At 71.8% G+C, this 55,361-nt stretch carries 56 protein-coding genes (2 of these 56 cut by a window edge); 20 read left to right on the top strand and 36 right to left on the bottom strand.

Annotation, left to right across the window (positions count from 1 at the left end):
• Both LGI35_RS34205 and LGI35_RS34200 read left to right on the top strand, forming a co-directional pair.
• Nucleotides 1–475, top strand: partial view of a hypothetical protein gene (locus tag LGI35_RS34205; RefSeq protein ID WP_227298147.1) — the 3' portion only. The gene continues 284 nt to the left of window position 1, outside the view; only the last 475 of its 759 coding nucleotides appear in the window; the start codon falls outside the window, past its left edge; it ends in the stop codon at nt 473–475.
• A gap of 197 nt (nt 476–672) precedes the next feature.
• The gene (locus tag LGI35_RS34200) at nt 673–2,193 is read left to right on the top strand and encodes a CocE/NonD family hydrolase (RefSeq protein WP_227298146.1); all 1,521 of its coding nucleotides are present in this window, start codon (nt 673–675) and stop codon (nt 2,191–2,193) included.
• A gap of 54 nt (nt 2,194–2,247) precedes the next feature.
• On the opposite strand, the gene LGI35_RS34195 is transcribed toward LGI35_RS34200, so the two are convergent.
• From LGI35_RS34195 to LGI35_RS34175, 5 genes are all read right to left on the bottom strand, one after another.
• The gene (locus tag LGI35_RS34195) at nt 2,248–3,117 is read right to left on the bottom strand and encodes an amino acid ABC transporter permease (RefSeq protein ID WP_227298145.1); all 870 of its coding nucleotides are present in this window, start codon (nt 3,115–3,117) and stop codon (nt 2,248–2,250) included.
• The gene (locus LGI35_RS34190) at nt 3,114–3,758 is read right to left on the bottom strand and encodes an amino acid ABC transporter permease (protein ID WP_227298144.1); all 645 of its coding nucleotides are present in this window, start codon (nt 3,756–3,758) and stop codon (nt 3,114–3,116) included. The genes LGI35_RS34195 and LGI35_RS34190 overlap by 4 nt, the downstream gene beginning before the upstream one ends.
• A gap of 9 nt (nt 3,759–3,767) precedes the next feature.
• Nucleotides 3,768–4,685, bottom strand: coding sequence for a glutamate ABC transporter substrate-binding protein (locus LGI35_RS34185; protein ID WP_227298143.1), 918 nt, complete (start codon nt 4,683–4,685; stop codon nt 3,768–3,770).
• Between the two features lie 17 nt (nt 4,686–4,702).
• On the bottom strand, nt 4,703–5,446 hold the full coding sequence (locus tag LGI35_RS34180; protein WP_227298142.1) for an amino acid ABC transporter ATP-binding protein: 744 nt from the start codon (nt 5,444–5,446) through the stop codon (nt 4,703–4,705).
• A gap of 107 nt (nt 5,447–5,553) precedes the next feature.
• A complete protein-coding gene (locus LGI35_RS34175; protein WP_227298141.1) occupies nt 5,554–5,994 on the bottom strand; it encodes a DUF6278 family protein in 441 nt (146 codons plus the stop codon).
• Between the two features lie 122 nt (nt 5,995–6,116).
• On the opposite strand from LGI35_RS34175, the gene LGI35_RS34170 reads away from it, so the two are divergent.
• Complete coding sequence (locus LGI35_RS34170; RefSeq protein ID WP_227298140.1) at nt 6,117–7,934, top strand: SGNH/GDSL hydrolase family protein; 1,818 nt, start codon at nt 6,117–6,119, stop codon at nt 7,932–7,934.
• Between the two features lie 74 nt (nt 7,935–8,008).
• On the opposite strand, the gene LGI35_RS34165 is transcribed toward LGI35_RS34170, so the two are convergent.
• Nucleotides 8,009–8,788 (bottom strand): exodeoxyribonuclease III, encoded by a 780-nt coding sequence (locus LGI35_RS34165; RefSeq protein WP_116508099.1) that lies wholly within the window; start codon nt 8,786–8,788, stop codon nt 8,009–8,011.
• Between the two features lie 160 nt (nt 8,789–8,948).
• Between LGI35_RS34165 and LGI35_RS34160 the strand changes: the two genes are divergently transcribed.
• On the top strand, nt 8,949–9,521 hold the full coding sequence (locus LGI35_RS34160; RefSeq protein ID WP_227298139.1) for an isochorismatase family protein: 573 nt from the start codon (nt 8,949–8,951) through the stop codon (nt 9,519–9,521).
• Between the two features lie 24 nt (nt 9,522–9,545).
• Here the strand turns inward: LGI35_RS34160 and LGI35_RS34155 are convergent, their stop codons facing one another.
• The 9 genes from LGI35_RS34155 to LGI35_RS34115 form a co-directional block, all read right to left on the bottom strand.
• On the bottom strand, nt 9,546–10,181 hold the full coding sequence (locus tag LGI35_RS34155; protein WP_116508103.1) for an MBL fold metallo-hydrolase: 636 nt from the start codon (nt 10,179–10,181) through the stop codon (nt 9,546–9,548).
• A 68-nt stretch (nt 10,182–10,249) separates the two neighbouring features.
• Nucleotides 10,250–11,542: a bifunctional 3-oxoadipate enol-lactonase/4-carboxymuconolactone decarboxylase PcaDC gene (gene pcaDC / locus LGI35_RS34150; RefSeq protein WP_227298138.1), complete on the bottom strand. Its 1,293-nt coding sequence runs from the start codon at nt 11,540–11,542 to the stop codon at nt 10,250–10,252.
• A gap of 234 nt (nt 11,543–11,776) precedes the next feature.
• Nucleotides 11,777–12,355, bottom strand: coding sequence for a sugar kinase (locus LGI35_RS34145; RefSeq protein WP_227298137.1), 579 nt, complete (start codon nt 12,353–12,355; stop codon nt 11,777–11,779).
• A complete protein-coding gene (locus tag LGI35_RS34140) occupies nt 12,355–13,539 on the bottom strand; it encodes an ROK family glucokinase (protein WP_227298136.1) in 1,185 nt (394 codons plus the stop codon). The genes LGI35_RS34145 and LGI35_RS34140 overlap by 1 nt, the downstream gene beginning before the upstream one ends.
• A gap of 177 nt (nt 13,540–13,716) precedes the next feature.
• Nucleotides 13,717–14,517, bottom strand: coding sequence for an ATP-binding cassette domain-containing protein (locus LGI35_RS34135; protein WP_227298135.1), 801 nt, complete (start codon nt 14,515–14,517; stop codon nt 13,717–13,719).
• Nucleotides 14,514–15,563 (bottom strand): ABC transporter permease, encoded by a 1,050-nt coding sequence (locus LGI35_RS34130; protein WP_227298134.1) that lies wholly within the window; start codon nt 15,561–15,563, stop codon nt 14,514–14,516. The genes LGI35_RS34135 and LGI35_RS34130 overlap by 4 nt, the downstream gene beginning before the upstream one ends.
• The gene (locus LGI35_RS34125) at nt 15,560–16,564 is read right to left on the bottom strand and encodes a sugar ABC transporter substrate-binding protein (RefSeq protein ID WP_227298133.1); all 1,005 of its coding nucleotides are present in this window, start codon (nt 16,562–16,564) and stop codon (nt 15,560–15,562) included. Before LGI35_RS34125 ends, LGI35_RS34130 begins: the two co-directional genes overlap by 4 nt.
• A gap of 116 nt (nt 16,565–16,680) precedes the next feature.
• On the bottom strand, nt 16,681–17,670 hold the full coding sequence (locus tag LGI35_RS34120; protein WP_227298132.1) for a sugar ABC transporter substrate-binding protein: 990 nt from the start codon (nt 17,668–17,670) through the stop codon (nt 16,681–16,683).
• Between the two features lie 139 nt (nt 17,671–17,809).
• Nucleotides 17,810–18,547, bottom strand: coding sequence for a GntR family transcriptional regulator (locus LGI35_RS34115; protein WP_227300642.1), 738 nt, complete (start codon nt 18,545–18,547; stop codon nt 17,810–17,812).
• A 127-nt stretch (nt 18,548–18,674) separates the two neighbouring features.
• On the opposite strand from LGI35_RS34115, the gene LGI35_RS34110 reads away from it, so the two are divergent.
• The gene (locus tag LGI35_RS34110; protein ID WP_227298131.1) at nt 18,675–19,679 is read left to right on the top strand and encodes a Gfo/Idh/MocA family protein; all 1,005 of its coding nucleotides are present in this window, start codon (nt 18,675–18,677) and stop codon (nt 19,677–19,679) included.
• Nucleotides 19,680–19,706: 27 nt separating this feature from the next.
• Here the strand turns inward: LGI35_RS34110 and LGI35_RS34105 are convergent, their stop codons facing one another.
• From LGI35_RS34105 to LGI35_RS34065, 10 genes are all read right to left on the bottom strand, one after another.
• Complete coding sequence (locus LGI35_RS34105; RefSeq protein ID WP_227298130.1) at nt 19,707–20,987, bottom strand: alpha/beta fold hydrolase; 1,281 nt, start codon at nt 20,985–20,987, stop codon at nt 19,707–19,709.
• A 67-nt stretch (nt 20,988–21,054) separates the two neighbouring features.
• The gene (locus LGI35_RS34100) at nt 21,055–22,119 is read right to left on the bottom strand and encodes a 2,5-dihydroxypyridine 5,6-dioxygenase NicX family protein (protein ID WP_227298129.1); all 1,065 of its coding nucleotides are present in this window, start codon (nt 22,117–22,119) and stop codon (nt 21,055–21,057) included.
• A gap of 59 nt (nt 22,120–22,178) precedes the next feature.
• Nucleotides 22,179–23,846: an OPT/YSL family transporter gene (locus LGI35_RS34095; protein WP_376220627.1), complete on the bottom strand. Its 1,668-nt coding sequence runs from the start codon at nt 23,844–23,846 to the stop codon at nt 22,179–22,181.
• 171 nt (nt 23,847–24,017) lie between these two features.
• A complete protein-coding gene (locus LGI35_RS34090; RefSeq protein WP_227298128.1) occupies nt 24,018–24,794 on the bottom strand; it encodes an IclR family transcriptional regulator in 777 nt (258 codons plus the stop codon).
• A gap of 204 nt (nt 24,795–24,998) precedes the next feature.
• On the bottom strand, nt 24,999–25,445 hold the full coding sequence (locus LGI35_RS34085; RefSeq protein ID WP_227298127.1) for a PaaI family thioesterase: 447 nt from the start codon (nt 25,443–25,445) through the stop codon (nt 24,999–25,001).
• A 68-nt stretch (nt 25,446–25,513) separates the two neighbouring features.
• Entirely contained in the window at nt 25,514–26,695 is a 1,182-nt protein-coding gene (locus LGI35_RS34080; protein ID WP_227298126.1) for a cytochrome P450 family protein, read from the bottom strand.
• Nucleotides 26,696–26,740: 45 nt separating this feature from the next.
• The gene (locus tag LGI35_RS34075; protein WP_227298125.1) at nt 26,741–27,988 is read right to left on the bottom strand and encodes an ROK family transcriptional regulator; all 1,248 of its coding nucleotides are present in this window, start codon (nt 27,986–27,988) and stop codon (nt 26,741–26,743) included.
• An 83-nt stretch (nt 27,989–28,071) separates the two neighbouring features.
• Nucleotides 28,072–28,746, bottom strand: a complete 675-nt coding sequence (locus LGI35_RS34070) for a response regulator transcription factor (protein WP_227298124.1) — start codon at nt 28,744–28,746, stop codon at nt 28,072–28,074.
• The gene (locus LGI35_RS46190) at nt 28,743–28,877 is read right to left on the bottom strand and encodes a hypothetical protein (RefSeq protein ID WP_264484693.1); all 135 of its coding nucleotides are present in this window, start codon (nt 28,875–28,877) and stop codon (nt 28,743–28,745) included. Before LGI35_RS46190 ends, LGI35_RS34070 begins: the two co-directional genes overlap by 4 nt.
• Nucleotides 28,878–28,937: 60 nt before the next feature.
• Nucleotides 28,938–30,203: a histidine kinase gene (locus LGI35_RS34065; RefSeq protein ID WP_227298123.1), complete on the bottom strand. Its 1,266-nt coding sequence runs from the start codon at nt 30,201–30,203 to the stop codon at nt 28,938–28,940.
• 180 nt (nt 30,204–30,383) lie between these two features.
• Here LGI35_RS34065 and LGI35_RS34060 point away from each other — a divergent pair, with 180 nt between their 5' ends.
• Nucleotides 30,384–30,584: a hypothetical protein gene (locus tag LGI35_RS34060; RefSeq protein ID WP_227298122.1), complete on the top strand. Its 201-nt coding sequence runs from the start codon at nt 30,384–30,386 to the stop codon at nt 30,582–30,584.
• A gap of 23 nt (nt 30,585–30,607) precedes the next feature.
• On the opposite strand, the gene LGI35_RS34055 is transcribed toward LGI35_RS34060, so the two are convergent.
• Nucleotides 30,608–31,015, bottom strand: a complete 408-nt coding sequence (locus LGI35_RS34055; RefSeq protein WP_227298121.1) for a guanyl-specific ribonuclease — start codon at nt 31,013–31,015, stop codon at nt 30,608–30,610.
• 154 nt (nt 31,016–31,169) lie between these two features.
• Nucleotides 31,170–32,072, bottom strand: a complete 903-nt coding sequence (locus tag LGI35_RS34050; protein WP_227298120.1) for a DMT family transporter — start codon at nt 32,070–32,072, stop codon at nt 31,170–31,172.
• A 286-nt stretch (nt 32,073–32,358) separates the two neighbouring features.
• On the opposite strand from LGI35_RS34050, the gene LGI35_RS34045 reads away from it, so the two are divergent.
• Nucleotides 32,359–33,090: an SDR family oxidoreductase gene (locus LGI35_RS34045; RefSeq protein ID WP_227298119.1), complete on the top strand. Its 732-nt coding sequence runs from the start codon at nt 32,359–32,361 to the stop codon at nt 33,088–33,090.
• 73 nt (nt 33,091–33,163) lie between these two features.
• On the opposite strand, the gene alc is transcribed toward LGI35_RS34045, so the two are convergent.
• Both alc and allB read right to left on the bottom strand, forming a co-directional pair.
• The gene (gene alc, locus LGI35_RS34040; protein WP_116508148.1) at nt 33,164–34,288 is read right to left on the bottom strand and encodes an allantoicase; all 1,125 of its coding nucleotides are present in this window, start codon (nt 34,286–34,288) and stop codon (nt 33,164–33,166) included.
• Nucleotides 34,289–34,293: 5 nt separating this feature from the next.
• Nucleotides 34,294–35,634, bottom strand: a complete 1,341-nt coding sequence (allB, locus tag LGI35_RS34035; protein WP_227298118.1) for an allantoinase AllB — start codon at nt 35,632–35,634, stop codon at nt 34,294–34,296.
• Nucleotides 35,635–35,938: 304 nt separating this feature from the next.
• Here allB and LGI35_RS34030 point away from each other — a divergent pair, with 304 nt between their 5' ends.
• The gene (locus LGI35_RS34030; RefSeq protein WP_227298117.1) at nt 35,939–36,739 is read left to right on the top strand and encodes an IclR family transcriptional regulator; all 801 of its coding nucleotides are present in this window, start codon (nt 35,939–35,941) and stop codon (nt 36,737–36,739) included.
• 212 nt (nt 36,740–36,951) lie between these two features.
• Here LGI35_RS34030 and LGI35_RS34025 read toward each other — a convergent pair whose 3' ends face one another.
• Both LGI35_RS34025 and LGI35_RS34020 read right to left on the bottom strand, forming a co-directional pair.
• Complete coding sequence (locus LGI35_RS34025) at nt 36,952–37,728, bottom strand: ABC transporter ATP-binding protein (protein ID WP_227298116.1); 777 nt, start codon at nt 37,726–37,728, stop codon at nt 36,952–36,954.
• Entirely contained in the window at nt 37,725–38,801 is a 1,077-nt protein-coding gene (locus tag LGI35_RS34020) for an ABC transporter permease (protein WP_227298115.1), read from the bottom strand. Before LGI35_RS34020 ends, LGI35_RS34025 begins: the two co-directional genes overlap by 4 nt.
• Before the next feature lie 135 nt (nt 38,802–38,936).
• Between LGI35_RS34020 and LGI35_RS34015 the strand changes: the two genes are divergently transcribed.
• Both LGI35_RS34015 and LGI35_RS34010 read left to right on the top strand, forming a co-directional pair.
• Nucleotides 38,937–40,118, top strand: a complete 1,182-nt coding sequence (locus LGI35_RS34015; RefSeq protein ID WP_227298114.1) for a sensor histidine kinase — start codon at nt 38,937–38,939, stop codon at nt 40,116–40,118.
• Nucleotides 40,115–40,741 (top strand): response regulator, encoded by a 627-nt coding sequence (locus LGI35_RS34010; RefSeq protein ID WP_227298113.1) that lies wholly within the window; start codon nt 40,115–40,117, stop codon nt 40,739–40,741. The genes LGI35_RS34015 and LGI35_RS34010 overlap by 4 nt, the downstream gene beginning before the upstream one ends.
• Nucleotides 40,742–40,933: 192 nt before the next feature.
• Here the strand turns inward: LGI35_RS34010 and LGI35_RS34005 are convergent, their stop codons facing one another.
• Nucleotides 40,934–41,467, bottom strand: a complete 534-nt coding sequence (locus LGI35_RS34005; protein WP_227298112.1) for a universal stress protein — start codon at nt 41,465–41,467, stop codon at nt 40,934–40,936.
• A 240-nt stretch (nt 41,468–41,707) separates the two neighbouring features.
• On the opposite strand from LGI35_RS34005, the gene yczR reads away from it, so the two are divergent.
• Nucleotides 41,708–43,201 (top strand): MocR-like transcription factor YczR, encoded by a 1,494-nt coding sequence (gene yczR, locus LGI35_RS34000; RefSeq protein ID WP_227298111.1) that lies wholly within the window; start codon nt 41,708–41,710, stop codon nt 43,199–43,201.
• 35 nt (nt 43,202–43,236) lie between these two features.
• Here yczR and LGI35_RS33995 read toward each other — a convergent pair whose 3' ends face one another.
• On the bottom strand, nt 43,237–43,551 hold the full coding sequence (locus LGI35_RS33995) for a DUF5955 family protein (RefSeq protein ID WP_227298110.1): 315 nt from the start codon (nt 43,549–43,551) through the stop codon (nt 43,237–43,239).
• 224 nt (nt 43,552–43,775) lie between these two features.
• On the opposite strand from LGI35_RS33995, the gene LGI35_RS33990 reads away from it, so the two are divergent.
• Both LGI35_RS33990 and aceB read left to right on the top strand, forming a co-directional pair.
• On the top strand, nt 43,776–44,381 hold the full coding sequence (locus LGI35_RS33990; RefSeq protein WP_227298109.1) for a nucleotidyltransferase family protein: 606 nt from the start codon (nt 43,776–43,778) through the stop codon (nt 44,379–44,381).
• 227 nt (nt 44,382–44,608) lie between these two features.
• Complete coding sequence (aceB, locus tag LGI35_RS33985; RefSeq protein ID WP_227298108.1) at nt 44,609–46,246, top strand: malate synthase A; 1,638 nt, start codon at nt 44,609–44,611, stop codon at nt 46,244–46,246.
• A gap of 87 nt (nt 46,247–46,333) precedes the next feature.
• Here aceB and LGI35_RS33980 read toward each other — a convergent pair whose 3' ends face one another.
• Nucleotides 46,334–47,248 carry a HipA family kinase gene (locus LGI35_RS33980; RefSeq protein ID WP_227298107.1) on the bottom strand — a complete coding sequence of 305 codons (915 nt, stop codon included), beginning with the start codon at nt 47,246–47,248 and terminating at the stop codon, nt 46,334–46,336.
• A gap of 168 nt (nt 47,249–47,416) precedes the next feature.
• On the opposite strand from LGI35_RS33980, the gene LGI35_RS33975 reads away from it, so the two are divergent.
• The 3 genes from LGI35_RS33975 to LGI35_RS33965 are packed head-to-tail and all read left to right on the top strand — an operon-like array spanning nt 47,417 to nt 50,853.
• A complete protein-coding gene (locus LGI35_RS33975) occupies nt 47,417–48,676 on the top strand; it encodes an FAD-dependent monooxygenase (RefSeq protein WP_376221594.1) in 1,260 nt (419 codons plus the stop codon).
• Between the two features lie 45 nt (nt 48,677–48,721).
• A complete protein-coding gene (locus LGI35_RS33970; protein ID WP_227298106.1) occupies nt 48,722–50,002 on the top strand; it encodes a VWA domain-containing protein in 1,281 nt (426 codons plus the stop codon).
• Complete coding sequence (locus tag LGI35_RS33965; protein WP_227298105.1) at nt 50,002–50,853, top strand: hypothetical protein; 852 nt, start codon at nt 50,002–50,004, stop codon at nt 50,851–50,853. The genes LGI35_RS33970 and LGI35_RS33965 overlap by 1 nt, the downstream gene beginning before the upstream one ends.
• A gap of 68 nt (nt 50,854–50,921) precedes the next feature.
• Here the strand turns inward: LGI35_RS33965 and LGI35_RS33960 are convergent, their stop codons facing one another.
• Nucleotides 50,922–51,560 (bottom strand): winged helix-turn-helix transcriptional regulator, encoded by a 639-nt coding sequence (locus LGI35_RS33960; protein WP_227298104.1) that lies wholly within the window; start codon nt 51,558–51,560, stop codon nt 50,922–50,924.
• Between the two features lie 93 nt (nt 51,561–51,653).
• On the opposite strand from LGI35_RS33960, the gene LGI35_RS33955 reads away from it, so the two are divergent.
• Together LGI35_RS33955 and LGI35_RS33950 are read left to right on the top strand one after the other, a co-directional pair.
• On the top strand, nt 51,654–52,862 hold the full coding sequence (locus LGI35_RS33955; RefSeq protein ID WP_227298103.1) for a pyridoxal phosphate-dependent aminotransferase: 1,209 nt from the start codon (nt 51,654–51,656) through the stop codon (nt 52,860–52,862).
• A complete protein-coding gene (locus LGI35_RS33950; protein WP_227298102.1) occupies nt 52,859–53,491 on the top strand; it encodes a C39 family peptidase in 633 nt (210 codons plus the stop codon). The genes LGI35_RS33955 and LGI35_RS33950 overlap by 4 nt, the downstream gene beginning before the upstream one ends.
• 337 nt (nt 53,492–53,828) lie before the next feature.
• Here the strand turns inward: LGI35_RS33950 and LGI35_RS33945 are convergent, their stop codons facing one another.
• Nucleotides 53,829–54,563: a DUF7873 family protein gene (locus tag LGI35_RS33945; protein ID WP_227298101.1), complete on the bottom strand. Its 735-nt coding sequence runs from the start codon at nt 54,561–54,563 to the stop codon at nt 53,829–53,831.
• Nucleotides 54,564–54,634: 71 nt separating this feature from the next.
• On the opposite strand from LGI35_RS33945, the gene LGI35_RS33940 reads away from it, so the two are divergent.
• Both LGI35_RS33940 and LGI35_RS33935 read left to right on the top strand, forming a co-directional pair.
• Nucleotides 54,635–55,093 (top strand): hypothetical protein, encoded by a 459-nt coding sequence (locus LGI35_RS33940; RefSeq protein WP_227298100.1) that lies wholly within the window; start codon nt 54,635–54,637, stop codon nt 55,091–55,093.
• 56 nt (nt 55,094–55,149) lie between these two features.
• A protein-coding gene (locus LGI35_RS33935; RefSeq protein ID WP_227298099.1) for an HAD domain-containing protein crosses the window boundary here: on the top strand, nt 55,150–55,361 show its beginning. The gene runs 322 nt beyond the window's last position; 212 of the gene's 534 nt are visible here — the first part of the coding sequence; it begins with the start codon at nt 55,150–55,152; its stop codon lies beyond the right edge, outside the window.

The raw sequence follows: 55,361 nt of genomic DNA, 5'->3' as shown, positions 1-55,361 counted from the left end.
GCAGGGCTTCGGGGAGCGCACGGAGTTCTGTGTGGGCGGACCGGCGTCGAACCGCCGGATGGCCGCCCATATGCACAGCCTTCTGCCGGGCGTCCGCGTCAACACGGACCCGGAGCCCGGCCCCGACCGCGGCGCGTTCCAGATAGGCAGCGAGCGCTACCGCCTGGAGCCGGGGATCACGGAGTACGTGCTGCTCGCCCGGCTGACGGCGGGCCAGGGGCACGGCTCGCGCCCGGTCTTCCTCTTCTGCGGCCAGCTGCCGGTCACGAACCAGGCGGCCACCCGCTATCTCGCCCGCCACCACGAGCGCCTGGCCCGCAAGCACGGCGGCAACGCGTTCGCGCTTCTCCTGAAGGTCGTCAACTCCCAGGCGTACGGCCCCGATGTGGTCGAGCTGGTCGGTGACGTCACCCGCGCCGCCCAGGCACCGGCCCCGGCTGCGACGCCCCGCGCCTCCTCGCACCGGGCGAAGTGACCCGCCCCTGACCTGGGGCGCGACCGACGCCGTTGAACAACAAAACATCGTTACCCGTACGTAACTTACCGACGGGTTACCTACGGTAAGACGCCACGGTTACCGTCGGGTCACTTTGCACTGACACGAGTGAGGAGTGACCCGTGGGACACCCGCGACACCCGCGCAGAGCGCTGCGTACGACCACTGTTGGTGCCGTGTCCGCGACCCTGATCGCCGGGGCGGCACTCGGCCTGGCCCCCGCCGCGCAGGCGGCGCCGGGGCCGGGCGTGCGCTTCGTCGACATCAGCGGCGCCGGCGGAACGGTCCTCAAGGCCAACGTCGTAGCCCCCTCCGACACCTCGCGCAGATACCCGGTCGTCGTGCTCCCCACGAGCTGGGCCGTGCCGCAGATCGAGTACCTCGCCCAGGCCAAGCAGCTCGCCGACTCCGGCTATGTCGTGGTGAGTTACAACTCGCGCGGCTTCTGGCAGTCCGGCGGCCAGATCGAGGTCGGCGGCCCCGAGGACATCGAGGACGCTTCGAAGGTCATCGACTGGGCCCTCGCGAACACCCAGGCCGACCCGGACAAGGTCGGCATGGCGGGCGTCTCCTACGGCGCGGGCATCAGCCTGCTCGCCGCGGGGCACGACAAGCGCATCAAGGCCGTGGCGGCGCTCAGCGGCTGGGGCGACCTGATCGACTCGATCTACTCGGGCCGCACCCAGCACTTCCAGGCCGCCGCCCTGCTCTCCGGCGCCGGCTATCTCACGGGCCGCCCGAGCCCCGAACTCCAGCAGGTCATGAAGGACTTCCTCGGCTCGAACCTGGCCAAGGAGGACGACATGATCGCGTGGGGCAGGAAGCGCTCCCCCGAGACGTACCTCGACAGCATCAACAAGAACGGCGCCGCCATCCTCCTCGGCAACGCCTGGGGCGACACCATCTTCCCGCCCAACCAGTACGCGGACTTCTACGAGAAGCTGACCACTCCCAAGCGCCTGGAGTTCCGCCCCGGCGACCACGCCACGGCCGAGGCGACCGGACTGCTCGGGCTGCCCAACGACACGTGGCAGGACACGCACCGCTGGTTCGACCACTACCTCAAGGGCGACGACAACGGCGTCGACCGCGAGCTCCCCGTCCGCATCAAGTCCCGGTCCACCGGCGCGTACGAGAGCTACCCCGACTGGAAGTCGGTCGGCGCGACGAAGAGGAAGATCGCCCTCGCGGGCACGACCACGATCCACACGAACGTCGACTCGGGCGCCAACGGCGGGCTCCTGGAACTCTCGAACATCCTCGACCAGTTCCTGCGGCTGCCCCCGACGGCCTCGGTGCCGCTGCTGCCGCGCCGCTGGGCGGGCGTGTGGCAGTCGGAGAAGTACACGTCCGAACAGCATGTGCGCGGGACGGCGAAGCTGCACACGACGCTCACCCCGACCAAGGAGAGCGGAACCCTCGTCGCGTACCTCTACGACGTGGGCCCGCTCGGCCTCGGCAAGCTGGTCAGCAACGCGCCGTACACCTTCCACGGCAAGACACCCGGTGCTCCGTTCGGCGTGGACCTGGAGTTGTTCTCCACGGCCTACGACGTCCCGGCAGGGCACCGGCTCGCCCTGGTCGTCGACACGGTCGACCCGCTCTATATCGAGCACAACCCGACCGGCGCGCAGCTGACCTTCTCCTCGCCGAAGGACGACCCGTCATACGTGTCGATCCCCCTGCGCGAGCAGTGATCTCCGGCTGCTGCCGGGCGGGCATGGCCCTGTGGTCTCTGCAAGGAGCCCCTGCTACTGCACCCCCGGCAGCAGCGTCCCCGGTTCGGCCGGGGCGACTTCGGCCGCCTCGACCTTGGGGTTGCGCCGCTGGCGTTTGGACACCCACTGGGCGAACCACGAAAGCAGCATGCACATCCCGATGTAGATCGGAGAGATCACCATCACCACGGGGATGAAGGGCAAATCGTAGTCGAGGTTCGAGGCGATGAGTTTCCCGGCGTGGAGGAACTCCTCGTAGGTGATGAGATAGCCGAGCGAGGTGTCCTTCAGGGCGACGACCAGCTGACTGATGATGGCGGGCAGCATGGCGCGTACGGCCTGAGGCACGAGGACGTGCGTCATGACCTGGGTCTTGCGCATGCCGAGCGCGAACGCGGCCTCGCCCTGGCCGCGTTCGACGGAGTTGACGCCGGAGCGGAAGACCTCGGCGAGCACCGAACCGTTGTAGAGGGCGAGCCCGGCGACGAGGGCGGGCAGCGGCTGGACCTTCAGCGCCACGAAGATGAAGAAGATCATCACCAGGACGGGCATCGCGCGGAAGAACTCCACGACGAGCGTGGCGAGCCAGCGCACCGGCCGGTGGTCGGACAGGCGCCCCACCGCGAGGACGGTCCCGAGCACGAGCGAGAGCACGGCGGCGAGGGCGAAGGCCTTCAGTGTGTTGCCGAGCCCGCGCAGGAGCAGCTCCTGGATGCCCTTGTACTCGAACGGCATCCACTTCGTGTACGTGAACTGGTCGGTGTCGAACAGGAGGTAGAAGATCCAGGCGAGCAGGCCGAGCACGATCAGCGTGGACAGCACCCCGTACAGCCGGTGCCGGCGCTCGGTCTTCGGTCCCGGTACGTCGTAGAGGGCCGTCGCGTCGTGGGCAAGAGCTTTCATCGGGGAACTCCCCAGCGCTTCTCGAGCACGTTGAAGATCGCGCTGATGGTGAGGGTGATGATCAGGTAGCCGACGGCGATCCAGAAGAAGGTCCAGATGATGTTGTAGCCCAGCTCGCTGAGGGTCTTGTAGGTGCCGAGCAGCTCGTTGACGCTGAACGCGCCGGCGATCGCCGAGTTCTTGGCGAGGGCGATGAGGGTCGAGCCGACGGGCGGGATGACGGACCGGAAGGCCTGCGGGAGCACCACCATCGACAGCGTCTGGCTGAACGTCATACCGAGGCTGCGGGCCGCCTCGCCCTGTCCCCTCGGGACGGTGTTGATGCCGGAGCGCAGGGCCTCGCAGATGAACGCGGAGGTGTAGCAGCCGAGCGCGAGGATCGCGAACACCTTGAAGGGCAGCACGAGTCCGAAGCGCGGCAGGCCGAGCAGCACGGCGAAGAACAGCAGCGTCAGCGGGGTGTTGCGCAGGACGGTGACCCACACCGTGCCGAAGGCCCGGAAGGATCCGACGGGCGCGACCCGGAACGACGCCATCACGAAGCCGAGGACGAGCGCGAGGATCGAGGCGTAGACGGTCAGTTCGACCGTCCCGAGGAACCCCTTGGCGAAGGTGGAGAAATTGCTGGTCAGTACGTCCACGGAGCCTCCTCAGCTCGCCGGGTAGCGGTCGATGGGGGGCGGCTTGGGCGCGGGCACTCCGGAGAGGCCGAGCGTCGCGTCGTACGCCTTCTTCCAGTCGCCGTCGTTCTCGCGGGTCTGGAGCGCGGTGTCGATCGCGAACCGCAGCGCGTTGTCGCTCTTCGGTACGCCGATGCCGTAGGGCTCCTTGGAGAACGGCTTGCCGACCAGCTTGAGTTCGTCGGGCACCTTGGCCGCGTAGCCGAGCAGGATCGCGTCGTCGGTGGTGACGGCGTCGACCTGGTAGGTGAGCAGGTTGTCGACGCAGACCGAGTACGTGTCGTACGCGACGAGCACCGCCTTCGGGTAGTCCTTCTGGATGCGCTGGTAGGGGGTCGAGCCGGCCGCGGAGCAGACGCGTTTGCCGTCCAGGTCCTGCGGTCCGTTGATGTCGTGCTCGTCGGTGCGGACGAGGAGCGACTGGCCGGCCATGTAGTAGGGGCCGCCGAAGCCGACGAGCTTCTTGCGGTTGTCGTTGATCGTGTAGGTGCCCACGTAGTAGTCGATCTGCCCGTTCTGCAGGGCGGTCTCACGGTTGGCCGAGGCGATCGTCCTGAAGGAGATCGACGAGGGCGCGAAGCCGAGGGACGCCGAGATCATCTTGGCGATCTCGATGTCGAAACCGGAGTAGACACCGGTGGCCGGGTCCTTCTCGCCGAGGTAGGGCTGGTCCTCCTTGGCTCCCACGACGAAGTGCCCGCGCTTCTTGGCCTTGAGCCACGTCTTGGAGTCGGGCAGCTCGAACCCTTGCGCCACCTGGTACTTGGGCAGTTGCGCGTCCGACGGGCCCTTGGTCGGCGGGCTGCCCTCCTTGCCGCAGGCCGCGGCGGCCAGGGCGGTGAGCGCGAGGGCGGCGACGGCGCGGAACACACGTGTCTTGCGCGGCATGGTTCGGTCCACCCCCGTCAGTGCTTGAGGATCTTGGAGAGGAAGTCCTTGGCCCGCTCGCTGCGCGGGTTGGTGAAGAAGTCCTCGGGGGTGCGGTCCTCGACGATGCGGCCGTCGGCCATGAAGACGACGCGGTTGGCGGCGGAGCGGGCGAAGCCCATCTCGTGGGTGACCACGACCATGGTCATGCCCTCGCGGGCGAGCTGCTGCATCACCTCGAGGACCTCGTTGATCATCTCCGGGTCGAGGGCCGAGGTCGGCTCGTCGAAGAGGAGGGCCTTGGGGTCCATGGCGAGGGCGCGGGCGATGGCCACGCGCTGCTGCTGACCGCCGGAGAGCTGGGCGGGGAACTTGGCCGCCTGCGAGGCGAGCCCGACCCGGTCCAGGAGTTCACGGGAGCGCTTGTCGGCCTCGTCCCTCTTGCGGCCCCTGACCTTCATCTGGGCGAGGGAGACGTTCTGCAGGACCGTCTTGTGCGCGAAGAGGTTGAAGGACTGGAAGACCATCCCCACCTCGGCCCTCAGGTGGGCGAGGGCCTTGCCCTCCTCCGGAAGCGGCTGTCCGTCGAGCCGGATGTTCCCCGACTGGATCGTCTCGAGCCTGTTGATCGTCCGGCAGAGCGTCGACTTTCCCGACCCCGAGGGGCCGATGACCACCACCACCTCCCCCTTGCCGACGGTGAGGTTGATGTCCTGCAGGACATGCAGCTCCCCGTAGTACTTGTTGACGTCACGCAGCTCGATCAACGGATCGACGGCCATGGCAAGACCTGCCCACTCTCAGCTGTGTCGGTCCGCGCAAACTATCCACGTCAATTTTGGACGTGACCGACGACACGCACGTATGGGCATTAACCGTATTTGCGGTGCTACGTCTCCGAAGTCTCGGCGTAGAACTGCGACAGCTCGGGAGCCCCGCTCGTCGCCCACTCGTGGCCCGCGGCGACGACGTCGACCTCGCGGCCGGAGCGCAGCCGCACCACCGGCTGCCCGTTGGGCCAGATCACCCACCTCGCGCCCGGCACCCGGCGGACGAGGACCGTACCGAGGTAAAGGCCCGCGTCGTTGCCGAGCCACGGCAGCGCTTCCTCGTCCTCGCGCCAGCGCGGCACCAGTTGGTCGAGCGCCTCCAACGACGCGACGGTGTCGTCCAGTTCGACCCCCGCCTCGTGCGCCTGCGAGCGCAGCAGTTCGCACTCGGAGAGAAGCTCCGCGACGCCCTCGGCCCCGCCGTCGCCCTCGCTGAAGACGGCCACGCCGAAGGCGGAGCCGTGCTTCTTGCGCCAGTTGTCCAAGAAAGGGATGTTCATACCACTCACCCTGACATCCCCGCAGGCCGTCGCACCACAGGGCGCGCGGAGCCCCGTTGTGGAGAGTTCGGGCCACGTTCGCACGTGGCTCATTGACGCGAACCTGTCTCGTCTTTAGCTTCATGGCGCACCTGTCACGTCTCACCCACAAGTGGAGGGAGTCGGTCGTGCGCCGACGCGTCTGGGGAACGGCAGCTGTACTGGCGCTCTTTACGGGCATCGCCCCAACCGCCGTCGCACAGGCGGCCCCGCACAGACCTGAGCCGCTCCCCTTGGAGCGGCTCTTCGACAACAGGGCGGTCAGCGCCGACGACCGGGCCGGTGAGGCCGACTTCGACGGTTCGGGCAGCTCGCTGTCCGCCGGGGATCTGACAGCGGCCGGCTGGACTCCCGGGCGCGCCTTGGGTGTTGAGGGCGCCCGCCTCACCTGGCCGCGCACGGCGTCGAAGGGGCCCGACAACGTACGTGCCGACGGCCAGCGCGTCCGCGTGCACGGCCGGGGCGACGCGCTCGCCTTCCTGGTGGCCGGAACCGGCGGCGACGCGGCCGGTTCGGGCACCGTCCGTTACCGGGACGGCTCGCGCTCCACGTACCGCCTCACCGCGCCCGACTGGCGCACGGGGCCGCTCGCGACCAAGTCCGTGGCACTGCCCCACCGCAACACGCCCGACGGCCAACTCGCCGACAAGACACGTCTGTTCGTCGCCACCGTGCCCGTGGCCAAGGGCCGCGAGATCGCCTCCGTGGATCTGCCCCGGGACCCCGGCGCCGCCGATCTGCACGTCTTCGCCCTGTCGGTGCGCTCGCCCGCGCCGGGATGGACCGGCACCTGGTCGGCGTCCACCGCCGGGTACACGGCCGTCGGGCCCTGGGCGGACCGTACGGTGCGCCTGGTCGTGCACACCAGCGTGGGCGGGCCGCGCGTGCGGATCCGGCTCGACAACACGTTCGCGTCGGCGCCGGTGCGGGTCGGGAGCGCGACGGTGGCCGTGCAGGACGCGGGCGCCGGGGCCAAGGCCGATCCGGTGCCGCTGACGTTCCGGGGCGCGGCGGGCACGCAGCTCCCCGCGGGGGCGCAGGCGTTCAGCGACCCGGTGGGCTTCGACGTGCCGGCGGGCGCGAATCTGCTGGTCAGCTTCCACCTCCCGGAGGCGGTCGCCACGGCGCCGGTGCACAGCCAGGCGATCCAGCGCTCGTACGTGAGCCTGCCGGGCGATCACGCGGCGGAGGCCTCGGCGGACTCGTACACGTCGACGATCGCGTACTGGCCGCTGCTCACGGGTGTCGACGTGAGCGGCGGGCCCGGGTCGGTCGTCCTGCTCGGCGACTCCATCACGGACGGCGTGAAGTCGACGCCGGACGCGAACCACCGCTGGCCCGACGTCCTCGCCACCCGGCTGCGCGAGCAGGACGCGGTGCCGCACTACGGGGTCCTGAACCAGGGGATCTCGGCGAACCGGGTGACGGGCGACCGCTATCCGGGGGACGGCGTCTCCACGGACACGGGCGGCGTGAGCGCGCTGCACCGCCTCGACCGTGACGTGCTGTCCCAGACGTCGGTCCGCACGGTCGTCGTGTTCCAGGGCGTCAACGACGTACGGGCCGGATTCTCCGGGGCCCAGGTCGTCGCCGGGCTGAAGGAGATCGCCGCCCGCGCCCACGCGCGGGGCCTGCGCGTGGTCGGGGCGACGGTCACCCCCTGCGAGGGCGAGGCCCTGTGCACGACCACGGCGGACCGGGAGCGGGAGATCGTCAACGCGTACGTGCGCGACAGCGGGGGCGACTTCGACGCGGTGGTCGACTTCGACGCCGTGGTGCGGGATCCGGCGCATCCCGCGCGGATCCGGCCCGAGTACGACAGCGGGGACCATCTGCACCCCGGGGACGCGGGGCTCGACGCGATGGCCCGGGCGGTGGATCTGAGGGCGCTGAAGCCCTAGGGTCGCGGCCCTCTCGGATCACGGGCCGTTCGGACCTTCGCCTCCGGCCCCCCGGATCACGGAGTGACCTCGCCCTACACGTCCAGGTCCACGACCACCGGCGCGTGGTCCGAGGCGCCCTTGCCCTTGCGCTCCTCGCGGTCCACGTACGAGTCCTTCACGGCCTTGGCGAACGGCTCGTTCCCGTAGACGAGGTCGATGCGCATGCCTCGGTTCTTGGGGAATCCGAGCTGGCGGTAGTCCCAGTACGTGAAGGGGTGGTCGTACTTCAGGGGGCGCGGGACCACGTCGGACAGGCCCGTCTCACGGAGCGCGGCGAGCGCGGCGCGCTCCGCGGGGGTGACGTGCGTGGCGCCGTCGAAGAGGGAGATGTCCCAGACGTCGTCGTCCGTCGGGGCGACGTTGTAGTCGCCCATCACGGCGAACGGGCGGGAGCCCCCCGCGTCGCCCGCGACGGCCGCCTTGAGCGCCTCGAACCACTGGAGCTTGTACGCGTAGTGCGGGTGGTCCACCTCGCGGCCGTTCGGCACGTACACCGACCACACGCGCGCGGGGCCGCACGTGGCGGAGATCGCGCGGGGCTCGTGGACACCTTCGTAACCGGGGTCGCCGGGCAGGCCGGTGACGACGTCCTCCAGGCCTACGCGGGAGATCAGCGCCACGCCGTTCCACCGCCCGGTCGCGTTCACCGCGGACTCGTAGCCGAGCTCGCGCAGCTCGTCCGCGGGGAACTGCTCGGCCGTGCACTTGGTCTCCTGGACGCACAGCACGTCCGTCCCGGTGTTCTCCAGCCAGGCGAGGAGCCTGGGCAGCCGGGCGGTGATCGAGTTCACATTCCAGGTAGCAATCCGCATGCCCACAACCTACCGGGCGGGTACGACAACGCCCGCCGGACCCGGGGGCACCCGCACGGCACCCGCGCACAGGGTGCGATAGGCAGGCTACCTTGCAAGTTTCCCTGCTCGAAAGTTAGCCTGTCGAAGCATCTCCCCCGGATCCGCAAGGAGCACCCCCATGCCCGCCACCACCCTCGACGAGCGCACCGCCCTCGTCCTCATCGACCTCCAGAACGGCATCCTCGGCCTGCCCACCGTGCACCCCGCCGACGCCGTCCTGAAGAACGGGGCCGCGCTGGCGGACGCCTTCCGCGCCAAGGGCCTGCCCGTCGTGCGGGTCCGCGTCGCCTGGTCCCCCGACGGCGGCGACCTGCCGGTGAGCCGGTCGGCCGCCCCGGGGCTCACCCAGGCGCCGCCCGCCGCGTTCTCCGAGTTCCCTGACGAGCTCGGCCCGCTCGGCGACGACATCGTGATCACCAAGCGCCACTGGGGCGCCTTCACCGGGACGGAGCTGGACCTCCAGCTGCGCCGCCGCGGAGTGACGCAGATCGTGCTCGCGGGGATCTCGACCTCGATCGGCGTCGAGTCCACCGCCCGCTCCGCGTTCGAGCTGAGCTACCACCTCACGGTGGTCGAGGACGCGACGACGGACACGGACGCCGCGTCCCACGAGCACAGCTTCGGCAAGATCTTCCCGCGGATCGCGGAGCTCGCGACGACCGACGAGGTCGTCGAACTCCTCGGCCACTGACGGGAGTTCACCTCCAGGGAGCGCTCAGAGCGTCGCGTACTCCTCCGGCGTCAGCCGCAGGTTGTCCGTGCCGCCGAGCGCCCCGATCTGCCCTTCGTAGATGGGCCACGCCAGGTCGGTCAGCAGCGCGTCGTGGATGTCGTACGCGCGCTGCGGACCGACCTCGCGGAGGTAGTCGATGACCTCCGAGATCTTGTTCCAGGGGGCCATCACGGGCACGAGGAGCGTCTCGACGGGCTGGTCGGGGACGGTGAAGGCGTCGCCGGGGTGGAAGACCCGGCCGTGGTCGATCAGATAGCCGACGTTCGTGATGCGCGGGATGTCCGGGTGGATGACGGCGTGCAGTTCGCCGTGGACCTGGATGTCGAAACCGGCCGCCTCGAACGTGTCACCGTGCCCGACCGTGTGCACCCGACCCGGGAACGCCGACGAGATCTTGTCGGCCACCGACTTCAGCGTCCAGATCTCGGTGGCCGGGTCGGCGTCGAGAGCCGCCCGCAGCCGGGCCTCGTTGAAGTGGTCGGCGTGCTCGTGCGTGACGAGGATCGCCTCGGCGCCGACAGCCGCGTCCTCCTCGCAGAAGCCGCCCGGGTCGATGACGAGCGTCCGCCCGTCCTTCTCCAGGCGGACGCAGGCATGGATCTTCTTCGTGAGCTTCATACGACCCATCCTGCGCTCCCCGCCCGCGTCCGGCCCGCCCCGGCACCCGACTTCCACTCCCGCGGCTGCTACTCCTGCGGAGTGGTCTCCTCCCGGATCACGGCCTGGGCCACCTTGAACGCCGAGTTCGCCGCGGGCACACCGCAGTAGACGGCGGCCTGGAGCAGCACTTCCTTGATCTCGTCGGCGGTGAGGCCGTTGCGCAGGGCGGCCCGGGTGTGGAAGGCCAGCTCGTCGAGGTGGCCGCCGGCCACGAGCGCGGTGAGCGTCACGCAGCTGCGCATGCGGCGGTCGAGGCCGGGCCGGCTCCAGATCTCGCCCCACGCGTAGCGGGTGATGAACTCCTGGAAGTCACCGGAGAAGGCGTCCGCGGAGGCCAGGGCTCGGTCGACGTGCGCGTCGCCGAGCACCTCGCGGCGCACCTTGAGACCCATGTCGTGCCGGTCGGGCCGGATGGCGGCCTCGGGCTGGGCCTCCGTGGGGCCGATCTCCGCGACGGGGGCGACCGGCGGGGGCGGCGGCGCGAGGACGGGCTTGACGGGGGCGGCGGGGATCGCGTGCTGCCCGGTCTCGTACGCGGGCTGCCAGGCGGTGGAGAAGTGCCGGACGAGGAGGTCGGTGACGGCGGCGGGCTGCTCGACCGGGGCGAGGTGCGAGGCGGCGGGCACCACGGCGAGCCGGGCGTCCGGTATGCCCGCGACGAGCGTGCGCGCCTGGGCGGGGCCCGTCACCTGGTCGTCGGAGCCGACGAGGACGAGCGTGGGAGCCCCGATGGAGCCGAGCTCGGCCCGTACGTCGAAGGACGCGAGCGCCTCGCAGGCCGCGATGTAGCAGCCCGGGTCGGTGGTGCGCACCATCTGCACGGCCCAGTCGGTGATGGCGGGCTGGGCGGCCGCGAAGCCGCTGGTGAACCAGTGCTCGGGGGACGTGCGCGCGATGGGGTCGAGGCCGTTGCTGCGGACGATCACGCCGCGCTGGCGGAACTCGTCGGCGGTGCCGAAGCGGGGCGAGGCCGCGATCAGCGCGAGGGAGGCCACGCGCTGGGGGTGGCGCAGCGCCAGCTCCGCGCCGATGGCGCCGCCCAGGGAGCAGCCCGCGTAGCCGAAGCGCTGCACGCCGAGTGCGTCGAGCGTGGCCAGGAGCCGCGTGGCGAGGTCGGCTACGGAACCGGCCGGGTGGGCGGGGGCGCCGCCGTGCCCGGGAAGGTCGAAACGGAACACCCGCCACTGCCGGGCGAGCTCGGGTACCTGCCGGTCCCACATGTGCCAGGTGGTGCCGAGCGAGGGTCCGAGGATGAGCACGGGGGCGTCGTCCGGGCCGTCGAGGCGGTACTGGAGGGCAGGTGTCTTCGTCTCACTCACTTGCTCCACGCTATCCAGTCGCTCTGTGAGGGTTCGGGGCGGGGCCCGTGAGTGCGCACGGAGTGAATGCCTGGGGTTGGTGGTGTACGTGGTTCGGGGAGGCCGCGTGAAGGCCTCCTACCGCGAGGAGCGGCGAGCGGCGAGCGGCACCGGAGCGCCATATGCGGGCAATTCGACGCGGGATCGCCGGCGCGGTGGATCGCCCGGCCGCGGCGGCGGCCGGGCGCGCCGGTGCTACGGCGTCGTCGTCGACACCACGTACACGAAGGGCTTCGCCGGGTTCGCGCGGTTCACCACGATGTCCAGGGTCGGCTCGGGGTTCTTCTGCTTGTGGGTGAGGCCCCAGTACGGGCCGGGGCCGTTGAAGACCCAGCCCACGACCTTCTGGTTGCGCGCGCTGACGGCGATCTCGTCCTTCTTCAGCTTGGACGAGCTGGTCCCGACGGTCTTCAGGAACTTGTCGAGGCCCGCGTCCGTCGTGCGGAAGCGGACGTAGAGGCGGCTCGTCCTGAGGTTGTTCGTCTCGTAGTACGCGACGCCCTTGGCGGTGGAGACCGGGACCGGCACCTGGTACAGCCGGCGCTGGACCTTGGAGGGCCAGCCGATGGTGAGGCCCGTCGCGGAGTACTTGGCCTCCTTGTCCTTGCCGCTGCTACGGCTCTGGTCCGCGGAGATCACCAGATAGCCGGCGGGCACGCCGATGAGCAGCACGATCGTGAGCAGCGTGAGCGCGCGGCGGCGGATGACCCTCCGGCGGTTCTCAGGGGGGTGCTGCCCTTCGTCGGGGGACGAGGGCTGGCGTGGCACGGTCATTACTTCGGTCCCTGATTCTCGCCGGCGGCGCTCGCCGGGCTTTGCGGGTCGAGGCCGAAGCCCTTGCCCTGGTGGTAACGCTCGTAGCGCTCGTACCGTTCCACGCGACGGCGCTTGGCGCGGCGGAAACGGCGGGCGACGAGCCGGGCGAGGTCCGCGGCGCCGACCATACCGGCCTCGGGGCCGAGCTGGGCACGGGCGATGCGGGCCTCGGGGCGGTAGCCGCGGCCGGTGAGGTGGCGCTTGAAGGCGTCGCGGGCCGGGCCGATCAGCAGGTCGTCGGCCGCGGAGACGCCGCCGCCGATGACGAAGCAGGACGGGTCGAGGGCGGCCGCGAGGTTCGCGATGCCGACGCCGAGCCACTGGCCGATGTCCTGGAGCAGCTCGATGCACATGGCGTCGCCCTCGCGGGCGAGCTCGGTGATGAGGGGGCCCGTGATGTCGGGGACGTTGCCCTTGACGCGCTCGATGAGCCCGTAGGCGACCGGGGAGTCCGCGGCTGCGAGCTCGCGGGCCTCGCGCACGAGCGCGTTGCCGGAGCTGTACTGCTCCCAGCAGCCGCGGTTGCCGCACGGGCAGCGGTGGCCGCCGGGGACGACCTGCATGTGGCCGAATTCGCCGGCGACGCCGAACTTGCCGCGCTTGACCTGGCCGTCCTCCAGGATCGCGCCGCCGATGCCGGTGCCCAGCGTGATCATGACCAGGTGGTCCTCGCCACGGCCCGCGCCGAACCGCCACTCGGCCCAGGCGGCCGTGTTCGCGTCGTTGTCGACGAGTACGGGGACGGAGAGGCGGCCGGCGAGCCGGTCGCGCAGCGGCTCGTTGCGCCAGGACAGGTGCGGGGCGAAGAGCACCCGGTTGCGGTCGGCGTCGACCCAGCCGGCCGCGCCGATGCCGACGGCGTGGACGTCGTGCCGGTCGGAGAGATCGAGCACCAGCTCCGTGATGGTGTCCTCGACGACCTTGGGGCTCTTGGACTTGTCCGGCGTCTCGGTGCGCAGGGTCTCCAGGATGTTGCCGTCGGCGTCGACCACGCCCGCCATCACCTTCGTACCGCCGATGTCGATGCCGACGGTCGGGACGCGGGGCGCCGTCAGGTGGGAACGGCGCTCACGCGTGCCGACGGTCCGCAGGACGGTGGCTCGTGCGGAGCCGCGGTGCGCGAGGTCGCGGTAGGTGCTCATCGCGCCGATTGTGCCATTTCGCTGCCGCGGGGGCGTATCCGAGCGGTGGCGGTCACTCGGGAGCGACGGGGCGCCACCGCAGGTCCCGCTTCGTCTGCGGGTTGTTCGTGGCTGGTCGCGCCCCGCGGCGGAAGCCGTGAATGTCACAGTCCGGCGCCCCTTTCAGGGGCGCCGTGCCTACGGGGCGTCCCGGCCCTCCAGCTCGTGGCGCAGGTCGTCCAGTTCGCTGCCACCTGCCATTTGGCGGGTCAGTTCGTCGAGGGTGATCTCGTCGCGCGCGTAGCTGCCGAACATCGTGCCCCTCTTCAGGAGGACGAAGCGGTTGCCGACGAGGTAGGCGTGGTGCGGGTTGTGCGTGATCAGGACCACGCCGAGGCCCGCGTCGCGCGCGGCGGCGACGTACTTGAGGACGACGCCGGACTGCTTGACGCCGAGGGCCGCGGTCGGCTCGTCGAGGACGAGGACCTTGGCGCCGAAGTAGACGGCGCGGGCGATCGCCACGCACTGGCGCTCGCCGCCGGAGAGGGTGCCGATGGGCTGGTCGACGTCGCGCAGGTCGATGCCCATGCGGAGCAGCTCCGCGTGGGTCGTCCGGCGCATCAGGTCGACGTCCAGCCGCTTGAAGGGGCCGGAGCCCTTCGTCGGCTCGGAGCCGAGGAAGAAGTTCCGCCAGACCGGCATCAGCGGGACGACGGCGAGGTCCTGGTAGACCGTGGCGATACCGCGGTCGAGGGACTCGCGCGGGTTGGCGAGCCGCGTCTCCTCGCCCTCGATGCTGAAGGTCCCGGAGTCGTGCTTGTGCAGACCCGCGATGATCTTGATGAGGGTCGACTTACCCGCGCCGTTGTCGCCGAGGACGCAGGAGATCTCGCCCGCGTGCACGACGAGGGAGACGTCCTCCAGCGCCCGGATGTTGCCGTAGTACTTACTGACGCCGTCGAGCTCCACCAGCGCCGTACGTTCTGCGGTCTCGGTCATTTCGTCGCCTCCGCGCGCTTGCGGACCCACGCGTTGAGCAGGGTCGCGAGGAGCAGCATCGCCCCGAGGAAGAACTTGAACCAGTCCGGGTTCCACTCGGCGAACACGATGCCCTTGCTCGTCATGCCGAAGATCAGGGCGCCGATGGCCGCGCCGACGGCGGACCCGTAGCCGCCGGTGATCAGGCAGCCGCCGATGACGGCCGCGATGATGTAGATCAGCTCGTTGCCGACGCCCTCGCCGGACTGCACGACGTCGAACGAGAACAGCAGGTGCTGCCCCGAGATCCAGGCGCCGAAGGCGACGCCCATGTAGAGGCCGATCTTGGTCTTGTTGACCGGGACACCGACGGCGCGGGCCGCGTCCTCGCCGCCGCCGACCGCGTAGATCCAGTTGCCGACGCGGGTGCGCAGCAGGATCCAGGTGGCGACGACGATCAGGGCGAGCCACCACAGGATGGTGATCTTGAAGTCGACACCGCCGATGGTGAGCGTGGAGGCGAAGACGTCCTTCGCGGAGGAGAAGCCCTCCATGTCGGAGATCGACTTGGTGGAGACGGTGCCGCTGATCAGCTTGGTGAAGCCGAGGTTCATACCGGTCAGCATCAGGAACGTGCCGAGCGTGATGATGAAGCTCGGTGGGTCGGTGCGGGTCAGCATGACGCCGTTGAAGACGCCGATGGCGAGCGTGACCAGGAGCGAGACGCCCACGCCGACCCAGACGTTCGCCGTCATCTGGTAGCTGAACATCGACGAGATCAGCGCGGACGTGGTGACCATGACGCCGGCGGAGAGGTCGAACTCGCCGCCGATCATCAGCAGGGCCACGGGTACGGCCATGATGCCGATCGTCGACGACGCGTACAGGACCGTGGCGAGGCTGGAGGCCCGCAGGAAGCTGTCCGCGAAGATCGCGAAGAAGAGGAAGACGGCGACGGCGCCGACGACCGAGCCGAGTTCGGGCCGGCCCATGAGCTTGCGCAGCGGCGATGTCTTCAGGAGCCGCTCGTCCGTCAGCGGCGGGGTCTTCGGTGCGGCGGCGCTCATCGGGTCCCCCGCTTCGTGTACTCCTCGAGCTTGGCCGCCTGGTCCTTGGTGATGATCTGCGGTCCGGTGAGGACCGGCTTTCCGCCGCCGAGGACGTCCGCGTTGTAGCGGTAGAGCCAGAGCAGGTCCACGGCCTCGTAGCCCTGGAGGTAGGGCTGCTGGTCGACGGCGAAGCCGAGCGTGCCGTCCTTCAGCTCGGCGGCGACCTTCTCGTTGAGGTCGAAGGTGTCGATCTCGGCCTTGCTGCCCGCGTCCTGCTTGGCCTTCACGGCGGTGGCGGCGAAGGGCGCGCCGAGCGTGACGACGGAGTCGATGGACTTGTCGGCCTGGAGCTTGGCGCCGATGGAGGACTGGACGTCGGGCATGTTGGTGCCCTCGACGTACAGGTTCTGCATCTGGCCCTTGAAGGTCTCCTTGGCGCCGGCGCAGCGCTGCTCGTGGCCGACGTTGCCCTGCTCGTGCAGGACGCACAGGGCCTTCTTGCGGCCGCGCTTGTTCAGCTCCTCGCCGACGGCCCGGCCCGCGATCGTCTCGTCCTGGCCGATGTGCGTGAGCGCGCCGAACTTCTTGGACTCCTCGGAGCCGGAGTTCACGGTGATCACGGGGATGCCGGCCTTCTCGGCGCGGGCGACGGCGGCCTTCATGGCGTCGGGCTTGGCGAGCGTGACGATCAGGCCGTCGACCTTCTTGTCCACGGCCGCGTCGACGAGCTGGGCCTGCTGCTGCGCCTCGTCGCTGTGCGAGTACAGGAAGTTGATGTTGTCCTTGACGGCGGCCTGCTTGGCGCCGCTCTGGACGATGTCCCAGAAGGTGTCGCCGTCGCCCGAATGGGTCACCATCGCGACGGTCCAGCGCGGGGTGTTCACCGCGGCCTTGCCCTGGGCCGAGGCCGCCTTCCTGGCGTCCTCCGCCCGCTTGCCGCCGGTGCTGCTGCACCCCGCGAGGGTGAGACCGACTGCCCCTGCGAGGGCGATGCTCACCCAGCTCCGAAACCGTGCCACGAGGCCTTGCCCTTCTTCTTCTGGTGCCTGGATCTGCGGGACCGGCGGACCTGCCCCGGGGGCTCGACGACCGGCCCCAAACGTCCAAGTATCAGGCACCGGGATCACGCATCCGTTCACCGGGTACCGCGCGCGGTGTACTTCTCGAGCTTCGGCACGTCCTGCTCGGTGACGATCGCCGGGCCTGTCAGGACGGGCTTTCCGCCGCCGATGACGTTGGCGTTGGTCTTGTAGAGCCACAGTTCGTCGACGGCGAGATAGCCCTGGAGGTAGGGCTGCTGGTCGACGGCGAAGCCGACGTCCTTGGCCTTGAGGCTCTTGACCACGGCCGCGTTCAGATCGAAGGTGTCGACCTCCGCCTCGCTGCCCGCGTCCTGCTTCGCCTTGACGGCGACGGCCGCGGTGGGGGCGCCGAGCGCGACGACCGCGTCGATGTCCTTGGACGCCTGGAGCTTCGCCTCGATGGACGACTGGGACGAGGGGGCGTTGGTGCCCTCGACGTTGAGGTTCTCGACGGTGCCCTTGAAGGTCTTCTTGACGCCGGCGCAGCGCTGCTCCAGGGAGACGTTGCCCTGTTCGTGGATGACGCAGAGCACCTTCTTCCGGCCGCGCTCGGTGAGTTCGCTGCCGACGGCCTCGCCGGCCACGGACTCGTCCTGCCCGATGTGGGTGAGCGCGCCGAACCGCTGCGAGAACTCGCCGCCCGAGTTGATCGTGACGACCGGGATCCCGGCGTCCTCCGCCTTGGCGAGTACGGCCTTCATGGCCTCGGGCTTGGCGAGGGTGACGACGATCCCGTCGACCTTCTTGTCGATCGCCGACTGGACCAGCTCGGCCTGGCCCTTGGCCTCTTTGTCGTTCGAGTAGAGGAACTGGACGTTGTCCTTGGCCGCGGCCTGCTCGGCGCCGCTCTGGACGATGTCCCAGAAGGTGTCGCCCTCGCCGGAGTGGGTGATCATCGCGATCTTCAGGCGGGGCGTGCCGGCGGGCTTGCCGCCCGTGGAGCCGTCGGCCTTGTCCTCGGAGGTCTTGCCTCCGGAGCTGCTGCATCCGGCCGCGAGTGCGACGACCGCCATGAGGGTTGCTGCCGTGCGGGCTGTGCGCATGGTGTGCCACCTCTCTCCTCGCCGCCCGTGTGCGGCTGGAGGAGTTCTAGCGGTGGGTGCCCGGCACCGTCAATGACTTTGTCATAACATTCTTACGGCCGGTCTTCCGCGCCATGCCCACGGCGCTTCCAGGACGCTTCTACGGCCGCACGAGGAGCTGGAACTCGAAGGAGTAGCGGGACGCCCGGTACGTGTGCGACCCGAACTCGACGGGTCTGCCGGTGTCGTCGAACGTGGTCCGCTGCATCGTCAGGAGCGGGGCGCCCGCGGGCTCGGTGAGCCGCTCGCCCTCCTCGGCGGCGGCGGCGCGGGCGCCGACGGACTGGCGGGCGCTGTGCAGGGTTATCCCGGCGGCGCGCATCAGCCGGTAGAGCCCCGTCGCCTCCAGCCGCTCCGTGTCGAGCGGGAGCAGCCCGGTGGGCAGGTGGTTGCAGAGGTACGCGACCGGGTCGCCGTGGGTCAGCCGCAGCCGCTCGACCCGGTGCACCTCGTCGCCCTCCCCCACCCCGAGCGCGGCCGCGACCTCGGCGGACGCCGGCACGAGCGTGTTGGCCAGGACGCGCGTCTCGGGCTTCTGGCCCGCCGCCTCAAGGTCGTCGTAGAGGCTGCTCAGCTCCAGGGGGCGCTTGACCTGGCTGTGGACGACCTGGGTGCCGACCCCGCGGCGGCGGACGAGGAGGCCCTTGTCGACGAGGGACTGGATGGCCTGGCGCACGGTGGGCCGGGACAGACCGAGCCGGCCCGCGAGCTCGATCTCGTTGCCGAGCAGGCTGCCGGGGGTCAGGGAGCCGCGCTCGATCGCCGCCTCCAGCTGCTGGGAGAGCTGGAAATAGAGCGGGACCGGACTGCTGCGGTCCACGCTGAGCTGGAGCGACACGGTCGGGTCGACTACTGGTTTGGCCACGGGCCGAGCGTAGTCGCAAGGAATGTTGACGGGAAGTCGTGAAGTTCGGTTGTCAGGACAAACCGTTGACAGCGGGTTCCCCGGGCGGCACCTTGACTGCATGCGCATCGGACTTATCGGGACGGGCCGTATCGGCACCTTTCACGCAGCAGTTCTGGAGCGGTACCGCGAGGTCGGCTCGCTCGTGGTCACGGACGCGGACCCGGAGCGGGCCGTCGCACTCGCGGACCGGATCGGCGCGACGGCGGCGCCCACGGTGGACGAGATCTTCTCGTGGGGCGTGGACGCGGTGGTCATCACGGCGGCGACGTCCGCGCACGGCGAGCTGATCGGGCGGGCGGCGCGGGCCGGGCTCCCGGTGTTCTGCGAGAAGCCCATCGCCCTCGACCTGCCGGGCACACTGACCGCGCTCGCCGAGGTCGAGCGGGCCGGGACGGTGCTCCAGCTGGGCTTCCAGCGCCGCTTCGACGCGGGGTACACGGCGGCGCGCGAGGCGGTCCGCTCGGGCCGTCTCGGCCGGCTGCACACCGTACGGGCCATGACGAGCGACCCGGCCCCGCCGCCGGCCGCGTATCTGCCGCTGTCCGGCGGCCTCTACCGGGACTGCCTGGTCCATGACTTCGACATCCTGCGCTGGGTGACCGGCCACGAGGTGACGCAGGTGTACGCGACCGGGTCCGACGCCGGACCCGCGATGTTCCGCGAGGCCGGGGACGTCGACACGGCGGCCGCCGTCCTCACGCTGGACGACGGCACGCTGGTCACGGCGACGGCGACGCGCTGCAACGGCGCGGGCTACGACGTGCGCATGGAACTCTCCGGCGAGCTGGACACCGTCGTCGTCGGCCTCGACGACCGCACGCCCGTCGCCTCCACCGAGCCCAAGGGCCCGCCCGCCGCGTCCAAGCCCTGGCCCGGCTTCCTGGAACGCTTCGCCCCCGCGTACGAGGCGGAGCTCGTCGCGTTCGTCGACGTGGTGCGCGGCGAACGCGAGAACCCGTGCGACGGCCGCGAGGCGCTGCACGCGCTGCGGATCGCGGAGGCCTGTGAACTGTCCCGCCGGGAAAAGCGGTTGGTCCGGATGGAGGAGATCCCCGGGGGCTGATCCCCAGGACCTCGCGGCGAGCCCGGCTCAGGCCTCCCCGCGCGCCGTGGCGATCAGCCGGTCGAGGACCGCGGGATCCGCCTTCACCCCGTCGTGGGCGTGCGCGTCCGAGACCCAGGCACGCAGCCCCCGTACGAGCTTCGCCGTCTCCAGGGACTGCTCGCGGTCGACGAACATGTCGTCCTGGTAGACGGCCGCGGCGACCGGCACGTCGTTCGCGGCGAGCCGGTCGAGGTCGTAGAGGGCGGGCCAGTCCGTGCGGCGGGCGAGGCGCTCGGCCGTGTCCTTGAGGGGGACGAGGGCCGGGTCCTCGTCGAACTGCCAGGGGTAGATCATCTCGCCGGTGAAGCGGAGGGGGGCCGTGGCTGTGCCGGGGGCGTCGAACTCCGGGAACTCGTCGCGGATCCGGTGGGCCGACCAGTCGGTGGCGCGGCCGCCCTGGGCGTAGATCGGCTCGTGCAGGACGGCGTAGAGGGGGCGCGGCGCGAAGGAGACCGTGGCGTCGACGCCGCGCAGGAACGGGTCGGACAGGGCGGGCCCGTGGGCGCCGTCGACGAACGCGCTCTCCAGGAGGTAGTGGAGTGCGTCGAAGCCGGCCGAGGTGCCGAAGTTGATGCCCATGGTCTGGAAGCGGCGCACGGTCAGGCGCTCCCCGCCGGGCATCCGGACGTCGTGGTCCGCCAGGTGCGCGGCGACCGCGTCGGCGAGCCGCTGGTCGCCCGGGTAGCGCGCGAAGTAGCGGTCGTTGTGCGCGAGGGTGCGGCGGTACGCGGCACGGTAGACGTCGTCCGCGTGGCCGGTGAGCGTGGGCAGGCCCCCCGTGATGAACACCTGGCCGAGGCCCTCGGGCGCCAGGCTCAGATAGGTCAGGGCGCAGAACCCGCCGAAGCTCTGGCCGAGGACGGTCCAGGGGCGGTCGCCCTGGAGGTGGCGGCGCAGGAGTTCGGCGTCGCGCACGATCGAGTCGGCGCGGAAGTGGGCGAGGTGGGCGGCCGGGTCCTCGACGGCGGCGAGCGTGGTGCGGTCGGCCGGTGCGGAGCGGCCCGTGCCGCGCTGGTCGAGGAGGACCACCCGGTAGTCCTTGAGGGCGCGGCGCAGCCAGGCGCCGGCCGCGTTCGGCCGCTCGGCGCGGCCCCCGGGTCCGCCCTGGAGCCACAGGAGGCGGGGCAGGTCGCGGTGTTCGTGCTCCTCTGCGACGACCTCGCGGGCGAACAGGGAGATCGCCGGGCCGTCGGGGCGCGCGTGGTCGAGCGGCACGTCGAGGGTGTGGTCGTGGCAGACGAGACCGCTGTGGCGGTAGGTGGTCATGGCTGGCTCCAGGAGGTCGTACTTGGAGGCGGGGCGCCCCTCGCGAAGGGCGCCCCGGTGGGGTCGGTCAGTAGCCCTCGACGCCCAACTCCTTGCAGATCTTGACCAGTTCGGGGTGCACGTACACGCCGTCGCGCTCGATGCACTCGCCGTCGAGGTAGATCGACGGGCCGAGGACCGAGCCGTCGGTGTGGGCGGCGGACACCCAGGGCTCGCCGCCGATCCAGGCGCCCTTGGTCCCGATGCCGAGCTCGACGCAGCCGAAGACGCGCTCGTCCTCGACGATGCGGCCGGTCGGCGCGAGCACGCCCGGGTTGAAGCCGAGCGACCAGTGGGCGACGCGGTACATGTTCGGGTCGTCCCAGGACTCCATCCAGCGGCGGAAGACGTCCGCGTCCTGGCCGCCCTCGATCTTGGTGACGACGCCCTTCTCGACGGTGCAGCGCACCGGGGAGCGCAGCAGGCCGAGCTGGTCCGGCGGCCACAGCGCGCCGTCGAACACGAGGACGCCGTCCTGGGTCTCCTCCAAGGGGTTCCAGGAGATCTGCCCCGAGAGCATGACCGTCTCGCCGGGCTTCTCGGCGGGCTTGCCGCGCAGGTTGATGGGCCGGTCCCCGTTGCGGCCGGTGATGTCGGTGCCGTTCGCGGAGGTGATGCGGACCTCGTCGGCCTGCTCCAGGAGGCGTACGAGGGCCTTGCCCAGGCGGATGACGCCGTCGAAGTCGGGGCGTCCCACGGTCGCCACGAGCATGTGGACGTCCATGGCCGTGAGGTTGGTGTAGCGGCAGCCGTTCGCCATGGCCGTACGGAAGGCGTCCGAATGCATGACGTAGGAGACCGCGAACTCGATCCACACGTCGGCGTCCGCGATGGCACCGGCGACCGGGCGCGGCGGCTCCATGGAGGAGCTGGGCATCGTCTCGTACCAGACGACGACGGGGTGGGCGCCCGCCGCGGCGACGGCCTGCGCGGTCGCGTCGACGACGCGGCGGTCGCTGCTGGTGTCGCCGGTCAGGACGACGTGCTCACCGGGCTTGACCAGCATGACCTGCTCGACCAGCTTGCGGGCGGCGAGGGCGAGTTCGAAGCTCAGGTACTCGCCGCGGGGTTCGAGGCGGCTGAACATCTCCATGGGGGTATTTCTCCTTGCACTTGCGGTACAGCGTGAACTGCTGTGGTGGGAAAGGGCGTTCAGCCGGCCTTGACGATCTGGGCCGAGTCGCCGAGTGAGCTGCCCGCGATGAGGCCGGCGCCGACGAGGTTGAGCTCCTCGTCCGCGCGGGGTCCGCGGATCCTGCGGTAGACGACGCGCACGGCGAGCGCGGCGAGGACCAGCCAGCAGGCGTTCGGGGTGAGGATCAGGAGGCCGGTCGCCAGCATCACGCCCATCTGCCGGCGAGGGCCGCCGAGCAGCTGGATCAGGGCTCCGGGGATCGCCCAGAGCAGCATGGTGCGCAGGACGCCCGGGTCGCCCAGGCCGTGCTTGACCGTGTCCGCGTACACCTTGGCGACGGGCGGGATCAGGCCCTGGCGGAAGTACGACTGCCACAGGACGGCGACCACGACGAGGGCGGCGGCGAAGCCGATGAGCGCGGCGCGGAACTGCTCGCGGCGGCCCTCGCGCTCGTAGGGGTCCCAGGGGCTGTGGTCGCGGCGCAGGAGCCAGCCGGCCTTGAGGTCGTAGCCCATGTCGGCGAAGGCGGGACCGGTGGCGGACACGTAGCCGACGAGGAGGGCGAGCGGCACGGACGGGATGCCGATGAGCAGGCCGAACACGAGGAAGATCAGAGTGACGGCGAAGGACGGGAACCAGCCCGACTGCATCGCGGCGAGGCCGACGATCAGCTCGTGCACGAGGGCGGCGAACGCGGCGAACAGGACCCAGCCGACGAGGCCGAGGGGGCTCATGTCACCGATCAGTCCGCCCGCGACGGCGAGGACGACGGCTCCGCCGGTGAACAGGGCGTAGCCCCGCAGAAGGGTGCGGCGCAGCGTGCTCTCGTCGACGGTGAACGCGGTCGTGGGATCCGCGGCGGGGCCGGCGGGCACCTGGGGCGCGATGGGGGCGGTCGTCCGCGAGGGGCGGCGGCGCATGAGCAGCCGGACGGCCTGGCCGAGGGCGACGACACCCGCCCCGACCATCACGCCGTGCGGTACGTAGCCCGCGCCGAGGTCCGTGTGGAAGAGGTCGGGGCTGAACTCCCGCAGTCCCAGGCCGACGCCGAACATCAGCAGGGCCCAGACGTTGCCGAGGAAGGCGACACCGGCGGCGGACAGGGGCAGGTTCAGGAGGGTGCCGCCGAGCCCGACGAGGGTGCCCGCGCCCAGGACGAGGGCGCGCTTGCCGCCCTTGTCTCCGGCCTTGATGGTCTCGGCCGCGGCGGTGCCGGGCGGCCAGGCCGCGTCGGCGGGCAGGAGCCGGGAGCCGAACGCGCGGTAGAGCACCCAGGTGTCGATGAGCAGGCCGATGAACGCGCCCGCCAGCATCGGCCACACCAGGTCCTTGCGGCCGAAGACGTACGGCACCGCCACCGAGGTGAGCAGGGCGTTGGCCGAGGCGAAGGTCGCGGCGGAGATGGCGCTCTGGGCGAGGTTCTGCCGGTGCACCGAGCGCATCTTGCGCAGCCCGGCGACGGGTATGCGGCCGACCAGCATGGCGATGAGGGCGCCGACCACGGAGGTGTTGGCGGAGATGCCGAGCTTGGCGACGAGGTCGGCGCCGATGAGCGCGCCGACGACGGACAGCGCGGCGAGCACGACGAGGACGACGGGTTCACGGACGCGGGGGTGTCCGGAGCCGGGGCTGTCCCCCGGTGGTGGTTCGGCGTGGGCGGTGGTGACTGAGGTGTGGTGCGACACGGGACACCCCTTTGCGGGCAGGCGGGACCGGGCGGCGTGCGCGGGGCGGCGCACGACGCGGGGACAGGTATGCGGGTATGGGGGACTGATGCGGCGGGTGTGGCGATTGTGGTTCGGGGCCGGACCTGCCGGGGACAGCGGTCCGGGCCGGCCGGGAGCGGCGGGAGGGCGTCAGGGGCCGAAGGCGGCCGTGGCCTCGCGCGCTCCCTCGACGACGAGCCGGGTGATGCGGTCGGCGGCGCGCACGATGCGGTGCGAGGGGCCGATGACCGTGAGCGACGCGGCGACGGTGCCGGCCTGGAACACCGGTGCCGCGATGGCCGCGACCGCCTCGTCGTACTCGCCGAGGCTGACGCTGTGGCCCTTCTCCCGTACGTCGCCATAGACGCGGAGCAGGTCGTCGAAGTCGGTGACGGTGTGGTCGTTGAAGCGCTGGAGCGGGGTCGCGCCGAAGATCTGCCGGATCTCCGCCTCGGGGTAGTGGGCGAAGATCGCGTGTCCGGAGGCTCCGGCGTGGCCGGGCATGAGGGCGCCGACTATCGCCGTGTAGCGGACGGGACCGGTGCCGTCGACGGCGGCGGCACAACGGTAGCCGCTGCCGTTGGGCACGTTCAGGACGACGCTCTCGCCCGTCTCGCGCAGCAGGCCGGCGAGGACGGGCCGGACCAGGGACGGCAGGACGCCGCTGTGCTCCCCGACGCGGGCCAGCCGGGACACGGCGGGCCCGAGCCGGTAGCGCCGTGTCGTACTGTCACAGGTCAGGAACGCGCGCGCGGTGAGTGTGGTGAGAATGCGCTGGGCGACGGCCTTGTCCCAGTCGTGTTCCCTCGCGATCTCGCTCACGCCCCACTCGGGGCGGCGCTCCGTGAAGGAGAGCAGCGCGAGCAGGGCGCGATCGGCGCCCTGGAGGACTCCGGGTCCACCGGTCTTCGGGCCGTTCTCGGTCATCGCCCGCTCCTCCTGACGCCTGGTTCTCACTCCGGTTCGGTGCGCTGAGCGCAACGTCGTTGCGCTCAGCGGCGAGAACTATGGGTGTGCGGCAACGCAGGTGTCAAGGGTTTCCAGCCCTCGAACAAAACTCCCGGGAGCGCCGTCGGCTCAGCCGGTCAGCCGTGCGCGACCGACAGGCGCAGCTCCGTGCGACCGGCAGGCTCAGCCCCGCGCCACCGGCAGGATCGTGCCCTGGGCGACGGCGCACAGCTTCTCCGTGCCGTCCTCGTCCACGGTCGACAGGTCGCAGCGGACGACGGCCTGGCGCCGGCCGCCGTGCACGACCTGGGCGCGGGCGATCAGGGTGCGGCCCGTGGCCGGGCGGACGTACTGGATGGAGAAGCCGCCGGTGAGCACGGCCGCGCCGAGGACCGTGCCGCCCGCGAACGTCAGCGCGTTGTCGGCGGCGTAGGACAGGACCCCGCCGTGCAGGAACCCGTTCTGCTGGTGCAGCTCCGGCCTGATGTCGACCTCGATGGTGGCCGCGCCGTCGCCGAACGCGGTGAGCCGGGCGCCCACGAGACGGCTGAACGGCTGGGCGTCAAGGAGCTTCGCGGCCAGGGCGAGGTCCAGCTCCTGGGGGCTGTCGTTGTCGTGTGGTGCGGTCATGGAGACCTCCGGGCAGGTCGGCGGGGGCGGGTACGCCCGGCCTGCCGTGCCGAGCGCGGGGGCGTCGGTCACCACCGGACCGGCAGGCTTCGCACGCCGCGGATCAGCATGCCGGGCAGCCAGTCGTCCGCCGGGCCGTCGAGTGCGAGCGCGGGGGCGCGGTCGAGAAGTGAGCGCAGGGCGATCTGTCCTTCGAGGCGGGCCAGGGGTGCGCCGAGGCAGTGGTGGAGGCCGTGCCCGAAGGCGACGTGGCCCCGGGCGTCGCGCCGGATGTCGAAGCGGTCCGGCTCCGGGAAGCGCTCCGGGTCGTGGTCGGCGGCGGCCAGGCCGACGAGGACGGCGGAGCCGCCGGGGATGACCGTGCCGCCGACCTCGGTGTCCTCGACGGTGAAGCGGTACGTCGCGTTCTCCACGGGACCCTCGTACCGCAGCATCTCCTCGACGGCGCCGCCGAGGAGGGTCATGTCGGCGCGGAGGGCGGCGAGTTGGTCGGGGTGGGTCAGCAGGGCGCGTACGCCGCCCGCGATCAGGTTCACCGTCGTCTCGTGGCCCGCGATGAGGAGGATGAAGGCCATGGCGCACAGCTCGTCGGGCGAGAGCCGGTCGCCGTCCTCCGCGGTCGTGCGGATCAGGGCGCTGAGCAGGTCGTCCGCGGGGGCCGACGCCCGCTTGTCCTCGATCAGGTCGCGCAGGTACGCGGCGAGTTCGACGAACGTCGCGTACTCGCCGTCGCGGTCGCTCGGCGCGACCACCTCGTTCGACATGCGCCGGAAGTCGGCGCGGTCGATGTCCGGGACGCCGAGGAGCTCGCAGATGACCGTGAGCGGCAGCGGGAAGGCGAACGACTCGACGAGGTCGGCGCGGCCGTGCGGGAGCATCGCGTCGAGCAGGTCGTCGGTGATGCGCTGGATGCGCGGGCGCAGCGATTCGACGCGGCGTGCGGTGAAGGCGCGGGTGACGAGGGAGCGCAGGCGCGTGTGGTGCGGCGGGTCGGTGATCAGCAGATGGGCGCCGATCAGCTCTTCGTCGAGGCCTGAGAAGCCCAGCTCGGCGGGGGACTTGACCAGGCGTGGGTCGGTGAGCGCGGCGCGCGCCTCCTCGTGCCCGACGATCAGCCATGCCTCGCCGTCGTCGGCGGGCTTGGGCAGCCGCACCCGGTGCACCGGGCCGCGGGCGCGCAGTTCCTCGTAGACGGGATACGGGTCGGCCGTGAACCCCGCGTAGTCGCCCAGATCGGTCGCTTCCCCCATGACGCCGCCCCTCGCTGTGACTCTGGCCCTCGGCTTCTGCCGAATCTAACTCGCGCCGTCGGCGATCGGTTCCCGTGAGGTGATCGCCGCGCCGCCCTCGGCGAGGAAACGCGCGAGCGGCAGGGTCGCCGCGCCGACCGTCACCGCGTCGGGTCCCAGGCGCCCGAGTTCGATCGTGGTCTGCGCGAACGGGTGGCGCAGGGCGTACGCGGCGGCCGCCTGCCGCACCGGTGAGAGGAGGCGGGGACCGAGGAGGAGCCCGGCCCAGCCGCCGACGACGATGCGCTCCGGGTTGAAGAGATTCACGAGGTCGGCGATGCCCGCACCGAGGAACTCGGCTGTCTCGTCGAGGAGTTCACCGGCTGCGGGGTCGGCGAGGAGTTCGGCGAGCGCCCCCTCCTCGTCGGTCGAGGTCCAGTGGCCGCCGCTCTCGCGCCATCGTTCGAGCAGCGCCTCGGCGCCCACGTACGCCTCCAGGCAGCCGCGCGCCCCGCACCGGCAACGGCGCCCGCCGACCTGGAGCGTGGTGTGGCCCCACTCCCCCGCACTGCCGGACGAGCCCTGGTAGGGGACGCCGTCGGCGATGACGCACGCGCCGACGCCGGAGCCGATGAGGGTGACGACGGCGGTGCGGGCGCCGCGGCCCGCGCCGAACCACATCTCGGCGAGACCCAGCGTCTTGGCGCCGTTGTCGACGAACAGGGGCAGTTCCGATGGGAGTTCGCCGCAGTCGCGGAGCATCGCTTCGAGGGGGACGGCGTCCCAGCCGATGGCCTGACCGTGCACGACGGCTCCGACGGCGCCGCCCGCATCGGAGGCGTCGACGATGCCGGGCACGCCGATGCCGACGCCGATGAGGGCGTCCGGGGCGACCTTCGCCTCGCCGAGCACCTGGGCGAGGCCGGCCGCGACGATCCGCACGACGTCCTGCGCGTCATGGTGTCCGTCGGGCAACGGGGCGTCCACGCGCGCGAGTTCGTTCAGGGTGAGGTCGAACAGCTCCACGCGTACGCGTGTCTCGCCGATGTCGACGCCGGCCAGGTGGCCACAGCGCGGGGTGACGCGCAGGAGCGTGCGCGGCCTGCCGCCGTCGGAGTCGACCGACCCGGCCTCCTCCAGGAGGCCGTCGGCGACGAGTTCGGAGACGACGTTGCTGATCGACCCCGAGCTGAGTGCGGTGAGGGGTCCCAGCTCCTGTCTGCTGAGCGGCCCGTCGAAGTAGAGCTTGCGCAGCACCGTGGCGCGGTTGTTGCGTCTGAGATCACGCACCGTGCGCCGGCGTGGTCCGGCCATCGTCTTCCTCCCCCGTGCGGCGGACCCTGGGCGCTGTTCGCCCGCGCCCGGATCACGCTGTGAATTTACCCGTGCCGCACGGGTCAGTCGTCCAGGAGTCCCGCGTCGTGTGTGAGGAGGGCGATCTGGACGCGGTTGTTCAGGCCGAGCTTCGCGAGGATGCGGGAGACGTGAGCCTTGACGGTGGCGACGCTCATGTAGAGCTCGGCGGCGATCTCCGCGTTGGCGGCGCCGCGGCCCACGGCGACGGCCACCTCCCGCTCGCGGTCGGCGAGTTCGGCGAGCCGTTCACGCGCGCGTGCCCTGCGGTCCTGCTGCGGGTCGGGGTCGGTGGCCCGCGTGATGAGCTGCCGGGTCACGGTCGGCGACAGGACGGGCGCTCCGGAGGCGACCCGGCGGACCGCCTCGACGATCTCGGCGGGCGCGGTGTCCTTGAGGACGAATCCCGCGGCCCCGGCGCGCAGCGCGCGCAGTACCTGTTCGTCGGCGTGGAACGTGGTGAGGACGATGACCTCGGGTGCGTCGGGCCGTGTCCGCAGCGTCTCGGTCGCGGCGAGCCCGTCCACGTCCGGCATGCGGATGTCCATGAGGACGACGTCGGGACGGGTCTCGGCGACGAGGGCGGGGACCTCCGAGCCGTCGCCGGCCTGGCCGACGATCTCGATGCCGGGCGCGCCCCCGAGCATGAACGAGAGGCCCGCGCGCACGAGCGGGTCGTCGTCGACGAGGAGCACCCTGATCGGTTCCACCGAGTTCATCCCGTTCCGCCTTCGCGCCGTCGTACCGCAGCCGTCACCGTCGCCATCGCCATCGCCATCGCCATCGCCATCGCCATCGCCATCGCCATCGCCATCGCCATCGCCATCGCCATCGCCATCGCCATCGCCATCGGGGCCACCGTAGCGAGGCGTTGATCACCTGGTCCACGGGCGCCCACCGCGGGCAGGGGTCACCCGGGCCACGGCAGCCACGCCTCGATCGCGAAGCCTCCGTCGTCGGCGGCGCCGTGGCCGAGGCTGCCGCCAGCCAGGGTCGCTCGTTCCGTCAGGCCGATCAGGCCCTGGCCCGAGCCGGGCACGTGCGGGACCTCGCCGGGGGGCGGCGGGTTGCGGACCGAGACGGTGACGCCGTCGCCCGGCGCACCCGAGACGACCACCCCTACCTCGGCGCCGGGGGCGTGCTTGCGGGCGTTGGTCAGGCCCTCCTGGACGATCCGGTAGGCGGTGCGACCGACGGACGCGGGGACGGCGTCCGGGGCGGTGACCTGCTGGTCGAGGACGATCTTCATGCCCGCCTCGCGCGACTCGGCGACGAGGGCGTCCAGTGCGGCCAGGGTCGGCTGGGGCCGCCCCGACTCCTCGCCGTGGTCGTCGGCCCGCAGGACCCCGATGATCTCGCGCAGGTCCTGGAGCGCCTCGTGGGCACTCTCGCGGATGACGCCGGCCGCGCGGGCGACCTCTGCCTGCGGGGCGTCGGGCCGGAACTCCAGGGCGCCCGCGTGGACGCTGAGCAGCGTGAGCCGGTGGGCGAGCACGTCGTGCATCTCACGGGCGATGGCCTCGCGGGCGAGGCGCTGCGCCTGCTCGGCCCGCAGTCCGGCCTCGGTCTCGGCGCGCCGCGCCCGGTCGCGCAGCGACAGCAGGAGCTGGCGCCGGGAGCGTACGAACATGCCCCAGCCGACGACGGTGATCGTCAGGACGATCGTGAAGGCGACGGAGAAGAGGTACGGCGAGTCCGGGTCCGGCCGGATCCAGAAGAAGAACGGGATCAGCGCGCAGGAGGCGCCGGCGACCCAGGCGACGTAGCGGAAGGGGCGGTGCACGGCGAGGGTGAAGATGGCGACCAGGGTGGCGCCGCCCGCGCTGTTCGACACCATGCTGACGGCCGACAGCGCGACGGCCAGGCCCATGGGCCACCGCCTGCGCAGCCACACGGAGGCGCAGGCGAGTGCGCCGAGCCACTGGTCGAGGTCGGCGAGGCCCTCGGAGGTGTTCGGGTCGTTCGAGACGGAGTGGGCGCCGAGCAGGCCGATGCCGACGGCGACGCCGAAGCAGGTGAAGTCGACGACCCAGTCGCGCAGGGTGCGGCGCCTGCGGCCGGGGCGGCCGTCCGGGTCCAGGTCGAGCTCGTCGGCGACGGCCGAGGGCAGCATCCTGCGCCGCCACCGGTACCGCTCCCCCGGTGGGGTCGTCCCTGTCCGCTCCTGAACCTCCATGGTCGACAAATCTACGCACCCGGGGCGTCCGGGACCGGCTCGTGGAGCGGACCGTGGACGAAAGTCGCGGCGGCCGCTACTTCGGTAGGCGCGCTCCGCCGGAAGTCGCGTCGTGTGGCGGGACGCGCCTCGCCCCGCGGCCGATGTGCGTGGGAGGTCCGCGGGGCGAGGTTGTCACCTATGAAGAAGGTTCTGGAGTTCATCGGCGCGATCGCGCTCATTCAGGGCGCGGTCGGCCTGCTGCACGAGTTCACCGGATGGCTGAGCTGGGGCGTCATCCAGCACCTCGGCTTCCTCGACGGCTACGAGGTGTACGGGAGCATCGCGTTGATCGTGCTCGCGTTCGCCCTGTTCGCCGCGTCGGAGAGCATCAAGAGCTGACGGCGCCGGTCACCGGGGGCGTCTCAGCAGCCGTAGTCGACGAGGTCGAACGTCGCGTAGTGGTCGCCGGTGTAGTAGTCCTCCTGGGACTGCTCACCGGTGACGATGCGACGGGCGCCGCGGGTCGGGGAGCCGGGGGTGATGACCGTGTACTCGTGGTAGTAGCCGGTGGACTGCGAGGGCAGGACGCCTTCCCGGTTCTGGAAGACGACGCCGTCCTGGTCGTACGGGTAGGGGCCACCCTGCTCGATGAGGTCGAGGGTGTCGTGGGCCTGGGAGGGCAGCGCCGAGTAGCAGATGTCGCCGACGGCGGTCACGGAGTACGTGACGGGGGCCGGGGCCGCGGTGGCCGAGCCGGCGAGGACGGGGCCGCCGATGAGCAGGGCGGCGGCGAGGGCAGTGACACTGGCGATTCGTGGGGGGATTCGCATGGCCCCTAGTGTGACGCGCGTAGAGCGTGTCGTGTCAATGTCAAGTCGGGGGAGTTTTCCGGAAGTTAACCAATCGGAGGCGCCGATTCAGGCGTGCCCGGGGCGCGCTCGGGGCCCGTTCAGGGTGCGTCGCGGGCGGTGGCTCGATGATGTCTCAGACGGTGGCGCGGCGCCCCCACGCCGTCCCTGCCAGCACGAACGCGGCCCCCAACAGGCCCAGCAGCCCCAGGCGTTCGCCGCCGATGACGATGCCGGCCGCCGCGGCCCACAGCGGCTCCGTACCGAGGAGCAGGCTCACCCGGGACGGTGACGTCCGGCGCACCGCCCACATCTGCACGAAGAAGGCGAAGAGCGTACAGAAGACGGACAGGAAGACGAGCCCCGCCCACTCGCGCGCGCCGAAGTCCGCGGCCGCCTCCCACGGTGCGGCGCCGGTCCCCGGCACTCCGCACAGAAGCGCGAACACGACGACGGACGAGCCCAGTTGGACCGTCGTCAAGGGCAGCGCGTCGGCGCCCCGCACGGACTTCATCCGGGCCATGACGAGGACGTGGACGGTGCGGGCGAGGGCCGCGAGCAGCATCAGGAGGTCGCCGGCGGACGGGGCCGTGAAGCCGCCGCTCTGGGTGAGCAGGACGACGCCCGCCACGGAGACGGCTGCCGCGGCGAGGAACGTCCGGGACGGCCTGGTCCGGGTCACCGCGGCCTCGGCGAGGGGCGTGAAGATCATGGTGAGGCTGATGATGAGGCCCGCGTTCGTCGCGGAGGTGTGGACGACGCCGTAGGTCTCCAGGAGGAAGATCCCGCCGAGGATCAGCCCGAGGAGTCCCGCCCCGCGCCACTGCGCGGCGCTCAGGCCGCGCAGCGCGCCCCGTCCGGCCACGGCGAGCGCCGGAAGGACGGCGCCGAAACGGAGCACGAGCACCGCGAGGACGGTGGTCTGTGTGGTGATGCCCTTGGCCGCGAGATAGCTGGCTCCCCAGACGACGGCCACGAGGAGAACGGGCAGGTCGGTGAGCCAGGCGCGGCGGGGCGCGGTGACGGTGAGCGTGGTCAAGGTGCGGTCTCCGGCGGCGTACGGCGGACGTGGAGACGGCGGCGGCTCGCACGGGGGCGGCTCACCGTACCCGCGGCAAGATCGTCCGGGCCAGCGCTTTCCGCCCAGCGCGACGGCTCGGGCTTCCGGCCCGGTCCGCATGAGAGGTCCTGGCCCCCGCACCCGGAATGCATCGCTCTGTCGCGTGGCCGGGGGCGGCGGCATAGGTGTCCGTTTGCCGCCAGCACCAGGGGCCGCCCCGTCCATTTACTTGAAGTCATAACAACCGATGACTTCAGGAGGACCCATGAACGGCAAGGCGGCACTCGTCACCGGTGGCAGCCGTGGGATCGGCGCGGCGACCGCGCTGCGGCTCGCCCGTGAGGGCGCGGATGTGGCGGTCACCTACGTGAACGGCAAGGAGGCGGCCGAGGGGGTCGTGCGCCGCATCGAGGCACTGGGCCGGCGCGGCCTCGCCCTGCGCGCCGACTCGGCGGACGCCCACGAGGCGGCCGGTGCCGTGGAGCGGGCGGCGGAGGCGTTCGGCAGGCTCGACGTGCTGGTGAACAACGTGGGCCTGGGGGTGCTCGGACCGCTGGAGGGCTTCTCCCTCGCCGAGATCGACCACGCGCTCGCGGTGAACGTGCGCGGTGTCCTGCTGGCCTCGCAGGCCGCCGCGGGACGGCTGTCCGACGGCGGCAGGATCGTCACCGTCGGCACCTGCATGACCAAGCGCGTACCGGGGCCCGGCGGGACGGTGTACGCGACGACCAAGGCGGCCCTGATCGGCCTGACGAAGGCGCTGGCGCGCGAGTTGGGCGGCCGTGGCATCACGGCGAACATCGTCCACCCGGGCCCGATCGACACGGACATGAACCCGGCGGACGGCCCTTACGCCTCGGGCCAGACGGCTTCCGTCGCGCTGGACCGGTTCGGCACGGCCGACGAGGTGGCGTCGATGGTCGCCTATCTCGCGGGCCCCGAGGCCACGTACGTCACGGGCGCGGAGTTCGCCGTGGACGGCGGGCACGCGGCGTGACGTGATGCGCGCGGGGGCGTACCGGTGCTGTCGGGCCGGTGCGCCCCCGCGCGGGTCTGCGGGAGGGACGGGATCAGCCGCCGAGCTCCTGGTGGCGGGCCGTCAGGCGGGCCGTGCCCTCGTCGGTCAGCGAGCCGAACAGGCGCAGGCGGGAGATGCCGCCGTCCGGGTAGATGTCCACGCGCGCGTGGGTGCCGACGGCGGGGGTGTCGAGCACGAAGCGGTGGTTGGTGTCGGGCTGGAGGCGGGTGCGGGGCAGGACCTCGACCCACGCAGCTTCGTCGGTGGACTCGCCGTCGCGCACCGAGACCGAAGCCCAGCCCGCCGAGTTGCCCTTGAGGTAGGCGGTGTCGATCTCCAGGGCGCGGATCTGCGACTGGGCGACCAGGCGGTAGCTGATCCAGTCGTTGCCCTGGTCGCGGCGGCGGCGGGTCTCCCAGCCGTCGTCCATCTTGCGGGAGCGGCCCGGCTGGATGGTGTTGCTCGCGGGCGAGTAGAAGAGGTTGGAGGCGTCCTCGGCGCTGCCGCCGTTCTCCAGGGCGACGACGTCGAAGGTGCCGAGCGTGGCGAGCCACTTGGGGTCGGGCACGACCTCGCCGTGGACGCGCAGGCGGGCGATGCCGCCGTCGGGGTGCTGGTTGACGCGCAGGTGCGTGAAGCGCTGCTCCACGTCGACGGCGAAGCCGTTGGCCGCGTGGCCGCCGACCGCCGTGCGCGGTACGAGCGTCGTCCACTTGACGTCGCCCGACAGCAGCTCCTCCGGGGTGGGCGCGCCCTCGACGGACGCGGCCTCCACGGATACGGCCTGCGGGTAGTTGCCGCGGAAGTGGGCGGTGTCGACGACGATGCCGCGGATCACGCCGGGGGCGCCGAGCCGGACGAGCGCCCAGTCGTGGTCCTCGGCGGTCGGCCACGGGTGGTCCGCGCCGGTGCCGCGGCGACGGCGGGTCTCCCAGCCGTCCATGATCTTGCCCTTGTGGCCGAAGTGCTCGGGGTCGAACTCGGCGCGCTCGGGCACGAGGAGGTTCTCGCGCTGGGCGAAGAACTCGTCGTTGGCGGCGATGACACCGGCGCCGAGCTGCCGCGCGGCGAGGTCGGCGTACTGCGTGAACGGGAAGTCGGCGGTGCGGTAGTCGGCGTAGGGGTCTCCGCCGCCGTAGGGGTTCGCGTCGCCGGTGAAGCTGGGAATCGCCGTCACAGTGATCAGTTGTTCCTTTCGAGGAGCTTGCCGGCGGGAGCGGTGAACTCGCCTTCGGCGACGATGCGCTCACCGCGCAGCCAGGTCGACTTCACGACGCCGTGCAGCGTCTTGCCCGCGTAGGCGGTGACGCGGTTGCGGTGCTGCAGCTCGGCCGGGTCGACGGTGAACGTCTCCTCGGGGGCGAGGACCGCGAAGTCGGCGTCGCGGCCGGCGGCGATGGCGCCCTTGCGGTCGTCGAGGCCGACCAGCTCCGAGGTGCGCGAGGACATCCAGCGCACCACGTCGTCGAGGGAGTGGCCGCGCTCGCGGGCCTCGGTCCAGATGGCGGAGAGGCTCAGCTGGAGGCCGGAGATGCCGCCCCACGCGGTGGCGAAGTCGTCGGTCTTCAGGTCGGCGGTCGACGGCGAGTGGTCGGTGACGACGCAGTCGATGGTCCCGTCGGCGAGCGCCTGCCACAGGAGGTCCTGGTTGGCGGCCTCGCGGATGGGCGGGCAGCACTTGAACTCGCTCGCGCCGTCCGGGACTTCCTCGGCGGTGAGCGTGAGGTAGTGCGGGCACGTCTCGACGGTGAGCTTGACGCCCGCGGCCTTGGCCTCGGCGATCAGCGGCAGCGCGTCGGAGGAGGACAGGTGCAGGATGTGGACGCGGGCGCCGATCCGCTTGGCGGCGTCGATGAGCCCCTTGATCGCGACGTCCTCGGAGATCCGCGGTCGGGTCGCGAGGTAGTCGTCGTACTTGGGGCCGCTGTTGTGCGGGGCGACGTCCAGCTCGTGCGGGTCCTCGGCGTGCACGATGAGCAGGCCGCCGAACCCGGCGATCTCGGCCATGGAGGCGGTGAGCTGGTCACCGTTCAGGTGCGGGAACTCGTCCACGCCGGACGGCGAGAGGAAGCACTTGAAGCCGAAGACGCCGGCGTCGTGCAGCGGACGCAGGTCCTTGACGTTGTCGGGCAGCGCGCCGCCCCAGAAGCCGACGTCGATGTGCGCCTTGGCGGCGGCGACGTCCTGCTTGGTGCGGAGGTTGGCCGCGGTCGTCGTCGGCGGCAGCGAGTTGAGCGGCATGTCGACGATCGTGGTGATGCCGCCGGCCGCCGCGGCGCGGGTGGCCGTCCAGAAGCCCTCCCACTCCGTGCGCCCCGGGTCGTTCACGTGGACATGGGTGTCCACGAGGCCGGGCATGAGGACATCGTCACCGAAGTCCTCGAGCCGGGCGCCGGCCGGTACGTCCGCGTCGTGCGGAAGGACGGCGGCGATCTTTCCCCCGGCGACGGCGACCGACGCGGGCCGCGTGCCTTCGGGGGTGATGACGCGGGTCGAGCGCAGCACCAGTTCGACGTCGGACACCCGAGCCCCTCTCAGTAAATTCAACGTTCTGTTGAAGGAGTTTTCACTCCGGTCCAGGGTCCGTCAAGACCCGTCTCGTACGGGACGACGCCGTCCTGGACGTTTCCACAAAGTGGAATTAGAATTCCGTAAGCCAGAACGTAGCTATCTACGACGACACCGTCAAGAGAGCACAGGTATGGCCCGGCGACACCCGGACAAAGGCTCCCTGACCGGCCGGAACAACCCAGGCCGCGCCACACCCTCCGCGGTGACCGCCGGGTAGGCTGCAGCCTTGCCCTTCCGCCCCGAAAGGAACGCGCCCGTGCCGACGTCAAGCGCCAGCACCAAGTCCTCTGGCCCTTCCGCCCCGACCGGCGGAGTCCAGTCCCTCGAGCGCGCCTTCGACCTCCTGGAGCGGATGGCCGACGCCGGGGGCGAGGTGGGCCTCAGCGAGCTCTCCGCGAGCAGTGGACTTCCCCTGCCGACGATCCACCGCCTGATGCGCACCCTGGTCGCCTGCGGCTACGTGCGCCAGCAGACCAACAGGCGCTACTCGCTCGGCCCCCGTCTGATCCGGCTCGGCGAGTCCGCCTCCCGCCTGCTCGGCACCTGGGCCCGCCCCTATCTCGCCCGCCTCGTCGAGGTGACCGGCGAGACGGCGAACATGGCGCTGCTCGACGGGGACGAGATCGTGTACGTCGCGCAGGTGCCGTCCAAGCACTCGATGCGGATGTTCACCGAGGTGGGCCGCCGCGTTCTGCCGCACTCGACGGGCGTGGGCAAGGCCCTGCTCGCCGACACCCCGGCCGACGAGGTGCGCGCGCTGCTCGCGCGGACCGGCATGCCGGCCGCCACGGAGAAGACGATCACGACGCCCGAAGGCTTCCTCGACGCGCTCGCCGAGGTGCGCACCGCCGGGTACGCGGTCGACGACAACGAGCAGGAGATCGGCGTGCGTTGCCTCGCCGTCTCCGTGCCCAACTCCCCCACGGCCGCCGCGATCTCGATCTCGGGTCCGGCGGGACGCGTCACCGACGCGGCGACCGAGAAGATCGTTCCGGTGCTTCAGCAGGTCGCCGAGGAGCTGTCGGTGGCGCTGTCGAGCTCCGGGGTCGGGGTGTAAGGCCTGTCGGTCTTGGGGTCGTCGTGCAGGGCCTGTCGGTCTTGGGGTCGGCGTGCAGGGCTTGTCGGCCTTGGGGTCGGCGTGCAGGGCCTGTCGGCCTCGGGGTCGGCGTGCAGGGCCTGTCGTCGAATTCCCGTCGTCCGCCCGAGGGGCGGGCCCGGCGGCGTCCGGTGCGTGCGATCACAAGGCGCCGGAGAGTCCTTGCAGCGGGGCTACCGGGGCTTTTCGGCAACGCCACGAGCTTGCGTGCCGGACGCCGCCGGACCCGCGGGAATGCGACGCCAGGCCCTGGCATCGCCCGCAGCGTCACGGGACGGGACGGCCGTCGTGAGCCGCCCGTCCACCATTTCGCACACCGCGTCCGCCACCGCCAGATGCGCCCGGTCGTGCGTGACCAGGACCGTCGCGGTGCCGCGCTCCCTCGTGAGGCGGGCGAGCAGATCCAGTACGGCCGCCCCGCGCTCGTGGTCGAGGGCGCTCGTCGGCTCGTCCACGAGCAGGACCGACGGCTCGTTCATCAGGGCGCGGGCGATGTTGACGCGCTGGCGCTGACCGCCGGACAGCTGATGGGGGCGGCGCCGCGCCTGGTCCGTGAGCCCGACCGCGGCCAGCAACTCCCCCGCCCGCTCCCGTACTTCGCGCGGTTTGCGGCCGTCCAGATGTGCCATGACCTGGAGCTGTTCGAGGGCGGTCAGGGACGGCAGCAGGTTGGGCTGCTGGAAGACGATGCCGAGGGAACGGCGGCGCAGCTCGGCGCGTTCGGCGGGACCGATCGAGTCCGTCGGCGTACCACCCACGGTCACGGTGCCGCTGTCGGGCGTGACCAGCGTCGCCGCGACCGCGAGGAGGCTGGACTTGCCCGAGCCGGACGGGCCGACGACGGCGGTGACCGTGCCGGCCGGCACATGCAGCGTGACCCTGTCGAGCGCCGTGATGCGGCCGTCGCCGTCCGGGTAGGTCAGGGTGATCTCGTCGAGGTCGAGGCTCATCGGGCGCTCCCGAGTGCGGTGAGGGGGTCGACGGCGGTGATGCGCCGGATGGACAGGGCGGCGCCTGCCGCGCCGAGGACGGTCATGACGGCGGCCGGACCGAGCGTGGTGAGCGGCTCCATGACGAACGGCACGCTGTCGGGCACGAACGCGGCGATGAGCGCCGCGAGGGCTGTCCCGAGGGCCGTACCGCCGACGAGCATCACCACGGCCTGCCCGAGCGCGTCCTTGAGCAGATAGGGCGTCGAGGAGCCGAGGGCCTTGAGGACCGCGATGTCGCCGCTGCGCTGGATCGTCCACACGGTGAAGAACGCGCCGATGACCATCGCCGAGATGACGAAGAGGAAGCCCCGCATCAGCTGGAGCGAGCCGTTCTCGGCCTGGTAGGACCCTATGGCCTCCAGCGCCCCTTCGACGGTCCGCGTCTCGGTGCCCGCCGCACGGTCCGCGGCGCCGAGGTCGGCGCCGTCCCCGGTGCGCAGGGCGATCACGGTGGCCTGTTCCCCGGAGCCCTGCCCGCCCGGCGCCACGCTCTGCCAGTCGCCGAGATCGATCCAGACGACGGGCGTGTGGCTGTACGAGGCGTCGCCCGCGACCGCGCTCACCGTGAGGGACGTACCCGACAGGGCGATACGGTCACCGGCCCGCGCGCCCAGATCGTCCGCCGCCTGCTGGGACAGGACGGCCGTGCCGGGTGCCGTCGTGTCGGGCGCGAGCCCCGAGCGGGGCCGCACGCCGAACGCGGACACGGCCGCCGTGTGGTGGCCCGCCTCGGCGTTGACGGTGCTGATGCCGAGCGGCTGAGCACTGTCGACCCCCGGGCGCGCGGCGAGGGCGCGCCACTGCTCGGCCCCCACCGTCGACCCGGTGAACGACACCGCCTGGCCGTCCGGGGGCCGGGCGAAGGCCAGGTGGTCGGCGGACAGCCCGGTCAGAGCCGAGGTGTTGTCCCGGGCCAGGCCCGCGGTCAGGCCGGACAGCAGGCCGACGAGCAGCGTGATCAGCACGACCACGCTTCCCATCAGCGCGAACCGGCCCTTGGCGAACCGTAGATCTCTCCATGCGACGAACATGGTCCCCAGCCTGCTGCCGGGGCCCCGTCCCGGGCATCGCGCCACAGCACGCTTCACCCGAATCGAAGGAAGGAGCCACCTTTCGAACTTTCGGTTGACCGCGGACCGGGATCTTCTGCCTACGCTGGTATCGGTATGGATCCACGTTCTCTGACCCCCGTTCTGCGCGTCCTGCGCCTGTGCCTGCATCTGCTGATGGCCGGGCTGCTCATGCTGGTCGCCGGCCGGGCGCTGGCCGGGGACTCCACGGGGGCGGGCGCAGTGGTGGCCGCCGCGGTCGTGATGGCCGTCGTGTACGGCGCGGGCCCGCTGATCCCTGCCGTACGGACCACGCGAGCCGGGGCCGCGCTGTGGCTCGGGGCGCTGTGCGCGGTGTGGCTGGTGCTCCTCGCCCTCACCCCCGACGGCCTGTGGCTGGCGTTCCCGCTGTACTTCCTCCAGCTGCATCTGCTGCCCGCCCGCTGGGGCGTACCCGCCGTGACACTCACCGCGGGCGCGGCCATCGCCTCGTACGTACGTCATGGGCAGCCGCTCAACCCGGGGGCCTTCATAGGGCCGCTCCTCGGCGCGGCCGTGGCCGTGGCGACGGTCATCGGCTACCAGACGCTGTACCGCGAGAGCGAGCGCAGACGGCACCTGATCGAGGAGCTGATCGCGACGCGCGCCGAACTCGCCGCCGCGGAGCGCACGGCGGGCACCCTCGCCGAGCGGGAGCGCCTGGCCCGCGAGATCCACGACACCCTCGCCCAGGGCCTGTCCTCGATCCAGCTCCTGCTGCGCGCGGCCCAGCGCGCCCTGCCACCGCGGTCCCCGGCCGCCCCCCACATCGAACAGGCGCGCGCGGCCGCCCAGGACAACCTCGCGGAGGCCCGCCGTTTCGTACGGGCCCTGTCCCCGCCGGACCTGGAGAACGGGTCACTCGCCGGGGCCCTGGAGCGGCTGTGCGCGACGGCTCCCGGGCTCACCGTCCGCTTCCAGGAGAGCGGCACGCCGGCCGGGCTGCCGACGCCGTACGAGGTCGCGCTGCTGCGGATCGCGCAATCGGCGCTCGCGAACACCGTGCGGCACGCGGGTGCGCGCCGCGCCGAGATCACCCTCAGCTTCATGGACACGGCCGTGGCCCTCGACATCGTGGACGACGGCCGCGGCTTCGACCCCGCGTCGGCCCCGTCCGGTGACGGCGGGTTCGGCCTGCCCGCGATGCGCTCACGCGCCGAGTCCCTCGGGGGCACGTTCACGGTGGAGTCGGCGCCGGGGCAGGGCACGGCGGTCGCGATCACGCTGCCGCTCCCTCTTCCGGTGGGAGGCGCGGCATGACCATCCGGCTCCTGCTCGCCGACGACCACCCCGTCGTACGCGCCGGACTCCGCGCGGTCCTCGACGCCGAACCCGACTTCGAGATCGCCGCGGAGGCCGCCACGGCGGAGCGGGCCGTGGAGCTCGCCGCGGCCGGAGGGGTCGACGTCGTCCTCATGGACCTCCAGTTCGGCGCGGGGATGCACGGCTCCGAGGCGACCGCGGCCATCGCGGCGAGGCCCGGTGCGCCGCGTGTCCTCGTCCTGACCACGTACGACACGGACGCGGACATCCTGGCCGCGGTGGAGGCGGGCGCGTCCGGCTATCTGCTGAAGGACGCGCCGCCGGAGGAACTCGCGGCGGCGGTCCGCACGGCCGCCTCCGGCCAGTCCGCGCTCGCCCCCGCGATCGCCCACCGCCTGATGGACCGCATGCGGGCCCCGGCCGAAGCGCTCAGCCGCCGCGAGCTGGAAGTCCTCCAGCTCGTCAGGGACGGCCTGTCGAACCAGCGGATCAGCAAGGAACTGTTCCTCAGCCAGGCGACGGTGAAGTCCCATCTGGTGCACATCTACGCCAAGTTGGGCGTCGATTCACGCACGGCGGCGGTCGCTGCCGCCACCGCACGCGGCCTGATGCGCCGCTGACCCACCGTCCGGCCTGCCGGACCCGCCGCGAAGTCACCTGCGGTCACCCGCCGCAGCCCGTGCCGGGCAGCCGACGGCGCGGGCACGGTCAGGACCGGGCAGCCGTCGGCGCGCGCCACGACCGGGCCGAAGATCCGCCCCGCGCTCAGCGGCAGCCGCCGCACGCGGGCTCATGCGGCGGCTGCCGCCCGTTCACCCGGCCGGACCCGCCGCCGCGAAGTCATGTGGGCTCGCCCGGCGCAGCGCGCGCAGTTCGTGCCGTGGCAGGGGCGGCGCGGGCACGGTCAGGACCGGGCAGCCGGCGTGTGCGACGACGTAGCGGTGGGTCCGTCCGCGCCACATGCGGCGTGGGTGGACGCCGATGACGAGCAGGTCGTCCGGGCCCGCCACCGCGTCCCGCAGGGCCCGGCCCGGCCTGGCCCTGACCACGCGGCGTACCAGCTCCACGTCCTGGGGCGGCCCGCCGAGCGCTTCGGCGAAGGCGCGGTCGAGGCGCTCGCGGGCCTCGCCGTGCCAGTGCCGGGCCCACCGCCGGTCGGGGCGGCGGGCGTACAGGCCCTCGCCCTCGGGCGGCTCCCAGGCGAGGACGGCGACGAGGACCCGGCCCGAGCGACGCGCCTGCTCGGCGGCCGCGCGCAGCGCCGCGAGCCCGCCCAGCGAGTCGCTCACCCCGACGACGACCTGCCCGGCCACTCCCTCGGTGCGCCGAGCCCCGACCCTGGTCACGACTTCCTCCCCTTGCGCCGCCTCCCGTTCACGAGCGCCCGGACCCAGGCACCCGCCGGCCGCGTCGTGCGCGCTTCCGCGCGGCGCTGCATCTCCCGTTCGAAACGGTCCGTGACACAGCCCGCCCCGTACCCGTCCATGGCATGCCTCCTCAGCCGCTCCCCAGGCCAAAGCCTCTGACCTCTGTCGAGTCTGTACGCTGATTGGCCTGGACAGCAGGGCCAATAACGGAGAGTTGGCATGGCAGGCAATCGAGTGGTCCACGCCTTGAACACCCCGGGCACGGACAGCATGAACAGATCCCTGGGCAGCCGCCGCCTCGCCGGCCTCCTGACGGTGACCGCCGGGGAGAAGCCCGGCTACCGCGCCCTCGCCCAGGGCGTGCGCACCCTGCTGCTCGACGGTCGTATCCCGCTGCACACCCGGCTGCCCGCAGAGCGCGAGCTGGCCACGGCACTCGGTGTCAGCCGCGCCACGGTCACCGCCGCCTACGACCTGCTGCGCGAGGGCGGCTACGCACGCAGCAGGCGCGGCGCGGGGACCTGGACCGAGCTGCCCGAGGGGCAGCGGCCCGCCAGCGTGGCCGTCTTCCCCACGGGCGACGACGTGATCGACCTCGCCGTCGCGGCGCCCGGCGCGCCCGAGGCGGAACTCGCCGACGCCCTCGCCGCCGCGAGCGCACTGCTGCCCCGGCACGCGTCGACGCCCGGCTACCACCCGTACGGGCTTCCCGAGCTGCGGGCCGCGGTCGCCGAGCGGTTCACGCGGCGCGGCCTGCCGACGCTCCCCGAGCAGATCCTCATCACCTCGGGCGCCCAGCAGGCGGTGTCGCTCACCCTGGGGCTCCTCGCGAGGGCGGGCGACCGCGTCCTGGTCGAGAACCCGTCGTACCCGAACGCCCTGGACGCGCTGAACAGGGGCGGGATGCGGGCCACGCCGGTGCCGGTCACGGACGGCGGCTGGGACACGGACCTGTTCGAGTCGGCGCTGCGCCAGACCGCGCCGCGGCTCGCCTATCTGATCCCGGACTTCCACAACCCGACCGGGCGGCTGATGCCGCGCGAGCAGCGGGTGCGGCTCCTGGAGGCGGCGCGGGCGACCGGTACCTGGCTGGTCGTGGACGAGACGGTCGCCGACATCGCGCTGGACGTGCCCGCCCCCGCGCCGTTCGCCTCGCTCGCGGCGCACGGCGCGGGCGAACAGGTCGTCACCGTGGGCTCGCTGAGCAAGACGCACTGGGGCGGGCTGCGCATCGGCTGGGTGCGGGCCGGGTCGCGGCTCATCACCGAACTGGCCACGGCACGCGTGCCGTTCGACATGTCGGGTTCCGTGCTCGACCAGCTCGTCGCGCTGCGGCTGCTCGAGCGGATGGACGAGGTCCTGAGCGAGCGCCTGCCGCGGATGCGGGCCCAGCGGGACGCGCTCGCCGAGGATCTGGCACGTGAACTGCCGGAGTGGCACTGGCAGTTGCCGCCCGGCGGCCTGTCGCTCTGGATCGACCTGGGCCGCCCGATCGCCTCGGCCCTCGCCCGTGCCGCGCTGCGGCACGGTGTGCGCATCGAGGGCGGCTCCCGCTTCGGCGCGGACCCGGGCACGCACGAGCACCGGCTGCGCTTCCCGTACACCCAGCCGCAGGAGGTCGCCAGGGAGGCGGTGCGCCGCCTGGCACAGACCCTCGCGGACGGCCTCGGCACGACGGGCGAGGAGCCGGGACGGCCGCACTGGGTGGCGTGACGCCGGATCGAGGGGACGTCAACTCGCGCACGAGGTCAGCGCAGTGGCGGCCCGCCGAAGAGCTCCACCGCGTTCCGCACGTCCCCGAGGCCCTTCGCCAGGGCACTGACCGAGCCGATCGCGCCCGCGATGAGCAGCAGGGAGCGGCGCAGGCGCGGGATCTCGGGGAGGCCCCCGGCCGCCATCGCGTCCAGGGCCGCCAGTTCGTCCTCGGCGACCGCCCGGTCGGGGAACTCGGCCGGATGGGCGGCCAGTTCACGGCGCAGCCTGGACACCGCGGTGCGTAACTCCGTCACCCGCGGATCCTCTTCGCTGACCGCCACCAGCTTCTGCCCCACGCTCCGCAACACCGCTCTCCCCCCTCGCACGCCTTTGTGCGACCGCAGACGTGCGCGTTCCGCACGCTGTACGCCTTCCGCGGCCCCGACGGGGCGTTGTCCGGACTCGCCGCATCGGGGTCGCCGGCCAGTAAACGCCACATTCTGCCGCGCCCGCCACCGTGCCGACCGAATTCCGGCCTCACGAGTGTCCCGACGGTCGGCGCGCGGGGCGCCCGGTGAGGTATCCAGGCTCCATGACACACGCAACGGATGACGCTCCGGTGACGGGACTGCTGCTGGCGGCGGGCGGCGGGCGCAGGCTCGGCGGGCGGCCGAAGGCACTCCTGACGCACCGCGGGCGGCCCCTGGTGGAGCACGCGGTGGCGGTGCTGCGCGCGGCCGGCTGCGAGCGCGTCCACGTCGTGCTCGGAGCTGCCGCCGACGACGTACGGGCGCGGGCGGACCTCACGGGGTGCGTGCTCGTGGAGAACCCGGCGTGGGAGGAGGGCATGGGGTCGTCGCTGCGGGCGGGCCTCGGCTCGCTCGCCGGGACGGGGGCGTCGGCCGCGCTCGTACTCCTGGTGGACCAACCGGGCATCGGCGCGCCCGCGGTGGCTCGGGTCCGGGCCGCGTACCGGTCGGCGGGGTCGCTCGCGGCGGCCGCGTACGACGGGGAACGCGGGCATCCGGTCCTGTTCGGGGCGGAGCACTGGCCGGGGATCGCGGCGAGCGCGGCCGGGGACCGCGGGGCGCGGGCGTACTTGAAGGAGCACGCGTCGGAACTCGCGCTCGTGGAGTGCGGCGATGTGGCCGATGACTACGACATCGACACCGAGGCCGACCTCAAGCACCTTGAATGAGTGGCGAGCGAGGTACATGAACGGGGCGTGAGGAGCCTGGCACCGAGCGCCACGTTATGTCGTCCCGAAGAATCTCGACATCAACAAACCATTGAACTTCCACAATGAGGAAACTAGTATCCACTGTTCAGAAGGGCCGGTCCCCCCGCGCGGGGTCCGTAGTCGTATCCCGGCGCCCACGGCACTCGGTGCCGCCCGCGCCCGTTCGCTGAAGGAAGTGACAGCTCATGTCCGCACCAGCGCCGTCCCCGCTGGCCATCGTCGACGCAGAGCCCCTGCCCAGGCAGGAAGAGGTGCTCACGGACGCGGCCCTCGCCTTCGTGGCCGAGCTGCACCGGCTGTTCACGCCCCGGCGTGACGAGCTCCTCACCCGCCGCGCGGAGCGTCGCGCCGAGATCGCCCGCACCTCCACGCTCGACTTCCTCCCGGAGACCGCTCATATCCGCGAGGACACCACCTGGCGCGTCGCGCCCGCGCCGGCCGCGCTGAACGACCGCCGCGTCGAGATCACCGGTCCCACCGACCGCAAGATGACCATCAACGCCCTCAACTCGGGCGCCAAGGTCTGGCTCGCGGACTTCGAGGACGCCTCGGCCCCCACCTGGGAGAACGTCGTCCTGGGCCAGGTCAACCTGGTCGACGCCTACACCCGCAACATCGACTTCACGGACGAGCGCACCGGCAAGTCGTACGCCCTCAAGGGCAACGACGAGCTCGCGACCGTCGTGATGCGCCCGCGCGGCTGGCACCTGGACGAGCGTCACCTGACGGACGAGGCCGGCCGCCCCGTTCCCGGCGCGCTCGTCGACTTCGGCCTGTACTTCTTCCACAACGCCAAGCGCCTGATCGAGCTCGGCAAGGGCCCGTACTTCTACCTCCCGAAGACGGAGTCGCACCTGGAGGCCCGCCTCTGGAACGAGATCTTCGTCTTCGCGCAGGACTACGTCGGGATCCCGCAGGGCACCGTCCGCGCGACCGTCCTGATCGAGACGATCACGGCCGCGTACGAGATGGAAGAGATCCTCTACGAGCTCCGCGACCACGCCGCCGGCCTGAACGCGGGCCGCTGGGACTACCTGTTCTCCATCGTCAAGAACTTCCGTGACGGCGGCGCCAAGTTCGTCCTGCCGGACCGCAACCTGGTCACGATGACGGCCCCGTTCATGCGCGCGTACACCGAACTCCTCGTCCGCACCTGCCACAAGCGGGGCGCGCACGCGATCGGCGGCATGGCGGCGTTCATCCCGTCGCGGCGCGACGCCGAGGTCAACAAGGTCGCGTTCGAGAAGGTCAAGAACGACAAGGACCGGGAGGCCGGCGACGGCTTCGACGGCTCGTGGGTCGCCCACCCCGACCTGGTCCCGATCGCGATGGCGTCCTTCGACGCGGTCCTCGGCGACAAGCCGAACCAGAAGGAGCGCCTGCGCGAGGACGTGTCCGTGGCGCCCGGCGACCTGATCGCGATCGACTCCCTCGACGCCAGGCCCACCTACGACGGCCTGGTCAACGCCGTCCAGGTCGGCATCCGCTACATCGAGGCGTGGCTGCGCGGCCTCGGCGCCGTCGCCATCTTCAACCTGATGGAGGACGCGGCCACCGCCGAGATCTCCCGCTCGCAGATCTGGCAGTGGATCAACGCCGGTGTCGTCTTCGAGGGCGGCGAGCACTCCGGCACGACCGTCACGGCCGACCTGGCCCGCGAGGTCGCGGCCCAGGAGCTCGCGAACATCAAGGCCGAGATCGGCGAGGAGGCCTTCGCGGCCGGCAAGTGGCAGCAGGCCCACGACCTCCTCCTCCAGGTCTCCCTGGACGCGGACTACGCGGACTTCCTGACGCTGCCCGCGTACGAGCAGCTCGCCGGCTGAGTCCTGCCCCGCACCACCCGAGCCCTCGGCACCGCACAGCGCCGGGGGTTCGGTCGTGTCCGGGCGGGTTTCCCCGAGCGGCCGAGGTCAGCCGAGGTGGACGGACCAGTCCTGTTCGGCGGCCGGTCTGCCGTGCAGGTCGGGGACGCGCTTGAGCCAGTCGGGGCGGCCCTTCTCCGTGTCGGCGGCGCGGCGCGCGTCGGCGGCCGCGAGCTGGTCGCTCGACGGGAAGTCCGTCGGCAGCCAGGCGGCGGAGGTGCGGGCGCGGGCCGCGAGGTAGGAGACGTATGCCTCGCGGACCTCGTCCGGCGTGGCGAAGCCCGGCTCGTCGATCAGCCACGCGTCGGGGACGAGGGCGGTGATCTCGCGGAGCATCTCCTCGGTGACGAGGGGGGCCAGCTCCGCGTCGGCGGCCGCCGTGTCGGGCCCGTAGGCGCCGAGGGCGTGATGGCGGAAGTCGTACGCCTTGTCGGGCGCGGACGCGTCCCAGCGGTGGTGGAAGATCAGGGCCGCGCCGTGGTCGATCAGCCACAGCTTCGGCTCCTGGATGCCGAAGGTGGGCCAGATCATCAGGTTCGAACTGTGGATCGTGCGGTCCACGTTGACCGTGAGGGCGTCGAGCCACACGACCTTCCCGGCCTCCAGCGGGTCGACCGTGAAGGCGGCGGCGACCTCGGGCGTGAAGTCCTTCGCGCCCGGCAGGAAGTCCATCCCGAGGTTGAGCCCGTCGCTCGCGCGCAGCAGGTCCTGGACCTCCTGGTGCGGCTCGTGGGCGGCCACCTCGGGGTCGAAGTGTGTGAGGACCAGCTCGGGGAAGCGCAGCCCGAGCCGACGCGCGAGCTCACCGACGACGATCTCCGCGACGAGCGCCTTCCGGCCCTGCGCGGAGCCGGTGAACTTCACGACGTAGGTCCCCAGGTCGTCGGCCTCGACGACCCCCGGCACGGAGCCGCCGGTCCGCAGGGGGGTCAGGTACCGGACAGCCGTCACTTCTCGCAGCACACCGGCCAGCCTAACCGGCGGCGCCCACGACCGAGGGGTGGCCGGGATCGCACCGTCCGGGCTCCGGTTCCGCGCGGCGCCCGGCGGCTGCCGGTAGCGTCGTCCCGACTGCGGAGATCTTCCTGCGCCATCTCCCTTGCGCGGGACCGAGGACGGGGACGGGGACGCATGGTGGACGGTGGCCGGGTCGCGGTCGTGGGCGGGAGCATCGCCGGGTGCGCGGCGGCTCTCGCGGCCCATCGCGGGGGCGCGGACGAGATCGTCGTGTACGAGCGGGCCGCGGGCTCCCTCGCGGAACGCGGCGTGGGGCTCGCGGTGCACGACGCACGGTACGCCGAGCTGGAGTCGGCCGGGTACATGGACGCGGGCATGCCGTGGGTGGGCCTGGTGCGCCGCCGCTGGTACGTGCGCGCCGGGGACGGCGGGTCCGCGAGGGACACAGTGCTCGGCCGCGAGATCGCCACCATGCCGTTCCCGTTCCGTACGTACAACTGGGGGCCGCTCTGGCGCGAGCTGCGCCGGGCGGTGCCGGCGGGCGTCGAGTTCCGGACGGGTGCGGCCGTGGCACGGGTCGAGGCGACGGCGGGCGGGGCCCGCGTGCACTGCGCGGACGGCGGCGCCGAGGAGTTCGGCCTCGTCATCGGCGCGGACGGCTATCGCTCGGCGGTCAGGGCCAGCGCGTTCCCCGACGTACAGCCGCGGTACGCGGGATATCTGGCGTGGCGGGGCGCGTTCCCCGCGCAGCGCCTCGCCGAGCCCGGGCTGTGGGCCGAGGAGGACTGCGCGTACGTCGTGTTCCCCGGCGGGCACCTCATCGTCTACCGGATCCCGGACGGCGGCCCGGCCGGCGGTCGGCGCGTGAACTGGGTTCTCTACACGGCTCCCCCGCCGGGCGTCGACGCGGCGCTGCGCGTCGACCTGCCGACGAGCCTGCCGCCCGGCACCCTCACCGACGCGCTGCGCTCCCACCTCGCCCACGTGGCCGAGGAGTTGCTTCCGCCGTACTGGGGCGACCTGGTCCGCCTCACCGCCCCGGACGAGCTCTCGCTCCAGCCCATGTACGACTTCACGGCCCCGCGGTACGCGACGGGCCGGTTCATGCTGACCGGCGACGCGGCGACGGTCGCGCGTCCGCACACGGGGGCGGGCGCGGTGAAAGCCCTCCAGGACGGCGCCGCTCTCGAATCGGCGTTCCGCGCCGCGTCCTCCTGGGACGAGGCGCTCGCCGCGTACGACGGCTCCCGCACGGCGGCCGGCGGGGCGCTGGTCGGGCTCGGGCGGAGCCTGGGCCGGGCGCTCGTTCAGGAGACCCCGGACTGGCGGGAGTTGGACCAGGCCGGGCTCGAGGCATGGTGGGCACAGGCGGACGGAACCGGCGTGTTCGGCGGGAAACAGCTGGATTCCGGCACCGGCCCGCATCCCCGCTGAGCACTCGTTTTGTTGTGTGCGTACGTTGATCCATAAGATCCGGCGATGATCATAAGAAAACGGCTGGCGGCGGGAACCTGTGTCCTGTTCGCCGCCCTGACCATGGGGCTGACGCCCGTCGGCGCCTCCGCGGCGGACAACCCTGACGGGCAGCCCACGGCCGCCCCCAAGGTCGAGCTCGTGCTCGACGTGAGCGGTTCCATGCGGGCGCGCGACATCGACGGCGGGTCCCGGATGGCCGCCGCGAAGCAGGCGTTCAACGAGGTGCTCGACGCGACGCCGAAGGAGGTCGAGCTCGGCATCCGCACGCTGGGCGCCAACTACCGCGGCGAGGACCGGAAGGTGGGCTGCAAGGACACCGCCCAGCTCTACCCGGTCGGGCCGCTCGACCGCACTGAGGCGAAGACCGCCGTCGCCACCCTCTCGCCGACCGGCTGGACGCCGATCGGACCGGCGCTCCTGAAGGCGGCCGAGGACATCGACGTCGGCTCCGGCGGCGACGGATCGCGCCGCATCGTCCTCATCAGCGACGGCGAGGACACGTGCCAGCCGCTCGACCCGTGCGAGGTCGCGCGCGACATCGCCGCCAAGGGCATCAACCTCACCATCGACACGCTCGGCCTGGTCCCGGACGCCAAGACGCGTGACCAGCTCAGCTGCATCGCCGAGGCCACCGGCGGCACGTACACCTCCGTACGGCACACCGACGAACTCACCGACCGCGTAGGCCAGTTGGTGGACCGGGCGGCCGATCCCGTGGTCAACCCCGTGGCCGTCGAGGGCGCAAAGGAGTGCACCGGAGCGCCGGAGATCAAGCCCGGTCTGTACACGGACCGCGAGACGTTCGGCGAGCACCGCTTCTATCGCGTGTCCGTCGCTCCCGGGCAGGAGCTGCGCGCCTCGGTGAGCGTCGCCGCGGACCGCGCCGTCAACAAGGACTACGGTGTGCTGCTGCGCGCCGTCACCGAGCACGGCCGTGAGATCGTCCGGGGCTCGGAGGCGGGCGACGGGCGTACGGACGTGATCTCGACGGGTCTGCGCTACCCGAAGCCCGAGCAGGGCGACGACGAGGCGGCGGCCGAGACCGTGTGCCTCCAGGTGTCGAACTCCTACTCGGCCCCCGCGTCGGTCAAGACGACGCCGGGCCTCCCGGTCGAGCTGACCGTCGATGTCGTGGACGCGCCGAGCGCGGCGTCCGACGTGGCCGCGTTCGGCCTCGGCCGCGGTTGGTGGCTGCTCGGCGCCCTGGTGCTCACCGGCTTCGCCGCGGGTGTGCTGTGGGGCTGGATCTCGCGCTGGCGGGTCGCGGTCTGGAGGACCAACTGATGCGTACGACGAAGCTGTTGGCGACGGCGGGACTCCTCGGCGCGAGCGCGCTGACCGCACTGCTCGGGGCCGGTACGGCGTTCGCCGACTCCGGTGACTCCGGCTCCTCCGGTGACGACAAGGCCCCCACGGAAGCGGGTACGTCGTTCCGCACCGCGCAGGAGGTGGAGCAGGGCCAGCGGGCCACCGCGGGCGCTTCCACGGGCGACTACCTGTACTGGTCGTTCCCGGCGGACGCCGGGCAGCGGCCCACGGTCAAGGCGACGGTGAAGTTGCCGGACTCGGCCGCGCGACCCTCGGGCGCGACATGGCGGATCGACGTGTACGACGGGCTGAGGCGCCGTCAGTCCTGCATGTACGGGACGCAGTCGAGGGCCGCGGCGGCGGACGCGACGTCGGTCGACCTGTCCTGCACGCTGCGTACGGTGCGGGCCTGGTCGGAGCAGTGGGCGAACGACCCGCTGCCCGGCACGTACTACGTCCGGCTCACGGCGGCCACGCTGACGCCCTCGGACCAGGGGCTGCCCGTCTCGGCCGAGGTCGAGGTGACCTCCAAGGAGGTCGGCGGCTCCTCGGCGGTGGACGGCTCGCTCGCGGCCCCGCTCGTGCCGGGCTCGACGACGGAGGAGGCCGCTGCCGCCTCCGACGACACCTCTGACGAGGAGAACGGCTCGTCGGCGGACCAGGCCCTCGCCAAGGGTGAGCCCGAGGACGGCTGGTCCTCCGGCTGGTGGTCGGACCGCTGGGTCTGGACGGCGGCGGGCGGCGTCCTGGCGGCGCTCGCCGGTATCGGCGGCTACGCCCTGACGCGCGGCACGGGCCGCCCGTCCCGGGTACCGCCGGGCATGTGACACCACCCCCGCCGATGGCGCCCGCGCACACCAAATGCCGGGCGCCATCGGCGAGTTGAATGCCCGCGTCACGCCACGCGCAGCGCCTTCGCCAAGGCGCCGTCTCCCGACACGGCGACATGGCCCGCGCGCGCCGCCTCCTCCAGTGTCAGTTCACCCCGCACCACGGCGACGCAGGTCTCCGTGCCGAGGACGAGCCGCGCGTCGGGCTCGCCGGCCACGGGTCCCTCGCCGTAGACGGGCCCGTCCGCGCCCGAGCCGCCGACCCGCACATGGAACTCCCCCTCGTCGAGGCGCACTTCCACCACGCCCTCACCACCGAGCCGCTCCAGATGGCTCAGGAGCGGCAGGGCGAACCAGTGCGCGCGCACCGCGTCCGTGGCCCTGCGCTCGCCCAGGGCGGGTGCGCCCCACTCCCCCAGCGCCTGGAGCACCGGCAGCAACTGCCGCCCGCGCGACGTCAGTTCATAGACGTACGCCGAGACCGGCGCGGGCAGCCTGCGGCGCTCCGCGAGGCCCTCGCGCTCCATGTCCTTCAGCCGTGAGGCGAGTACGTCCGTGCTGACGCCGGGCAGGTCGGCGTGCAGGTCGGTGTAGCGGCGCGGCCCCGCGAGGAGCTCACGGACGATCAGGAGCGTCCAGCGGTCTCCGACGGCGTCGAGGGCGCGGGCGGCGGCGCAGTACTGGTCGTAGCTTCGGCGTGGCATGGCTCGCAGTCTATGCAACTTGTTGGACTTTCCAAGCGGTCACTTGGTAAAACCAAGTCACACACGTCACAGGCAGTCCGGGGAGGGCACCACATGGAGTTCCGGCAGTCGAGCAAGCTCAGCGAGGTCTGCTACGAGATCCGCGGCCCGGTGATCGAGCACGCCAACGCCCTCGAGGAGGCGGGCCACAGCGTTCTGCGCCTCAACACCGGCAACCCCGCGCTCTTCGGCTTCGAGGCGCCCGAGGAGATCGTCCAGGACATGATCCGGATGCTCCCCCAGGCCCATGGCTACACCGACTCACGGGGTGTCCTGTCCGCCCGCCGCGCCGTCGCCCAGCGCTACCAGGCGCTCGGCCTGGAGGTCGGCGTCGACGACGTGTTCCTCGGCAACGGCGTGTCCGAGCTGGTCTCCATGGCCGTACAGGCGCTCCTGGAGGACGGTGACGAAGTCCTCATCCCCGCCCCGGACTTCCCGCTGTGGACGGCCGTCACGACACTCTCCGGCGGCAAGGCCGTGCACTACGTCTGCGACGAGTCGGCCGACTGGTACCCCGACCTCGACGACATGGCCGCGAAGATCACCGACCGCACCAAGGCCGTCGTCATCATCAACCCCAACAACCCCACGGGCGCCGTCTACCCGAAGGAGATCATCGAGGACATCCTCGACCTCGCCCGCCGGCACGGCCTGATGGTGCTCGCCGACGAGATCTACGACCAGATCCTGTACGACGACGCGGTCCACCACAGCGCCGCCGCCCTCGCCCCCGACCTGGTCGTCCTCACCTTCTGCGGCCTCTCCAAGACCTACCGCGTCGCGGGCTTCCGCTCCGGCTGGCTGGTCGTCACGGGACCACGGCAGCACGCCCGCAACTATCTGGAGGGCCTGACGATGCTCGCCTCCATGCGGCTGTGCGCCAACGCCCCCGCCCAGTACGCCATCCAGGCCGCGCTCGGCGGCCGCCAGTCCATCCGCGAACTCACCGCGCCGGGCGGACGCCTCCTCGAACAGCGCGACAAGGCCTGGGAGAAGCTCAACGAGATCCCGGGCGTCTCCTGCGTGAAGCCCAAGGGTGCCCTGTACGCGTTCCCGCGCATCGACCCCAAGGTCCACCCCATCGTCGACGACGAGAAGTTCGTCCTCGACCTGCTGCTGCGCGAAAAGATCCAGGTCGTCCAGGGCACCGGCTTCAACTGGCCGCGCCCGGACCACTTCCGCATCCTCACCCTCCCGTACGCTGACGATCTAGACGCCGCGATCAGCCGGATCGGCCGCTTCCTGAGTGGGTACCGCCAGTGACGTTCTGCACCACCTGCGCCCTGCCGAGCCTGACGCAGTTCGCCTCGCCCGAACTCGTCGAGGCCATCGTGGAGGGCGGCCACGACCGCGCCGACGACCCCGCCTGGGAGACCTCGGGCGCGGCCACGGTGGAGGAGTACGCGCTGTGGTGCGGCCATCTGTGCGGCCTGACCTGCCTGCGCATGGCGCTCGGCCCGGACGCGCCCAGCCTGTTCGACCTGCGCGACGGAGCGCTCAAGTACGGCGCGTACACCGTGGACGCGGACGGCGGCATCCACGGTCTGATCTACGCCCCGTTCGCCGAGTACGCCCGCGAGGAACTCGACCTGGACGCGACCGTCCACCGCACACTGACGGTCGGCGAGATCGCGGGGCTGCTCGACGAGGGCCGTACGGTCATGGCCTCGGTCCACTACGGAGTCCGTCGCCCGGAGCGGCCCGCGCCCGGCAAGGGCGGACACCTGGTCCTGCTCACGGCACGCGACGGTGACCGCTTCCACTTCCACAACCCGTCGGGGATCAGCCCCGAAACCCGTTGCGCCGAGCTGCCGTCGGCGACGTTCGAGACGTTCTTCGCGGGGCGGGGGGTCTCGTTGGGCGCAGGACGTGGAGCGGGTCCGAGGGCGTAGCCGGCCCCCGGACCCATGAATGCCACTCACATCACACGCCGACACGCTTGAGGACCCGGGTCAGTGTCAATGCCCTGCGTCCTGCCTTTGGACTACCGCCCATCGAGCTGGGCGGGCCGGATTCGAACCGGCAATTCGGGGCCTGGGGCCCGGGTCCGATCGATTCGGCGATGAGCGGCGAATACTGAGTCTGGAGCAAGAGTCTGAGATTGATGGCGGTCCGCGTGTGCTGTGCGGACCGCACCGTCACGACAAGCTTCAGCTTCAGCTTTGCGCTCCTCGCGCACCCCGGCCGCCGGCTGAGCGGCGCCCGGGGAGTCTTGAATGTGCCCCTGGATCAGCCGAAGAGATAGCTGAACACGGGGTCACCCGCCCGCTGGTCGGCGACCTCCGCCGCGTTCGCCTCCTCGCGGGCGAACTTGACAGCCTGCTGGAGCCTCTCGATCCGCTCGAGAAGCTCGTTCACCCTGCGCGCGGGCAGCGCGCCGGAGAACTTCACGGTCGTCCAGTACCCGACGGGCACGTCCTCGTAGTACACCTCGACCTGCGCCGGGTGCTTCTCGGTCGCCTCGGCCTTCACGTGGTTGCGCGGCACCTTCTTGGTGCGCAGCGTCCGCACCGGCTCCGTCTTCCAGTCGTCGGTCGACGGGTCCTGCGTCCATGCCTCGGAGGCGTCGAGCACGGGCAGCTTGCGCACGAAGGTGTTGAGGTCGACGAGCTGCTTCTCCAGGAAGAGCAGATAGGCGACCGGCACCTGGCTCAGGACGGCCCGTCCGTCGACGGTGACATCGGCGCGCGCCTCGCAGTTCGCCCAGTCCTTGGTGGCGGTCACATCGAACAGGCGGGTGAGCGTCTTCGCGGTGTCCCGCAGCACGTGCTCGGCCCTCACCTGGACCCGCGTCGACTCGGGCGGCAGCTGCTCGCCCTCCTCGTCCTTGGGCTGGTAGGTGCGCGAGATCCCGGCCAGGAGCGCCGGCTTCTGAAGCCCGTGATGGGCCGCCGTCAGGTCCTGGTGTGCCTTGGACTTGACGCCTTTCTCGACTGCGATGATCTGATTGAGTTTCGTTGCCACGCGAGAACGGTAGTCAGGCACCGCACTCCGAATCGAATGGTTTTTCCCCGGCCCACGAGGAGCAACTCACCATGGATGCGGCGCTGATAGCCGTGCTCGGCACCCTGCTCGGTTCCGTCGTCACCCACTTCTTCCAGGCGCGGTCCACGGAGCGGGTCGCCGGGCTCGCCCGTGCCGAGCAGCTGCGTCAGGAGCGGATCTCCAGCTACAGCGCGTTCGCCGGGGCCTTGTTCGACTACCGGCGCAGTCAGAACGACCGGTGGTTCCGGGCGCAGGAGGTGCCGGGTTCCACGCAGGCGGAAGAGGCCCGCTTCGCGTCGTACGAGGCGCGGATCAGCGCGCGACAGGCCCTGGCGCGGCTCCAGTTGGTGTGCGACCAGGCGGATACGCGTCAACTGGCCGAGGCTGCCTTCGAGTTGGCGAACTGTCTGCACGAGTCGGTGGACGAGGAGGACCGGGACCGGCGGTCGCGACGGTGCAAGGACGCCCTGACGAGGTTCATCGAGTCGGCGGCCCCGAGCGTGCGCTGACCGTGTGTCCGCCGCCGCGATGAGCGATCACCGTCCTCGGTGGGCAACACCTCTGCATGACAGACAGGCCACTGCTCCTCCTCGACGTCGACGGGCCCCTGAACCCGTACGCCGCCCGTCTCCCCCGCCTGCGCGGATACGCCGCTCACCGCTTCCATCCGGCGAACTGGCTCGCGCGCCAGACCCCCGGCTCGCGCCGCCACCGCCGTGGGCTACGGGTCGTGCTCCATCCGTCCCACGGTCGGCGCCTGGTGGGGCTGCCGTTCGA

Source organism: Streptomyces longhuiensis (assembly GCF_020616555.1).
GTDB lineage: Bacteria > Actinomycetota > Actinomycetes > Streptomycetales > Streptomycetaceae > Streptomyces > Streptomyces longhuiensis.
This window is presented reverse-complemented; position numbering and strand designations above follow the sequence as displayed.

Coding starts and splice junctions, on each gene's coding strand:
- LGI35_RS34195 (WP_227298145.1), bottom strand. CDS start 3,117: ATGAAAGCTCTTGCCCACGACGCGACGGCCCTCTACGACGTACCGGGA.
- LGI35_RS34185 (WP_227298143.1), bottom strand. CDS start 4,685: ATGCCGCGCAAGACACGTGTGTTCCGCGCCGTCGCCGCCCTCGCGCTC.
- LGI35_RS34180 (WP_227298142.1), bottom strand. CDS start 5,446: ATGGCCGTCGATCCGTTGATCGAGCTGCGTGACGTCAACAAGTACTAC.
- LGI35_RS34175 (WP_227298141.1), bottom strand. CDS start 5,994: ATGAACATCCCTTTCTTGGACAACTGGCGCAAGAAGCACGGCTCCGCC.
- LGI35_RS34170 (WP_227298140.1), top strand. CDS start 6,117: ATGGCGCACCTGTCACGTCTCACCCACAAGTGGAGGGAGTCGGTCGTG.
- LGI35_RS34165 (WP_116508099.1), bottom strand. CDS start 8,788: ATGCGGATTGCTACCTGGAATGTGAACTCGATCACCGCCCGGCTGCCC.
- LGI35_RS34160 (WP_227298139.1), top strand. CDS start 8,949: ATGCCCGCCACCACCCTCGACGAGCGCACCGCCCTCGTCCTCATCGAC.
- LGI35_RS34155 (WP_116508103.1), bottom strand. CDS start 10,181: ATGAAGCTCACGAAGAAGATCCATGCCTGCGTCCGCCTGGAGAAGGAC.
- LGI35_RS34145 (WP_227298137.1), bottom strand. CDS start 12,355: ATGACCGTGCCACGCCAGCCCTCGTCCCCCGACGAAGGGCAGCACCCC.
- LGI35_RS34140 (WP_227298136.1), bottom strand. CDS start 13,539: ATGAGCACCTACCGCGACCTCGCGCACCGCGGCTCCGCACGAGCCACC.
- LGI35_RS34135 (WP_227298135.1), bottom strand. CDS start 14,517: ATGACCGAGACCGCAGAACGTACGGCGCTGGTGGAGCTCGACGGCGTC.
- LGI35_RS34130 (WP_227298134.1), bottom strand. CDS start 15,563: ATGAGCGCCGCCGCACCGAAGACCCCGCCGCTGACGGACGAGCGGCTC.
- LGI35_RS34120 (WP_227298132.1), bottom strand. CDS start 17,670: ATGCGCACAGCCCGCACGGCAGCAACCCTCATGGCGGTCGTCGCACTC.
- LGI35_RS34110 (WP_227298131.1), top strand. CDS start 18,675: ATGCGCATCGGACTTATCGGGACGGGCCGTATCGGCACCTTTCACGCA.
- LGI35_RS34105 (WP_227298130.1), bottom strand. CDS start 20,987: ATGACCACCTACCGCCACAGCGGTCTCGTCTGCCACGACCACACCCTC.
- LGI35_RS34100 (WP_227298129.1), bottom strand. CDS start 22,119: ATGGAGATGTTCAGCCGCCTCGAACCCCGCGGCGAGTACCTGAGCTTC.
- LGI35_RS34090 (WP_227298128.1), bottom strand. CDS start 24,794: ATGACCGAGAACGGCCCGAAGACCGGTGGACCCGGAGTCCTCCAGGGC.
- LGI35_RS34085 (WP_227298127.1), bottom strand. CDS start 25,445: ATGACCGCACCACACGACAACGACAGCCCCCAGGAGCTGGACCTCGCC.
- LGI35_RS34080 (WP_227298126.1), bottom strand. CDS start 26,695: ATGGGGGAAGCGACCGATCTGGGCGACTACGCGGGGTTCACGGCCGAC.
- LGI35_RS34075 (WP_227298125.1), bottom strand. CDS start 27,988: ATGGCCGGACCACGCCGGCGCACGGTGCGTGATCTCAGACGCAACAAC.
- LGI35_RS34070 (WP_227298124.1), bottom strand. CDS start 28,746: ATGAACTCGGTGGAACCGATCAGGGTGCTCCTCGTCGACGACGACCCG.
- LGI35_RS46190 (WP_264484693.1), bottom strand. CDS start 28,877: ATGGCGATGGCGATGGCGATGGCGATGGCGATGGCGATGGCGATGGCG.
- LGI35_RS34065 (WP_227298123.1), bottom strand. CDS start 30,203: ATGGAGGTTCAGGAGCGGACAGGGACGACCCCACCGGGGGAGCGGTAC.
- LGI35_RS34060 (WP_227298122.1), top strand. CDS start 30,384: ATGAAGAAGGTTCTGGAGTTCATCGGCGCGATCGCGCTCATTCAGGGC.
- LGI35_RS34055 (WP_227298121.1), bottom strand. CDS start 31,015: ATGCGAATCCCCCCACGAATCGCCAGTGTCACTGCCCTCGCCGCCGCC.
- LGI35_RS34045 (WP_227298119.1), top strand. CDS start 32,359: ATGAACGGCAAGGCGGCACTCGTCACCGGTGGCAGCCGTGGGATCGGC.
- LGI35_RS34025 (WP_227298116.1), bottom strand. CDS start 37,728: ATGAGCCTCGACCTCGACGAGATCACCCTGACCTACCCGGACGGCGAC.
- LGI35_RS34020 (WP_227298115.1), bottom strand. CDS start 38,801: ATGTTCGTCGCATGGAGAGATCTACGGTTCGCCAAGGGCCGGTTCGCG.
- LGI35_RS34015 (WP_227298114.1), top strand. CDS start 38,937: ATGGATCCACGTTCTCTGACCCCCGTTCTGCGCGTCCTGCGCCTGTGC.
- LGI35_RS34010 (WP_227298113.1), top strand. CDS start 40,115: ATGACCATCCGGCTCCTGCTCGCCGACGACCACCCCGTCGTACGCGCC.
- yczR (WP_227298111.1), top strand. CDS start 41,708: ATGGCAGGCAATCGAGTGGTCCACGCCTTGAACACCCCGGGCACGGAC.
- LGI35_RS33990 (WP_227298109.1), top strand. CDS start 43,776: ATGACACACGCAACGGATGACGCTCCGGTGACGGGACTGCTGCTGGCG.
- aceB (WP_227298108.1), top strand. CDS start 44,609: ATGTCCGCACCAGCGCCGTCCCCGCTGGCCATCGTCGACGCAGAGCCC.
- LGI35_RS33975 (WP_376221594.1), top strand. CDS start 47,417: ATGGTGGACGGTGGCCGGGTCGCGGTCGTGGGCGGGAGCATCGCCGGG.
- LGI35_RS33970 (WP_227298106.1), top strand. CDS start 48,722: ATGATCATAAGAAAACGGCTGGCGGCGGGAACCTGTGTCCTGTTCGCC.
- LGI35_RS33965 (WP_227298105.1), top strand. CDS start 50,002: ATGCGTACGACGAAGCTGTTGGCGACGGCGGGACTCCTCGGCGCGAGC.
- LGI35_RS33960 (WP_227298104.1), bottom strand. CDS start 51,560: ATGCCACGCCGAAGCTACGACCAGTACTGCGCCGCCGCCCGCGCCCTC.
- LGI35_RS33955 (WP_227298103.1), top strand. CDS start 51,654: ATGGAGTTCCGGCAGTCGAGCAAGCTCAGCGAGGTCTGCTACGAGATC.
- LGI35_RS33940 (WP_227298100.1), top strand. CDS start 54,635: ATGGATGCGGCGCTGATAGCCGTGCTCGGCACCCTGCTCGGTTCCGTC.